Below are 57,671 nucleotides of genomic sequence, written 5' to 3' on the forward strand. Positions count from 1 at the left end.
CCAATCCATCTTTATTCACCCGCCTTTTCTGCTTCAGGTTGGAAGATGAACCATTTATCATGATATTTATATAACCAAGTTGGTTCTAATGTAACAATGCGGTTCATACCAGATGATTCACTTCTTTTCATGTGATAGCCAGGAACAATATCTTCTATTTCTTCGGCTTTCACATTAGGATTTTCAACTAGTGCATTGTAGACGGAATAAGACGACTCCATAGTTACTTCTTTTTTCTCTCCAGGAACGTCCGTATCTAAACGGAAAAATGGACGCATGTATTTATAAACTGCTTCAAGGCCTTCTGTAACAGAAATATCAGCCATACCATCTTCATTATAAACTTGTAAATTATCTATAAACAAACTAAAATTGGTCGTTGCGCTTTCGGCTGCGTAACCGGTGAAATAATAAGCGCCATCCCCAGTCCAACCCGCATGATCATTTACAAAATTGAAACTATCTTGAATCAATCCAGCTCGTTTGACGTTATTTAAATCTTCAGGATTAGTGCGCTCTTGAGAAGGATTTACATATTCTAAAACCTTATTTTCTGTATCCATTTCAATGACGCTAGAGCCGTCCGTATAGGTATTTCCTTCGCTCTTAACTGTACCTGAATCTTGAAATAGCGCAGAGGTAAATAGATTGATTTCAAGCGAATCCGTAATGTATTTTTTGCGATTTAGCTTTGTTTTTTCGGAGCTTAAGAACAGATTTCGTTTATTGGAAATAACTTTATCGTTTTGCGCGAGTTTACTTTCGTTCTTTTTAACAATTTTTTCTATTTTATCAATATCTTTATTTTGCAAGGAACTTTGGTAAATATTTTCTTGGTCATCATTGGCAAAATAAACGGAATGAAGCCCAGTATCCGTGTTATTTATATCAAATACAATACGATTAAAGAAGGCAGATTCTAGCCCTTCTCCTTCCACTTGGAAATTTTGAGCAAAAATTGAAAATGGAATATTGTTAGGGAAAATAATCTCTATCGTCCCATTTTTATGGATTAATTTCTCATATTCTTCATTACTTTTTTTATTGGCAAGAACTACTTCTGAGAAACTAAATGCTTTTCCTTGTGCCATTAACTCATTTAACAAGTCTGAGTCTAAGCTTTGGTAATTAATTTCATTTGCATTAACAGCTAATTTATATGGTTTAAATACTTGTGATGTTGTCATGGTTTTATCAATGGTTGTTTTTTCAACTTCTTTAACGTTAATCGCTTCGTAATCAGGTTGTCCCTTCCAAATAAAGTAGCTTAAGACGATACTGAGCACGACTAGAACTGTTAATAAAAATGAGCGAAATCCTGTTTTTTTCATCATTCCCAATCATCCTCCGGTAAGTCACTGTATGGCAGGGTGAATTTAATTATCGTACCTTTGGACTTGTTGCGTTCTGCCCAAATTCGGCCACCATGAGCTTCGATAACTTCGCGAGCTATCGCTAGTCCTAACCCTGTTCCTCCCATTTCCCGCGAGCGAGCTTTATCAACACGGAAAAAGCGGTCGAATACATTTGCCAAATCTTCATCTGGTACGCCTAAGCCTTCGTCAGCTATACTAACTTCAATTTCATCTTCAAATTTTTTCAAGTAGAAAGAAATTCGGCCCCCGTCCGGTGAATATTTATTGGCATTCGAAATAATATTATCTAATACTTGCATTACTTTATCTTCATCAATTTCGATGATAACCGGTTCTTTTGGAATGTGGCGTTTAAACATGATTGTTTCTTTTTTCATCATTTCAAAACGATCGATAATATGATTGAAGAAGTCTGTGAAATTCACGAAACTTTTTTCTAATTGTTCTCTTCCGCCGTCCATTCTTGAAAGTTTAAGCAGGTCATTTACAAGACGAATCATTCGTTCTGTTTCGTTTTGAGTCACTTCAAGGAAACGTGGCGCAATTTCTTTATCTTCCCATGCCCCGTCACTTAGAGCCTCTAAGTAACTATGCATACTTGTAAGCGGGGTTCTTAATTCATGCGACACATTAGAAACGAAATCGCGGCGTTCTTGATCGACTTTTTCTTGGTCGGTAATATCGTGAAGTACTGCAATAACGCCATTATTAAATCCAGTTTCTCTTTGAATAACGGAAAAATTAGCGCGCAGTACGTATGGTTTATCAAGCGTGCTACGGTCCATCGTTAATGAACCATCGACTTCCATCAAATCTTCAAATTGGTAGGTATCACCAATATCTAGTACATCAATAATTGATCGACCATTGGCACTCTCATGCTTAACGCGTAGCATTTTTTCAGCTGGCGTGTTAATAAGAATAACTTTTCCGCGGCGGTCTGTAGCAATTACTCCATCGGTCATATAGGCAAGTACGGAGGAAAGTTTGCGCCGTTCTCCTTCTGTCATAGCTTGTGCTTCTTGAACTCGTTTTGTTAGTGTATTGAAGGAATCAGCTAGTTCGCCAATTTCATCCACGCCATAGACTTTAACTTTCCGGCTGTAGTTTCCTCGCGCCATCGCATAGGCTTGACGTTTCATTTCAATAATTGGCTTCGTAATCGTTCTGGATAGTAAAATTCCAAGTACCGCTGTAATGATCATGGCAATCAAAGTACCAGTAATGAAAATGTTCGTAATGTCATCCACTTGTTTATATACACTTTCAATATCGGCGACAAGATAAATAGCCCCTATCACTTGTCCTTTATTTTTGATGGAGGATACGTTCACCCAGACACGGTTATTTTTATTTGATTCGTCTTTATAAATTTTATCCTCAGATGTAGTTCCGAGTGATAAGGTTCGTTTAACAAGGGGATCGTTACTTTTTTGCCCAACGATGCCTTGATTATCTAAATTGGAAGTCCCGAGAATTTTGCCTTTGTCATCTACTATTCTTACTTCGATTATGTTGCTACTTGCACGTGAATAGTCGACCAAAAGCTCTCGAATATCATTTTGTAGCTTCACTGAGTTATCGCTATTTTTTATGATTTCTTCTCTAGCATTATAATCCAGCAACGTGATGCTATTCGTGATGGAATCTTGAAAATTCTTCTCCAGTTGCCCTTCCAGCTCACGTACAAAATACGCGCCGATTACTTGCATTGCTACAATAATTAATAGCAAATACATAATAACTAACTTAAATTGTACAGACTGAAAAAATCTCATTTTATGCATAAGTCTTTCTACTCCTATTCGGGGTAATATATTTAAATTAGTATACCATATGTTGCAGGGTAGACGTATTGTTTTTCCTGTTATTTGGGTCAATTTATTTATAAAAATAATTATTAAGTATGCGGATATACCCAAAAAAAGTGGTCCTCCAAGTTTTTTGCTTGGCGACCACTTCTTGTTTATTTATTCTTGTTCTGGATTGCGTAAATAATAACCAACGCCGCGTCTTGTAACTAACCACGCTGGATGGCTTGGATTATCTTCAATTTTTTCGCGTAGACGTCGAACAGTAACATCGACTGTACGAACATCACCGAAGTAATCATAGCCCCAAACTGTTTGAAGTAAATGTTCTCTTGTCATGACTTGACCCATATGTTTAGCTAAATAATGAAGTAATTCGAATTCACGATGCGTAAGTTCGATTGTTTCTCCACGTTTTGAAGCAACATATGCGTCTGGATGAATAATCAATGAACCAATTTCTAATTCGCTGTTTTCTTCTTCCTCAGCAGCGTTTGAGCTTACTTGGCTATGACGGCGCAAGTTGGCTTTCACACGAGCGATTAATTCGCGGTTACTAAATGGTTTCGTAACGTAATCATCGGCACCAAGTTCAAGTCCGATAACTTTATCAATTTCGGAATCTTTTGCAGTTACCATAATTATTGGCATATCATACTTCTTACGTACTTCACGACATACCTCAATACCATCACGACCTGGAAGCATAATGTCCAGTAAAATCAAATCTGGCTGAACTTCTTCTACAAGTTCTAACGCTTCATCGCCATCATAGGCGCAATATACATCAAAGCCTTCTTTATTTAGATTAAACTTAACTATATCCGCAATCGGTTTTTCGTCATCTACTACAAGAATTTTCTTTTCTGCCATTTTTTTACAGTCCTCTCATTCCTGGATTTCGCCGGCTTTAACCGGGACAGATACTTTTTATTTAATGCAAAAAAATCTCACTAAATACTTTAAATTCCGGCCTGTCTTCATAAAACAACATGCTAAGAATAGACTTACTAATCAATTATAACACATACAGTTAATTATCTGAATTATTACAAGCTATTTTCTCTTAAAATCACATAATCTCTTAATTTTGTGCCACTTTATCAAATAAATGCAGCTTGGAAATTCGTGCAACTGCCTCTTCTAATCGTTTTTCATCCATTAAAAGTCCAACGCGTACATAACCCTCACCGAAAGTCCCGAAACCACTTCCGTCAGCAACAGCTACACTAACCTCATTTAATAAGTAATCCGCGAATTCACTACTTGTAAACTCTTTTGGAACGGGCATCCATGCAAAAAAAGAGCCCGCTGGAGCAATTGCTTCCCAACCAATTTTATCACAAGCAGCTATAAATGCATTTCTACGGCTTTCATAACGAGCATTTAATTCTTGTACACAAGTTTGATCGCCTGTGAGAGCCTCAATTGCAGCATCTTGAATACCTGGGAATAAACTTACATACATATGATCTTGAATGAGGTTGATTGCTTCGACAACGTCTTTATTCCCAACAGCAAATCCTACGCGCCAGCCAGCCATATTGTATGTTTTCGAAAGCGTATAAAGTTCGATTCCAACCTCTTTCGCCCCTGGAGTTTCTAAAAAGCTAATCGGTTTCTTCCCATCAAAACCAATACCACCATAAGCAAAATCATGTGCAATCGTGATATTGTTTTCTTTAGCAAAAGCAACCGTTTCTTCAAAAAAGTGAGTCGTAGCAACCGCGCCAGTGGGGTTATTCGGATAATTTAAATACATCAACTCCGCTTTTTTCGCAATTTCTTCAGGAATTTTATTAAAATCTGGTAAAAAGTCATTTTCAGCAATAAGTGGCATTGTTTCGAACTCAACTTCTCCTAAAACTGCTCCTGATAAATAATCTGGGTAGCCCGGATCTGGTAAAAGCATTACATCACCTGGATCCATTAAACACATTGGCAGTTCAACAAGCCCTGTTTTCGTCCCAAATAAAATGGCTACTTCTGTATTTGGATCGATGGTTACATTATATTCACGCGCATAAAAATCAGCCGCGGCTTGTTTAAGTTCCTGTTTTCCACGAAACAACGAATATTTATGATTCATTGGATTTTCTGAAGCTGTTTTCATTGCTTCCACGATATGCTTGGGTGTTGGCTGGTCTGGATTTCCTTGACCTAGATTAATCACGTCATGACCTTCTGCCACTTTCTTTCCCACTTTTTCTACAAGGCTAGAAAAAAATTGATCTGGTAAATTTTGCAAGCGTTTGGAAATTTTCATTTGGCACCCGTCCTTTTCAAGTTTCATTGATTAAAATAGTAAAGTTTTCTGAAGTATTTGTCCAGTATGATTTTTTTAAAACTTAAAAAAGCATTGACAAATTATCTTAAAATGCGTATATTTTTAACTAACAGGTTTTTCTAAAATATTTTCTCTTATCGAGAGCGGCAGAGGGACTGGCCCGATGAAGCCCGGCAACCTAACTTTATTTAAGCGTAAAGTGAAGGTGCTAATTCCAGCAAAATGGTGTATTCCGTTTTGGTAGATAAGAGGAGCTGGATATGTTCGACTTTCCACTTCTCTATTCTAAATAGAGAAGTTTTTTATTGTTTTCATGAATAAATCTGGATAATCACACAACATACTAGGGAGGAAAAAAGATGAGAAAATTAACAAAAGGGTTAGGAATTTTACTTGCATCAAGCCTTGTTTTAGGATTAGCAGCATGTGGAGGAGGCAGTGACGACAAAGCCTTAAGCACAAAAGAAATCACCATTGGAACAACAGCAGGACCTCACCAACAAATCGCTGAAGAAGTTCAAAAATTAGCGAAAAAAGATGGCCTTGAAATCAAAATCAAAACTTTTGATGATTATAATACACCAAATACAGCTTTAAACGACGGTGACCTCGATGCGAATAACTACCAAACAATCCCGTTCTTAGAGCAACAAAAGAAAGATAAAGGCTACAAATTAGACGTTGCTTTTAAAACAGTAGCATTCCCAATGGGTGTTTACTCTAACGATATTAAAGACTTAAAAGACCTGAAAAAAGGCGACAAAATTGCCGTTCCAAACGATCCAAGTAACGAATATCGTGGCTTAAAACTATTTGAAGATGCTGGCATTATTAAATTAAAAGATGGCGTGGAAGAAAAAGCAACGAAAAAAGACATTGCTGAAAACCCACTTGACCTTGAAATCGTTGAACTTGAAGCTTCTCAAATCCCTGCACAATTAGATGAAGTTGCAGCAGCAGCTATCAATACTAACTTCGCAATGGGTGCTGGACTTTCTATTAATAAAGACGCAATTTACCATGAACCAACAAAAGACAATCCATATCCAAACGTATTTGTTATCCGTAGCGAAAACAAAGATGATGAAGTCGTTAAAACATTAGAAAAATACTACCATTCTGATGACGTAAAAGCATTTATTGAAAAAGAATTTAATGGGTCTGTAGTACCTGCATTCTAGGGAGTTGTTTTATTTTGATCGAATTACATCAAGTTTCAAAGTCATTTAACGTAAATGGAAAAACCGTAGAAGCCGTCAAAAATGTTTCTATTACAGTCGAAAAAGGAGAAATTTTCGGTGTCGTTGGTTACAGTGGCGCCGGAAAAAGTACCCTCGTTCGTTGCATCAACTTGCTTGAACGTCCTGATGCCGGCCAAGTTTTAATTGATGGAAAGAATTTGTCTACCCTCTCAAGTAAAGAACTTCGTGTCGCTCGTCGGAAAATTGGTATGATTTTCCAAGGATATAACTTACTTAAAACCGCAACTGTCTATGATAACATTGCCAAACCGTTAAAATTAGAAGGTGTTCCAAAAGACGAAATCGAGATTCGCGTAAATAAATACTTGTCGATTGTTGGCTTAGAGGATAAAAGAAACAATTATCCAAGTCAGCTTTCCGGCGGTCAAAAACAACGTGTTGCGATTGCTCGTGCTCTTGCGCATGAACCAGAAATTCTTTTAAGCGATGAAGCGACAAGTGCTTTGGATCCTGAAACAACAGAAGCAATTTTGCAGTTGTTACTTAAGATTAACGCTGAGCTTGGCATTACGATTTTCTTAATTACACATGAACTTGATGTCATTCAACGTATTTGTGACCGGGTTGCTGTGATGGAAAATGGACATTTAGTAGAGCAAGGTACCGTTCTTGATATTTTCACCAAAGCAAAACATGCGACAACAAAACGCTTTGTTGGCTCGGAAGCTAGTTTCGACATCCCGCAAGATTTGCTTGAAAAATATGTTGCAACCGGAAAATTAGTTTCACTTCATTTTATTGGTGATGAGGCTGATGAACCTGCGCTCGCTCTTGTATCACGCAAATTCGACGTTCTTCCAAGCATTTTAGCTGGTGGAATAGATCATTTGAAAAACGGAACACTCGGAAAACTACTCGTTCATTTAAAAGGGGACGAAGCCGAATATAGTAAAGCTATTGCTTATTTGAAAGAATCTGGAGTCGTTGTTGAGGAGGTCGAGTTACTATGAGTTTGTTTTTTGAAGAATGGGGACCGATACTTTGGCAAGGATTTTTAGAAACTCTTACAATGACTGGGATTACACTTGTAATTTCACTAGCAATTGGGTTGCCACTTGGCGTATTTTTAACATTAACGCGTAAAGGCGGTCAATCAGAAAATCTGGTTGTATATAGTATTTTGAACTGGGTAATTAATATTTTACGTTCGTTACCTTTCATTATTTTATTATTCTTAATGATTCCGGTAACTCGTTTTGTTGTTGGTACTACAATTGGAATTCAAGGTGTGATTATGCCACTTGTTGTATTCACCGCACCTTATATCGCTCGCTTGATGGAGTCTGCCCTACTTGAAGTTGACCGTGGTGTTATTGAAGCCTACCAAGCAATGGGGATTTCAACGCCAAAAATCATTTGGAGCGTAGTTATTCGCGAAGCTCGGTCTGGTATCGTTCTTGGCTTAACGATTGCTACAATTGGTCTTATCGGCGCAACTGCAATGGCTGGACTTGTTGGGGCTGGCGGACTTGGAACGATTGCATACCAATATGGTTTCCAGCGTTTTGAACCGACTGTCATGTACACAACGATTATTATTTTAATTATCATGGTACAAGCACTACAATCATTCGGAAATTTCTTATCTAGACGTCTTAAAAAAGATTAATTTTACTACTAAGAGCTTGGTGCGTAGTGTTCCGGTATGGACTCGCCACCAAGCTTATGTTATTTTTAAAAGAAAAAGGGAGCGAAGAACATGTGGAAGTTGGCATTATGTCAAACCGATGTAGTTTTTAAATATCCGGATGCAAACTATGCACGGATTGAAAAAGCAATTGTTGAAGCTGCTGAAAATGGGGCCGATATAGCAGTTTTACCAGAAATGTGGAATACAGGTTATGCTTTAAATGAATTAGCTGGGGTTGCTGATTTAAATGGGGAGAGAACAAAAGAATTTTTAGCTGGCCTTTCAGAAAAACACCAAATCGCTATAATTGGCGGCTCGGTTTCTATTTCAGAAGGAAGCAAGTTTTCCAACACGATGTACGCTTTTGATAAATATGGCGGACTACTTTCTTCATATAAAAAGGTACACTTATTCCAACTTATGAATGAACACTTATACCTAGAACCTGGAAATGATAAAAATCTATTTCGACTAGATGGTATTTCTTGCGCAGGGTTCATTTGTTATGATATTAGATTTCCTGAATGGATTCGCAAACATACTTCAGAAGGCTCAGAAGTTATTTTTGTTTCTGCGCAGTGGCCAGCTGAACGCATTAAACAATGGGAACAACTACTTATTGCTCGTGCGATTGAAAACCAAGCTTTTGTTGTTGCTGTCAACCGGGTTGGCGATGATCCTAATAATCATTTTAACGGTCATTCGCTCGTTATTGATCCACTAGGAAATGTTATTGTTCATGGTGGCGAAGAAGAGGGCAATATTTATGCTGAAATCGACTTGAATTTAGTCGCTGAAACTAGAGGGATAATTCCTGTTTTTACCGACCGTCGTCCTGAACTATACTAAAATCAGAATAGCGTTTTTTTACAATTTCTCATTAAATCTTCAAATTTCCACCAATAAAGTGGCAATTTGGTATCATTTATGTGGATTAAATTTTGTTAATTTTGTTATTATATATTATAGTTAACGAAAGAGTAAAGGAGCTGCTAACAATGGATGCACTATTTAACCACAAAGAATTCATTCGGTTATCTCACGAAGGTAACATCAACTACGAAAAATTAAAAGTTCCAAAAAACACTGAATTAGTTAATACAGCCGATCAAAGAAATAGTCATGTCTATTTAATTATCGACGGATTTGTTTCCATTTCTATGAACCCAGAATCAAACAGTATTTACACGATTCTTGGAAAAGGCTCCTTCGTCAATTACTATAGTCTATTCCAAGGAAATGTAGATGACTTTTTATTTAAAACGATATCGACTTGTACGGTTTATAAATACACGTTTAAAGATTTAGAGTATTTTCTCTCAATGTTTCCAGAGAACTTTGGTTTTCAATTTTTCATTATGCGTGACTTGGCTCGCCATGCTTTCTTCAAAAGCCTTTCATCCGAAACAAGTTCCTCCGATAAGTTAGAGCTATCTTTTATCAACATCGGAAAACTTCACGGCACTCCATATGAAAAAGACAGTGTCATTTTACCAAAAGAAATGCGCACTAGTGTTATAGCCGCTTACAGTAATCTTTCAAAAAGCAGTTTTTACAAACAATTAGCGCGTTTAAAAGACCAGGGAAAAATATGGAAAAACGATAGAGAATGGGTTCTTAAGAATAAAGAGGTATATGATTATTTAAAAGCAAGAGAAATTGATGTATAAAAACTCCATCTGCGTTATAGATGGAGTTTTTTCGTTTTTCTTACAAGACGATTAGTTATCTTTTAAAAAGTATCAAAACTACCACCAGTTCTTTCTTTTTTTAACGAATAATTAAAGAATATCAGTCCTACAATAAGCCAAATTGTATTTATAAATAAATTTATGCTTAGGAGACCTAAATCGGCTTTGCCAGAAACATACAGATTGCTCGTAAAATCCACGCCCGAAGTAAATGGTATGATATAAATGATTTTTGGTAGACCCACGATAAATGTATTGGAAAAAATGATTAAGGCGCCCGCAAACAAGTTTACGAAATTCCCTAAACTCTTCTCTTTAACCGCATAACCGCCGAATACCAGCCCTATTCCAAACATTCCTATAACGGACGGCAAAAGGATGATGATTGATAAAAAGATGAATGGAACTTGCGACCAACTAATTTTGTCAGCGAAAATGGAAATAAGGACAACTACCAAAAGAATGATAATCGTTTCTAAAATACTGATTAAAAGTAGCAAAAATGATTGTACAGGATAAGGTAGTATACTTTGAACTTTGGGTTCCAGTAGTCCCATCTTGGCATCCGTACTAATCCAGTTGGCCGTATTCGATAATGCCATATCAGAAAATGCCCAAAACATATATCCAATTAATAAAAGAATAGGGCCCTGGATTGCAGAAGCGCCATAAAACTTAGTTACTGAACTGCTATCATTTAACATTAATATTGCCAGATATACACCAGTAAACATTATTAATTCCGAAACAAGGTTTTTCTTGTACTTAAAAAGAATAAGAATATTTGCTTTAAGTGTTCCTATACAAGCCCCAAAATAATCCATTATACTAACATCCTTCCCAATAAATCTCACCGTTTTTTTCAAAAATTATTCTCTCTATATTCGGCATATCTAAAAATCTTTTATCATGAGAAATTAATACTATCTTTTTTTCTAGCCTTAATTTAGCCAGAATTTCAATAAATGCATAAAAACTCTCATCATCCAACCCGTTTGTAGGTTCATCCAATAATAATAGCTGACAGTTCGAACATAACGCAGACAAGATAAATACTTTCTTTTTTTGGCCTGTAGATAGCTTTTCTGCTGGCATTTCTAAAATATCTTTGCAATTTAATTTCTCACAGTAATTAGATAGTTTTTTTAACACATCGTTTTTATTTGTACCTTTTAATGATGTTAAATATTCAATATTTTGTCTGCCGTTCAATTTATAAAACATGCCTCGTTCTGCACTAGATAAATAGTACGTAGTTCTCTTTGTCCATTTTGAAAAATTGGTATGGTTTGAAATCTGTAATGTTCCTTCGTCAGGTAAAATAATTCCCGCTATTATTTTTGCTAATGTTGATTTCCCTGAACCATTCATTCCCGTTATTAAAGTTATTTTACGATTAAAATTAATTGTAATACTCAAATTATTTATTATAGTCTTGTCGTCGTATTTCTTTTTTAGGTTATGTATGTTCAAACTAATATCTTCCAAAATATTATTCTCTCCATTCTAGAAATAATGTTAATTAAATCCATTCAATACCGTTTTCAAATTTTTCGAACTATTCACCCGATTTCTTTCATTATATCATCAATGCGTTTTCATTTTGTGAGCTTTTTGTGAACCTTTACGTTAAAAATTAGTCAATTGCTAGCTTTTTTAGCGTATTTTATGCCTAAATAAGTGTTCACATTTATTAAAAAAGCCCTCCGTGATAGAGGGCTCCTTTCACAATTCATATAACACTACTTCATCAGCAGCAAGTGATTTTTGTACATCAATAATTCGTTGGTTGCTGGAACCACGGAATGCTAAGTTTGGATCGAATAGCTTTTGTTCAAAGCGGCCATCTACAAGGACATCTATTAAGGATAAAAGTTCGAGTTTGTCAGTTGTTTCTTGCATCATTTCATCCCAAGTGTAGCCTGTCCATGACCAAATATCTTTCGTTTTCCCATATGTCGCGCGGATTCGTTTCACGACAGACAGGCAAGTGGCGGTATTTAAAAATGGTTCCCCGCCAAGCAAAGTCAGACCTTGAACGCTCTCATGTCCGATGTCTTTTAGAATATCGTCTTCTAATTCTTTTGTGTAAGGTTTGCCGTATTTAAATGATTGCGCGGCCTTGTTGTAGCAGCCTTCGCAGTGGAAAGGACATCCAGAAACATATAAACTGCACCGGACACCCTCCCCGTCGACAAAGTTGAATGCTTTATAGTCGGCGATATACCCTCTGGATAATTCATTCGACTTCCATTCGCACGGTTTTGGATTATTCACCTAAGTTCTCCATATGTTTCACACGATTGCTAATTTCTACGTGGCGTCCATGAACCATTGGACGTTTCATCGGATTACCTAAATAACCACAAGTACGTTTTACAACATCTGCTTTTTCAGGATCAGTGTTTCCACAGCTTGGGCATTTAAAGCCTTCTTCTGTAGGAACAAATTCACCTTCAAAATCACATTCGTAACATTTATCAATTGGTGTATTTGTACCAAGGTAAGCTACACGATCATAGGAGTAATCCCATACAGCCTCAAGTGCTTTCGTATTGTGAACCATTTTTGGATACTCACAATAATGAATGAATCCGCCAGAGCAAAATTCTGGATAATCTTTTTCAAAATCGATTTTTTCAAATGGTGTGATTTTTTTACGAACATCATAATGGAACGAGTTTTGATAATAGTCTTTATCTGTAATGTCTTTAATTACGCCATATTTTTCTTTGTCTAAACGGTTGAAACGGTCCGTTAAGCTTTCACTTGGAGTCGAATATACGCTAAACCAGTAGCCATATTCATCTTTCCAATTATCAGCATAGGCTTTTAGTTCTTTCACAATATCAAGCGTGAAGTTTTTTGCTTCTTTGTCGCCTTCCCATTCGCCGCCATAAAATACAGTTGCAGCTTCGTAAAGACCGATATAGCCGATAGAAATAGTAGAACGTTCTTTATTGAACAGTTGATCTACATTTTCACCGTCTTGTAGTCGTTTGCCAAAAGCTCCATATTTATAAAGAATTGGCGCGTTTTCTGGACGAGCTTGACGAACACGATTTAAACGGAAAAGTAGCGCATCTTTGACTGTTTTCATACGTTCGTGGAAAATTTCCCAGAAACGTTCTTTGTCTCCGCCACTTTGAATGGCGATTCGCGGAATATTAAGCGTTACAACCCCAAGATTGTTTCGTCCCGCGTTAACATGTTCCCCGTTTTCGTTCTTCCAAGCTGGTAAAAATGAACGGCAACCCATTGGTACTTTGAAATCGCCTGTTAAACGAACGAGGGAATCGTAGTTAAGTACATCTGGATACATCCGTTTTGAGGAACATTCCAGCGCTAATTGTTTGATGTCATAGTTAGGATCTTCCGCATTTAAATTAGTTCCACGACGAATCGAAAATACTAATTTCGGGAAAATGGCAGTATGTTTATCTTTACCAACGCCGCCAATACGCACTTTTAAGATTGCTTTTTGAATTTCGCGAGCAAACCAATCTTCCCCAAGACCGAAGCCTAGTGTGACGAATGGAGTTTGGCCATTACTTGTATATAATGTATTGATTTCATATTCTAAGCTTTGCATTGCATCGTAAATATCTTTGCGTGTTTTTTCCGCTGCGTAACCTTCTTGTTTTTCTGGAACGACCCATTCAGCCGCATCTTTTTTGTGTTTTTCAAAGTTTAAGCGAGCGTAAACGGATAATACTTCATCAATGCGGTCAACTGAGCAGCCGCCGTACTGTGAACTTGCTACGTTTGCGATGATTTGAGCAATTTGTGCTGTAGCTGTTTGGATTGATTTCGGGCTTTCTACGTTGGCATTACCAATCGTAAATCCTTTTGATAACATTCCTTCGATGTCGATTAAACAACAGTTTGTCATCGCATGGTATGGACTGTAGTCTAAATCGTGAAAATGAATTTCCCCTTTTAAATGAGCGTTCGATACGTGTTTTGGTAGCATGTATTTTAAGGCATAGCTTTTTGCTACGGCTCCTGCTGTCAAATCGCGTTGTGTATTGAAAACAGTCGCATCTTTATTTGCATTTTCGTTCACTACTGTTTTATCTTTTTGTAGTAATTTTTCTACGCTTTTGTGCATATCTGTGATGTTTTCGCGCTCGTGATCCCGGTCGTGACGATACTCTATGTAAGCCCTCGCTACATCAGGATACGTCGATTTCATTAAAGTGTTTTCGACGCATTGCTGGATTTCATCGATGGTCATATCTGTCTTGTTAGGTAATTCACTTACAACCTCAAGCAAAATCTCTTCTAAAAAAGTTTCGTCCTCTAATTCAATTGCTTTCATGGATGCTTCAACGGCATTACGAATTTTAATTAAATCAAAGTTTGCTTTGCGGCCATCCCTTTTTATCACCATTTGTTCATTAAGTTGTTCCACGTACATGATAATCCCCCACTAACTATATATTGTGTCTGCTATAATAATATAACACAAGATAAAGTTTTTTTGTAATGATATCTGGGGATTTTTTTGAATTGGGACTAAAGAATTAAAAGCCATGAAAAATCTTTCACATAAAAGGTCTTTTGTCACTTTACTTCTTTTTATTTTTTTGCTACTTATGCAAGTTGCCCAACAGATGAATTTTTTCTTTGTGCAAATTGCCATAGTTTTTGTAAAGCGTTTTCATATACAATAAACACAAGTTAAAAAATAGAAAGAGGCGAAGTAAGTTGGCACAATTATCATTAGAACATATTTATAAAATATACGATAACAAAGTAACTGCGGTATCTGACTTTAATTTAGAAATCGATGACAAAGAGTTCATCGTTTTTGTAGGACCATCAGGTTGTGGTAAATCTACAACTTTACGTATGATTGCTGGATTAGAAGAAATTTCTAAAGGCGAACTATCTATTGATGGTAAAGTAATGAACAATGTTGCGCCAAAAGACCGCGACATCGCAATGGTATTCCAAAACTACGCATTATATCCACATATGACTGTATATGATAATATGGCATTCGGTTTAAAACTTCGTAAAATGCCAAAAGACGAAATTAAAAAACGTGTTGAGCATGCAGCAAATATTCTCGGCTTAACTGAATACTTAAAACGTAAACCAAGTGCACTTTCCGGTGGTCAACGTCAACGTGTTGCTCTAGGTCGTGCAATCGTTCGTGACGCAAAAGTCTTCCTAATGGATGAACCACTTTCCAACTTGGATGCGAAATTACGTGTGCAAATGCGTGCGGAAATCACAAAACTTCACCAACAATTAGATACTACCATGATTTACGTTACCCATGACCAAACAGAAGCAATGACAATGGCAACTCGTATCGTTATCATGAAAGACGGTGTAATCCAACAAGTTGGTTCACCAAAACAAGTTTACGATCACCCAGTGAATATGTTCGTAGCCGGCTTTATTGGTAGCCCCGCAATGAACTTCTTCAAAGGTCGTTTAGAAGGTTCTAACTTTATCGGTGATGATTTCACTATCGCTGTTCCAGAAGGTAAACTTAAACTTCTTAAAGACAGAGGATTTGACGGTAAAGAAATCGTTTTCGGTATTCGTCCAGAAGACATTCATGATGAACCAATCGTTATTGAAGCAAACCCAGGTTACACTTTCAAAGCGACTACTATTGTTGCCGAGCTTACTGGTGCTGAATTCATGCTTCATAGCCGCGTTGGTACACACGAATTCGTAGCTCGTGTTGATGCTCGCTCTGAACACCAACCAAATGAAGTATTAACTTTAGCATTTGAAATGTCTAAATCTCACTTCTTTGACCCAGAAACAGAAGATAACTTAACTGACTAATATACTTAAAAAACCCCCGCCACATATGGCGGGGATTTTCTTATTTTTCAAAAGGAAATTTAATTCCCCACTGCGACCTAACATCACTCATAATCGCGATAACATCATTCGTTAATTGATAGGTTGTATTTTCTCCAGTTGCAATACTTTCTTCCATTGCTGTAATTTCATATTCTAATGCTTTATCTGTTTCACCCGCTTCGATTTCTTCTACGTTTCCTGTCGCAGTGTAAGTAACCGTTGCTCGGTCTGCCCGCGGATACTCATCTACAGTGATAAATCCTTCTTCACAAGCTATAACACCGCGTTTTGGTACTTTAGCTCGGAAAGAAAGCGACACTACGGCCAACTCTTCTTCTTTGTTCTTCAGTAAAATACCTGATTGTTCGTCTACGCCCGTCTCAAATTTCTTCATCGTCGTTAATACTTCATCAGGTGCCGCGCTTAAAAAGTAACGCGCGAAACTCAATGCATATGTACCAATATCAAGTAATGCCCCACCAGCTAAATCCATATTATAGAAACGATTTTTCGGATCCTTTTCCTTAGCACTGCCGAAAGCTACTTGGATAATTTTAAGTTTACCAATTACGCCTGAATCAACTATTTCTCGTAATTTCTTATAAAGCGGCATATGGAAAATCGTCATGGCTTCCTTAACAATCAGCCCTTTTTCCTTAGCTAATGCATTTATTTCATTCAGTTCCACACTGCTCACAGTAATCGCTTTTTCTGCTAAAACATGTTTCCCATTATGTAAACTTTTCATAATAAATTCGTAGTGGTTAGAATGAGGTGTAGCAATATACACTACATCAATCATAGGATCAGCAAGCATCGCATCAAAATCATCGTATACATTTTCAATCCCGTATTGATTTGCAAAAACTTGTCCCTTCTCTAAACTTCTTGCTCCTACTGCATAGATTTCGCGATTTAACCCTTGCATCCCTTCCGCAAATTGGTGCGCAATCGAACCTGGTCCAAGAATTGCCCAGTTAAGCTTTTTCATCGTGGAATTCCCCCAAATATTTATTTTCGAACTTGTCAAAAACTATTGTATCATATATAACTATTCCGATTCGCACATGGTATACTTATGTTATTAACTAAAAAGGATGATTTTATTTGACTAATAAATATTTAATTTGTTCGGATATTGATGGTACACTACTGCGCCAAGATCAGACTGTTTCTGAAAAAACACGTGATTTAATCCAAACTTTAGAAAATGACGGTCATATTTTTTCAATTTCTACTGGACGGATGTATCGTTCCGCACGTGAAGTAGGTTTTCAAGTTAGTAAGTCTGGTCATGTTATTGCATCCAATGGTTCTTATGCAGCCATTCGTGACGAAGAGTTTCTTAAAACCACTTTAGAAGAAAAAGCCATTCGTGAAACATATGATATTATGCGCGATTTTGATTTACCACTATTTTTCTTCTCTACAAATACATTATTCTACACAAAAGAACCACCTGAGTTTTTCCGAGAGCTTGCTGATAAAAGCCGACTCGATACTGGACATAATAGTTTTTCACTCGTTTCTATTAATGATTCGCATGTTTTTGATGAAAACATGAATCAATTTTTAAACGCCATCGTAGTTTCAGAGGACGATACGTCTCGACTAGCCGATGTGCGTCAAGCGTTAAATCAAGCAAATGGAATTCGCGTACTTTCCTCTCACCATAATAATTTAGAGATTCTCCCTGCTAATTCTGACAAAAAAACTGCTGTGGAAGCGCTTGGAAAATATTACGGTATTCCTAGAGAAAGAATTATCACATTTGGTGATGGTGAAAATGATATTGGCATGCTACAATATGCAGGAACTGGTGTTGCAATGGCTAACGCAAGCGATAATGTCAAAGCAGCAGCAAATCAACTTACAGACACGAATGAAGCAGACGGGGTTTACAAATTTCTAAAAGAATTCATTTCATAGGAAAAGAGGAAAAGGGATGAAAAAAGGGATTTTAAAGTTGTTTCTAGTGTTAGCTTTAGTAGCTGGGATTTCGGTACCAAGCTCCATTCAAGCCGAAGCCGCAACACCAACAATAAAAGTGCATTTCATTGATGTTGGTCAAGGGGATGCCATTTACATCAAGGCTCCTAGTGGCGAAGATATTTTAATCGATGCCGGCAACAAAGGAAAAGGGAAGATTGTAGTTAACTATTTGAAGAAATTAAAAGTAAAAGATATTGAAGTCATGGTTGCTTCTCACCCAGATGCAGATAATATTGGCGGTCTGCCCGAAGTGATGAATAGCATTAAAGTCAAGAGCCTCTATGCGCCAAACTCCACAAACACAACAGCTGCTTACAAAGATTTTGTCAATACAGCTAAAAAGAAGAAACTACCAATCAAAACGGCAAAAGCTGGTGTGAAATTACCAATTAAAGGTGTAAACGCACAATTTGTAGGTCCTGTAAAAACATACGGAAAAACAGATCGCAATAATTGGAGCGCTGTCCTTCACCTAACTTATAAAAAAAATACCTTTCTTCTCACTGGAGATGCTCAAACAAAAGCAGAAACAGATATGATAAAAGCGAAGAAAACTTTACGAGCTGACGTGTTAAAAGTAAGCACTCAAGGCTCAAAAACAGCTACTAGTAAAGCTTTCGTCAATGTTGTAAAACCAAAATATGCGATAATAAGCGTTGGTAAAAACGGCTACGGCCACCCTACCTCGCAAACGGTTACCACATTAACCAAAGCAAAAGCAAAAGTTTACCGGACAGACCGCAACAAAACCATCGTTGTTACTGGTAATGGCGCTAATTATACAATAGGAAAATAAATTATTTAAAAGAGCTAGGAATGCACAACTGCTGTTATTCCTAGCTCTTTGCTGTTATTTATTTTTTTAGACGTTTTACCTCACAAATGTGGCAAAAATATTACGATTACTTTTCTCACAAACGGGTAATTGCATAAGACAAGCTATTTAAAGGGTCTTTTTTTAGTACCTTTATTCACTTGTACGATGATACAATATACTTGTGTACATACAACTGAACCTGAAGGAGACGAAATAAAAGATGGCCTATCCATTTAATCACAAAGAATTTGTTACAATGATGGAACAGTACAATTTAAAATCCAACAGCATTACTATACCAGAACACACGGTACTAAATGATTTAGTTCTCGAAAATAAAGACTGCGTTTATTTATTAAAATCCGGTATATTAGCAGGATATATCGATTTTGACAATGATAAAATTTATTCTATATTTACTTCTAATTTTTTCATGGGTTACTACACCATTTTCCAAAATAGACCTCTTGTTTTGACGTACCAAACTTTAACAGAATGCGAAATCATCATCTACAAGAAAAAAGACATTGAGTATTCTCTTTCCCTATTCCCTGAAAACTTTGGCTTCCAGTATACAATTATGCGATCTATTGCTAAACACGGCTATTACAAATCACTTCTACAATATCGTGATAAAAAAGACCAATTAGCTTTTGTTTTTGAAATGCTTATTAAAATCCTGGATATACAACCTGAAGACGGCGTAGCGATAATCCCTAAAGCAGTCAGCACAACCGTTATTAAAAACTACTGTACGCTTTCAAAAGCATTTTTCTATTCTCAATTAAAAGAATTAAAAGAAGCTGGTATTATTTCAAAAGTAAAACTACAATGGCATGTTAATATGGAAGCACTTCTAGAAAGAAATAATGATGCTATAAGATAAGGAAAAGGATGCAGCATATACGCTGCATCCTTTTTTATTTAATATCAATAGTGTAAATATCAACTTCTTGCTCTTTTCCACCATATGTCGCTTGTTTCGTTTCTTGTTTCGAATAACCTAGATGTTCGAAAAATCCGCGTCCTTTTTCATTTTCAGCTAGAACTCCAAGTGCTAAGGAATCGGCTCCACCATCATTTGCCCATTCTTTAATAGTTTGGTGAAGTACTTTTCCAAGGCCATTGCCACGAGCGTCTGGTGTTAATAATAATAGGCCAATAAACCAGCGACCTTTTCTCGGATAATCAGAAACAATATCTACTAAGCCGATTGGTTTTTCATTTTCATCCAATACCGCCAGTATAAATTTATCGAATCTTGTTTTCCCGTCTGGAATTTCTGTGATAATTTTTAATGCATCGCTTTTTGATGCGGGTTTATTTTGTTCAATTAAATAATAATCTTCTGATGCCGCGCAAACTGCCTCTGCAAGTTCTACATCTTTTTCATTTAAAAATTTCACATGATAATTACGTTTCATTATTTCACTCTTTTCTTTTATCAAGTTTCCATGTCAATCATGCCATAAATTCCCTGTCGTTTCAATAGATAGCCGGAAATCTGTCCTAATTTATGCTATACTAGAATGAGTTTATGATGGAAAAGGAGCTAGTATATTGTATAAATTAATTGCTATTGATATTGATGGAACACTACTGACAGATGATCATAAGGTTACGGATGAAGTAAAAGAAGCCATTCGCCAAGCAAAATTAAAAGGTGTAAAAGTGGTTCTTTGTACTGGACGCCCGCTCGTTGGTGTAGAAAATTATTTAACTGACCTTGAATTACGTGAAGAAGGCGATTACGTGATTAGCTTTAACGGCGCGTTTGTTCAAGATACGTATACAAAAGAAGTTATTTCTCACTTAACGCTTGGCATCGACGACTTAAAAGAAATTTATCAAGTGAGCTTAGATAGTAATTTGCACATGCATTTCTTTGATGACAAAGCGCTTTACACGCCGAACCGAGAAATCGGGAAATACACAATTGTCGAAGCCTATCTTACTGGAAGCCAACTGATTTATAAAGAAATCGAAAACGTTCCAGAAGATTTTATTATGTCGAAAGCAATGTTTATTGAAGAAGCACCCGAACTGGAAGCTGGTATTGCGAAAATGCCTGAATCCTTCCGTGAAAAATACCATTTAGTTCGCAGCACCCCTTTCTACTTAGAAATTCTAAATCGCGATGCTAGTAAAGGCAACGCGGTCAAAGAACTTTCCGAAAAACTAGGGATTAAACAAAGCGAAGTTATCTGTATTGGCGACCAAGAAAATGATGTAACGATGCTTGAATTCGCTGGACTTGGAATTGCAATGGGCAATGCGCCAGAAAGAATTAAGCAATTAGCTGACTATACGACCGCATCGAACAATGATAGTGGTGTAGCAAAAGCAATTCAAAAATTTGTGCTGGATAAATAATATAAAAACGCAGATTCCTTTCCGAATCTGCGTTTTTTAACTATCTTTTTAAAAGAATATACTTTAAAATATATTAGTAGAGTTTTTTAATAAAAATCGCTTTAATGGAGGTTATATTAATGGAACATCAAAAACGTTCACCATTCCCGAAAGATTTCTTATGGGGTTCTGCATCTGCAGCTTATCAAATCGAAGGAGCATGGGACGCAGACGGCAAAGGTAAATCAGTTTGGGACGAGTATGTTCGTATTCCTGGAACTACTTTCAAAGGTACAAATGGCGATGTAGCTGTTGACCATTATCACCGTTATAAAGAAGACGTAAAACTAATGGCAGACGCTGGTCTAAAAGCTTACCGTTTCTCTATCGCTTGGACTCGTATCTTCCCAAATGGTAAAGGCGAAGTGAATGAAGCTGGATTGAAATTTTATGATAACTTAATTAATGAGTTGCTTAAATATGACATTGAACCGCTTGTAACGTTGTATCACTGGGATATCCCGCAAGCATTATTTGATGAATATGGTGGCTGGGAATCTCGCCAAGTTATTGAAGATTTCACAAATTATTCCACAACACTATTCAAACGTTACGGCGACCGCGTTAAATATTGGGTTTCCTTGAATGAACAAAATATCTTTGTAGGCATGGGTTACGGTCAAGCACTTCACCCACCAAAAGTTAGCGATCCAAAAAGAATGTACGCAGTAAACCACATTGCGAACTTAGCTAATGCTAGTGTTATCAAAGCTTTCCATGAAATCGTTCCTGATGGAAAAATCGGACCAAGTTTTGCTTACACACCACATTATCCAATCGACACAGATCCTAAAAACGTTCAAGCTGCCGACGATGCAGAAGAATTAAACAGTTATTTCTGGATGGATATGTATGCTTTTGGGCGCTATCCGAAAGCGGTTTGGAAATATTTAGAAGAAAACGATATTGCGCCAGTTATTGAAGACGGCGATATGGAACTTCTTGCTTCTGCAAAACCTGACTTCATGGGCGTTAACTACTATCAATCCGCAACTGTAGCTTACAACCCGCTTGATGGTGTTGGTCAAAACAACGAAATGAACTTCACTGGTAAAAAAGGGAGCACGAAAGAAACTGGTGTCCCTGGCGTTTACAAAAAAGTTGTTAATCCTTTCGTGAAAACAACCAACTGGGATTGGACAATCGATCCAAAAGGCTTACAAATTGCGCTTCGTCGTATTAATAGCCGCTATGCTTTACCAATTTTAATTACCGAAAACGGTTTAGGTGAATTTGATAAATTAGTGGACGGAGAAGTAAACGACGACTACCGTATTGACTATCTAAGCGCGCACGCAACCGCTATTCGCGATGCAATCAGTGATGGTGTTGATATGTTAGGCTATTGTACTTGGAGCTTCACAGACCTTCTAAGCTGGTTAAATGGCTATCAAAAACGTTACGGTTTTGTTTATGTTGATCGTGATGTGGAAGATGATGCGCCAATGACACGTATTCCGAAGAAAAGTTATTACTGGTATAAACAAGTGATTGAAACTAATGGAGCAGATTTATAAATGATGGCTGACCTTCAAGATCGGCTAGCTAGAATCCAAGCAAAAATCACTGCGTTAAAAGAAAAAGATCCCGATTTGAATTTATTTGGTTCAGAAAGCCACGCCTATAAACTCAACGAACCTTTATCTAATCAAACTCTTACCACGTTTGAAAATGAGCATCAAATTACGTTGCCTCCAGATTATCGTGCTTTTTTAGAACAGATTGGTAACGGCGGAACGGGTCCTTACTATGGCTTAGAAACACTAGTGGACGGGCTTTGTGCCTCGCTTGATTACAAGGATAAAAAGTACGGGGTGCAAACGCTAAGTGAGCCTTTTCCACATACAGATGACTGGATTGCGCCTGGTTATAAAGAAGGAATGTCCGATGAAGATTATGACGCTTGGCAAGAACTATGCTTCCAAGATAAAGAAGTTTTTGGACTTCTGCGCATCGCTAATTTTGGTTGTGGCGTTTCGATTAACCTTGTTGTAAATGGCCCTTCTTATGGAGAAATTTGGGTGGATGACCGAAATAATGACAATGGCGTCTATCCTGATTTTTACTTTGGCAATGAAGAACGTTTAGGCTTTCTTGAATGGTATGAGGTATGGTTAGATAAGTCTATAGAGGAATTTGAATAAAGAAAAAACCGCTAAAAAGAAGCATACTCTTTTCAGCGGTTTTTTTATGCAATGTTCATATCTGATTGCTTTTTATTTTCAAATAATTTGCATGCTATACTCCATTTATATTATAGAAAAGGAGTAGGATGACATGAAAAAATTTATTCTAGCAAGTCTTGCATGTACGGCCTTGATTAGTTTTAGTCCTTTAGCAGAGCAAGTCGAAGTAAATGCTGCTACAACAAACATTGCAACTGCCCCAGAAAAAAATTTACAAGAAGCTCCTCCAGCCACGGTTGATCAAATTTTCCCAGACGATGCTCTAGCTTTTAAAGTCGCACAGGAACTAGGCGTTTCCCAGGATACAGTCGTCACCCAAGAACAACTAGATACTATTAAAACAATGGTATATATAGCTTTCGGCGTGGAAGATTTAACAGGGATGGAATATTTACACAACTTAAAACTTGTAGATTTAAGCCAAAATAACATTAGTAACTTAGATAATCTCGCTAATTTAACAGAACTAGAAATAGTATCACTTAACTACAATCAAATTACAGATATTTCTCCGCTAATGAACTTACCTAAGTTAAATAACCTAGAATTAGGTGTTAACCAGATCTCCACCTTACCATCCTTCGAAAATTTAAGTAATTTAAAAATATTAAACCTAAGTAGCAATCAACTAAAAGATATTTCGGCGCTAAAAGATACTCCTCTATTAACTAATTTATCTATTTCAGCAAATAATATATCAGACATCAGTGTGCTTTCAGAATTCGATAATCTCCAACTTTTTTATGCCGAAAGCAATCAACTGACTTCTATTGAGCCATTAAGAAATAAAACACAACTAGAATACTTCGATGCTAATTTTAATCAAATTAAAGATGTTACACCTCTCAGTACCATTCCAACAATTAAGTCAATAAAAATTGAAGAAAATCAGATTAGTGATTTCAGCTCATTGGCAGGTCATCGCTTAGAATTGTTTGAAGCTGCTGGACAAAATGTATACCTTCCAGATGTTGCGCTCGGTGATTCCACTAATATTGTAATTAAAGATAACTTCGGAGTAACATTACATGATTGGGTTTGGTACACTCCAGGAACTTACTCAAATGATACACTTACTTGGGAAAATGCAGGCGATAATTCCGCTTACTTTTTAAATAAACAATATCCAACTATCCCTTCTGTCACAGTAACTGTCTATCAAACAGTCACTCCATAAATAATAAAAGCCTAGTTCTTTTATAGAACTAGGCTTTTTTACTTTCTTCTTCTCTTTTCAAAAGCGAATTTGCCATCATTTGGAAACAAAGAATTAAAATCATAAATACAACTAATGGCGGTAAAATTATCCAGAATTGGTGGTTGGCGAACACGAATTTAGCGTTTGCGATTAAACCAGATAATTCAGGAATAACTGGGTTGAGCATGCCGTCATCCGCTCCCATGATTGCCCCACCGATGAAAATTCCAAAGATAGCTAGATGGACAAACATCTGCAACGTTTGAATGAGTTGTTCAATCCAAATTAGAATTAATTTCGACCAGATTTGTGGGTTGATGTGCTTGGTTAAAATCCAGCGCGCATTTCCGCCAAAAACGAGTGCACTCAGGACGAACTCTTTTTTCAACACTTGGGAAATTTCGCTGCTGATTCGGTTGGCTGTAATTGGTAAAACGATGACAACCATGATTAAAATTTGGAAGGTTATGCGTGTAAATAGGCTGGTTTCGAAAACGCCAGAATAGCTGATGAATTCGTTGACCATGATAATAAAGACGAGCAGTGACAGTGGTAAATAATGCATCCCATCCGCTATCGCTTGAACAAAATTGCGGGTTCGTGGCTTGCTGAAAAACGCGAGCGGTACTGCCAAAATATAGCCAAGCACGACACGTAGCGTTGCAATGATGACCGCTATAAGTAGCGTATACTTGATGCCGACTAGCAATTGGTCGAGAATGGAGTTGCCGGCTTGGTCGGTACCTAGCCATACTTGCGCGTTTGGTTTGAAGGGCGCCATATCGGTTACTCGTCCGGTCGCATCACTGATAAATTTGAGCGAATTGATTTTGTCTCCCATAAGCCCGTAAATAAGGCTTGCGATTAGTAAGATGCTAAGTGTTGCCAGCGGTATGCTGAAAGATGGGCGTTTTAGGAGCTGCCCGGTCGCTACTACAAAGTTGCGCCATTTGCTTTTAAGGTTTACTTTTTCCGTAAAGGTCTTATGGAAACTATTCCAGTGTAGCGGAATTCGAGTCACATTTGCGCTCTCGGTATTTTTCCCGCGGCTAATCCATAGGTCTATTAGTGCGTAAAAGAAGTAAAATGGGGTGAACACGAGTGCTAATACTAGGAAAATATTTAATGGGCTAAATCCTGCTAGTAAGTAGTAGAGCACGCCTTCGATACCGAATAAAAATTCTACGACGAGGTAGGCGCTTAAAATAAACCAAACGATTGTTTTTGATTGGTAAAACAGGCTTTGCATCATATTGGGTGTGGCATGGCGCAGTAAAATCGCTCTATCTGTTAAGCCTTTCCCGCGAGCTAACTCGATATAGTCAGCTTGCCATTCGTTTTTCATGAGGAGCATCATCATTTTGTAAAAGAGCACGGTTGGTATGATGGACAAGCAGACGATTGGCGCGGCATAAATTTGCTCGCCGTTTAAGCTGTAAAAGTTCAAGGTGAACACGCCGGTTTGTTGATATATGTAGACGACAGCCATTTGAATAAGGAATATAAAGGAAAAATCTGGAAATGCTTGAAGTATTGATAAGAATCCGTTTAATCCTCGGCGCAACCATTTTGGCCCGCGGAACGTTGCTATAACTAGTAGATATGCAAGGAGTGCGGAAATTACCAAGCTCGCTACGATAATTTTCATGGAGTAGAAATATGGTCCGGTGATAAAATCCATCAACGATATATGAAAAACTTCTGCGCTTCCTTGGTAACTAATTTCCCATTTAGTCGGGTGGAAAATCGCTATAAAAATCGACTTAAGAGCCTCCCAGTAAGTACTTGATGACCACGAAGTTACTTTGCTAAATATCGCGGGAACACAGCTGATTAAAATAATTCCTAAAATTCCTAAAAAATAATGTAGAAAAATTTTGACAATTCTTTTCATATGTATGTTTTCTCCCTTTTTCTAGCTTTCTCTTATGTATAAATCTAGGACACACCTCCAATGAGATATGCCCAAGATTCAACTTATTTTAAGTCTAAATGACCAACTTCATTTAATTTTTTAAGAGAAAATTCGCCGTTTTGGTATTCTACGATGCTAATACTTGTGTTCAAAATTCTTGGTGCTTCTTTGCGGTGATCTTCAATGGTCCCGCCTTGTAGCAAGTATAATAATAACGTAAGTGACATTCCGTGAGAAACGACGAGAATGTTGCCACTTGGATTTTCTGTGATGATTTTTTGGACGCCTTCTAGCAGTCGTTCTGCAAGTTCATAATAAGTCTCGCCGCCGTTCACTTCTGCTTTGTAGGTTTCTGGACTATGGAGAATTTTCGCACGTTCTTCAGGGTATTGTTCATCAATTTCAGTTACTCGAATGCCTTCCCACGTTCCAAAACTCATTTCTTTTAGTTCTTCAAGAGGTTGAATTTCGACTTCGCGGTCGCCTAGAATGTAGGCTGCTGTATCTTGCGTGCGTTTACTTGTACTTGTATAAACGGCATCAATTGGTGTGTCTTTCAACACTTCACCGACTGCTTTTGCCCCGTCAATACCTTCTGCAACTAGCGGAGAATCGCCCCAGCCTTGCATTTGTCCAGTCATATTCCACTCTGTTTTACCATGTCTTACAAAATAAATCGTTCGTAAACCCTCTGCCAAAATTCTGCCTCCTAATTACACATTCTTCTAAAATTGTATCATGAATGGGCATATTTTCAAGGTTTTCTTATTATTTATCCGTATCAAGTGGTTTTAAATGCGCCAAAATATCTTCACGGCGATTTTCTAAATGTGGTGGTAAATCAACGTAAGTGCCATGTTCTTTCGCAAAATCGGTTTGGAAACCTGGTTCATCGGTTGCAAGTTCGATTAAAATCCCATTGCTTTCGCGGAAATAAAGAGAGTGGAAATAAAAACGATCCACATAACCCGAATTTTTATAGCCAAGGTCTTGTATCATTTCTGTCCAACCAATTAAATCGCCATCAGTCGGTACACGAAACGCCACATGATGAATCCCGCCAGCGCCTAGATTCCCTTGTTCTAAATCAGGCCGCGACTCCACATGCACTTCCCCGCCGAGTCCAACGTCGCCAGTTTTGAATACTGTAACTAATTTATCATCATCTTCATAGGCACCAACCCGCTCAAAGCCTAATATTTTTGTCAAAAGACGATCTGTTTTTTCTTTTTTGAAAACGGAAAAGCGCACTGGGCCAAGTCCGCGAATGGCGTATTCAGCTGGAACTGGGCTATCTTTCCAAGCGGAAACTTCTGTAAATTGTGTGCTTGTTTCATCAGAAATTAAGCTCACTGGTAAGCCATCTGTGTCTTTTAGGCGAATAATTTTACGCCCGAATTGGTCGATTGGTTTGCTGTGGAAAATGCGATGCTCATCGAGTCTTTTATCCCAGTAGTGCAAAGCCTCATCATTTGGCACGCGCAAACTAAGTCCGGAAATCGCATTGCGTGATGGGTGGTTTTTCGCCATATTTGGAACTTCAAAGAACGTCAGCGCTGTTCCCGGTGAACCGATTTCGTCTCCATAATATAAATGATACGTATAAGGATCATCTTGGTTAACCGATTTTTTCACTAACCGCAGCCCCATTATTTTTGTATAAAAATCAAAGTTAGCTCGTGCATTCGCTGTAAAAATAGATACATGGTGAATTCCCGCTAATTTCATTGATAATCACTCTCCTAATTTTTTTAATAACTTGAGTAGTTCTTTTTGTTCGTCTCTTGTTAATTTATCAAATTGAGATTGCTGAAAAGCTTCTTGTTTTGGAACGTTTTCGCGGTAACACGCTTGGCCTTTTTCGGTGAGGGCAATATGTTTCTCGCGTCCCGTTTTTGTTCGCGTAATATAGCCTAATTGCTCTAATTTTGCGAGGAGTTGGGTGACATTTCCCTTCGTTACAACTAATTTTTCGGCAAGCTGTTGCTGCGTAATCTCGTTGTCCAAACCAATCTGGGCAATGCAATCAAACTGCGCCGGCGAAATCCCTGCTGCTCGCAAATTCTGATTGGTCAGCTTCATATTTCGATTATAAAATCGACTAAATCGAAACCAAAGCAAAACCCCTAGCCGTTCTTCTTTCTTAACCATGTTCGTCCCCTCCTCTTAATATTATCAGTTTAGTACTAAACTGTATTAAAAGCAAGAAAAAAGCCTAGCACCTGTTTACAAACAAATACTAGACTTTTATTTAATTGCGTATTTTGTGAAGCGAAATAATCCCTGTACCAAGCAGAAACAGTCCCATGAAAATAACTAATGGGTTTTGACTATCGCCTGTTTTTGGTAGCGATATATTTACATTTACCTCAGCAGGTGGTTCTGAACTATCCAGAGAATGCACCGCGTCTCCATCGTTTATAGCAGGGTCATTTGGTGTATCTTTGTCCGTATCATCATCTGCTGGGCTTTTATCCTCACTAAACTGAGCATATAAGGTAATATCTTTTGCCGGCATTTTATCCGTATCAAAATCCCATTTAGTACCGTTTGTTTTTGCATCATACCAACCTGTGAATGTGTAACCTTCTTTTGTTGGCGGTGTTGGTTCGGTTAGTAGGGTATCTGCCTCTAATGTATCGTTAGTTGTTACTCCATCCACATCAAAAGTCACAGTATATAACTCTAATGGCTGTGTTACTGTCCCATTGAAAGTTTCTGTGGCACTACCAATCGTTACCTGTTGTGAAAAAGTATAACTCACTTTATTAACATAATCAGCTAGATTCCAAATAACATTAGAATTGTCATAGGTTCCTTCATTACTTATTACAAGTGGTGCGATAACATCATTTTTATTATTTTTCACCTTGTTAGGAATAGCAATATTGCTGTGATAAGGTATTGGATTGTTGGTTATTTGCTGACCTGATAAATACATTCTTGTTAAATTAGTTAAATTTGCAATTGGAGTTAAGTCGCTTATTTGATTATTATGCAAACCCACGAAAGTTAAATTGGTCAAATTCGCTATTGGCGTTAAGTCACTTATTTGATTATGGTCTATACTCAGACCATCTAAATTGGTTAAGTTCGTCAATATACTAAGGTCGCTTATTTGGTTATAACCCAAACTCAAACTAGATAGATTGTTTAACCCAGCAACTGCGCTAATATCACTTACTTGATTATCAGTAAACCATAACTTATTTAGTTTACTTAGAGTTGACACTGCACTAATATCACTTATTTGATTATAAGCTAAGTTAAGTTCCACTAAATTAGTCAAATTTCTAACGGGGCTTATATCCGTTATCTGATTATCATGTAAGTCTAAATCTGTTAGGTTCGTCAGGTTTTCCAAAACGTTTATATCATTAATATTATTCTGATACATTTTTAACTTTGTTAATTTTGTTAGATCTTTCAAAGCACTTATATCACTTACTTCAGCATTACTTATATTTAATTCTGTTAAGTTTGTCAGATACTGAATCCCCTCAATTGAAGCTATTGGTAAATTAGATCTCAATTCGGTCAGGCTATCCAATTCACTTTGCGAAACAAGATCTGTAACATTTGTTTTCCCGAGTTCTACCTCCATTGTTAAAGCCATTTGAGGATCAGGAAACACTTCATTAATCGGTGTCGGTTGTGCAAGGCTTGCTGCTTGAGCGTCAATTCCCGGACTCGTGCCTAGCCACAAACTAATTCCTAAAGCCATAGTTAGTATTACTCCAACACGAACTAGTAAAGTTCTTACGTTCATAGTAGTCTCCTATCTAATAATTAATGTACTAAGTTATTGCATTTAAAACTAATATTAACACGAGGAGCACATTATTTTTTGCTAAAAAAAGACCTTTCAGAGCATAATTCTCTTTAAAAGTGACGATTTTTCGTCCGTTTATTCTTTTAAAAAACTAAAATGTGTTTTAATTAAGATTCAGTTTATCGCCAAAAGCACTGTCAGAACTAGTTTTCGCAGCATTTATAAAAATTCTATCGCAATTCGTTTGTACACATCCACCATCTCTAAATAATTCTCTACAGAAACATTTTCATTTACTTGGTGAGGCGTTTCGTTTCCTGGTCCAAAAATAATTACTGGAAATGCTTTTTTGGCTTTCGTGAATTCTGCTGCATCGGTTGTTCCGGAAATACCGAGTAATGGGATTTCTTCTTTGACAATGTCACTTGCTACACGCTTAGCAACATTTACTAAATCCGAATTTTTATCACTAAATACTGGTTGTTTGTCATAATCAAATATTAACTCCAGATTCACATTTTCCTGTTTATTTAACTTATTGATAATCTTCACTAGCACTTGTTTCACTGTTTCATTATCCATTTCTGGAATCGAGCGAATATTCCCTTGTAGTTGCGCTTTTTCAGGAATACTATTGACTTGATTTCCACCATCAATTACAGTGACATTATGAATAAAATCGCCTAATATTTCGTTAGTAGCATCAATTGATTTCACAAACTTTTCTACTTCATTATAAAATAGCAGCAAGTTATCAATCGCATTAACACCAAATTCTGGCATCGAACTATGGGCATTTTTACCAGTGGATTTAACGGTATAATTGATGGAACCTTTATGCGCATATACGATTCTGTGTCCGCTCGGTTCGCCGATAATCAAGCCATCTAAATCATCTGCGTAACCTTTTTGCGTTAGTTGTTCGGCTCCAAGTTCACCGACTTCTTCACCAACTGTTGCTAATAATTTAATTTTACCGTTTAGTTTTTGTTTTTCTTCATGAAGCTCAATCATAGCAATAACCATCGCAGCTAGGCCTGATTTCATATCCGTCGCGCCACGTCCGTATATTTTCCCTTCATGCTCCGTTGCTTCAAAAGGCGGGAACTTCCATTTAGATACATCGCCAGCATCAACCACATCCATATGCCCTGAAAACGCCAAAACTTTGCCATCATTAGAACCAATTTCACTAACAAGACTAGCTCGGTCTACATCATATTGCACCTTTTTAGACTCAATACCATACTCAGCAAACAACTTCTGTAAGTAGTTCGCAACCTGTTCCTCGTGCCCGTTAGTCGAATCAATATTCACAATGTCTTTTAAGATTTGAATTTTTCTTTCTCGTTCCATGTTTACGCCCTCTTTCTTTGAATTCCACCCTATGTTTTCCCGTTATGGAAAAAGGCAAACGTCTACATCACTATATATCCCGGGGGCTATCTTAGCTCTCATCCCATTAATTGATATAAAAATAAAAAACAGCCCCGCCAAAGCGGGACTGCTAAATTTCTATTAATCTAAATCTTCACCATTTGTTTCAATTACTTTTTTATACCAGAAGAATGAATCTTTGCGAGAGCGTTCTAATGTTCCTTTGCCCCAGTCATCTTGGTCTACGTAGATGAAGCCGTAGCGTTTGGACATTTCGCTTGTGGAGGCACTTACTAGGTCGATTGGACCCCAGCTTGTGTAACCCATTAAATCTACGCCGTCTGCAATTGCTTCTTTCATTTGTTCGATATGTTTGCGCAAGTAGTCAATTCGGTAATCATCATGGATTTTGCCGTCTTCTGCTACTGTATCATAAGCGCCTAAGCCATTTTCCACGATGAAAAGTGGTAATTCATAGCGGCTATATAGATCGTTTAATGTCCAGCGTAAGCCTTTCGGGTCAATTTGCCAACCCCAATCGGAGGACTCCAAGTATTCATTTTTCACGCCACCCATTAAGTTCCCAGCAGAGCGGTCGCCTTCTGGGCTAGCTGTTGCGGATAGGGACATGTAGTAGCTGAATGAGATGAAATCAACCGTGTGTGCTTTTAAGATTTCGTCGTCGCCAACTTCTTTTACGATGTTAATGTCGTTTTCTTGGAAGAAGCGGTTCATGTAGCTTGGATATTCACCGCGAGCATGTACGTCAGTAAAAAATAGATTTTGTTGGTTTTCGTATTGTGCTTTTAGGATATCATCTGGGTTGTTAGTCGCAGGATAAGTCGCCATACGAGCTAACATACAACCAACTTGTGATCCAGGAATAATTTCATGCGCCAATTTTGTTGCAAGAGCACTGGCTACAAATTGGTGATGTCCTGCTTGGTAAGAAAGTTCAAGTGGATTCTTCGCGTCTTCTAACAGCACGCCCCCACCAGTATATGCGCTAAGTGAAATAACATTGATTTCGTTAAAAGTTAGCCAATATTTTACTTTGTTTTTATAACGTTTGAAAACTGTTTCTGCGTAGTTCGTGAAAAATCCGATAACGCGACGATCAGCCCAGCCGTTGTATTTTAAAGTTAGATTTAGTGGCGTTTCATAGTGAGAAAGCGTCACAAGTGGCTCAATGTCATATTTTAATAATTCATCAAACACTTTATCATAAAATTCAAGACCTTTTTCATTCGGCTCTTTGTCATCACCGTTCGGGAAAATACGCGCCCAGTTTAGTGATAGGCGAAATGTTTTAAAGCCCATTTCGGCAAATAATGCGATGTCTTCTTTATAGCGGTGATAAAAATCAACGCCTTCACGTTTAGGGAATCTTCCTTCTACTTTCCCTGCGATAATTGCTTCGATTTCTGCTTTAGATACATCTAATGCGTGATCTTTCGTGCGTTCTTCTTTTGGAATGAATTTTACCATATCTGCTGTGGAAAGGCCTTTACCATCTAAATCGTAAGCGCCTTCAACTTGGTTCGCAGCAGTTGCTCCACCCCATAAAAATCCTTTTGGAAATTGTTTTTTCACTTCAGTCATTTCGTTCGCCCCTTCCGGCTAATTTCTTCTACTTTTTTAGTCTACTCTGTGTAATGCATTACAGGTCAAGAAGAAATTTTTTTTAATAATAAAAGGGCTTCGGGAACATCGACTAAGTCCCAAACTGGGATAACAAATGGTGGTGCGACAAGGGGCAAACGCTCATCTTGAAGACAGACTTCTGGATTTTGCAGCCATATCGCATGGATACCTGCACGATTTGCGCCAATAATATCACTTTCAAATGTATTTCCGACCATGACTGCTTCTGTTTTATCAATTTGAAGGGCATTTAGTGTAAAATCAAAAATAGCTTTATCTGGCTTTTCCATTTTCCCTGGTTGTAACTCGGAATTGGATGCGTAAATGAAATCAAAATAATCGATGATATCGAAATTGGTTAGTACGCGCTTAATTACTTCTGTGTCGCTCGTTGCGGTGTTGCTGAGGATTGCTTGTTTGAATCCGAGTTGCTTTACTTTTTCGAGGGTTTCTTTGGCGTCTTTGCGCAGCACTACTTCCGGGTAAGTATCGAGAGGGTGATGGTCGTATCTTGTGTTTGGTACGGTATTTAATGTTTCGCCCATATCCCAAATAACGTGTGTAATCAAATCACTTCACTCCTTTTTCTAGAGTATAACAAAAAAAGCCAAGTGCGCGCGAACGACACACTTGGCTTTGTAAAATTAAATATTTGTGATTTCGTCAGTTACTTCAGCTGTTTCCTTGATAACTTCGGATTTCAGTTTGCGGTAACGACCAATACCTGTACCAGCTGGAACAAGTTTACCTAGGATAACATTTTCTTTAAGTCCTAGAAGTTCGTCACGTTTTCCTTTGATTGCAGCATCTGTCAAGACACGAGTTGTTTCTTGGAATGATGCAGCAGACAAGAAGGAGTCAGTTTCAAGGGAAGCTTTTGTAATCCCTAGAAGAACTGGACGACCTGTTGCTGGTTGGCTACCACTTAAGATAGCATCGCGGTTGGCTTCTGTAAACGTATGAATATCCATTAATGTACCTGGTAAGATGTTTGTGTCACCAGTATCCATTACGCGGATTTTACGTAACATTTGACGAACCATTACTTCAACGTGTTTATCGCCAATTTCTACCCCTTGCATACGGTAAACTTTTTGTACTTCTGCAAGTAGATATTCTTGAACGGATAATACGTCACGAACACGAATCAAGGCTTTAGGATCCACAGAACCTTCAGTTAGAGCTTCCCCACGTTCTACAATACTTCCTTCTTCTACACGTAAACGAGCAGTGTAAGGAATGTTGTAAGAACGGCGGTCATCTGTACCTTGGATAGTGATTTCTTGTTGACGATCACGACCTTCTTCGATAGAAACAACTTCACCGCCAACTTCAGTGATGATAGCTTGCCCTTTCGGATTACGTGCTTCAAAGATTTCTTGAATACGTGGAAGACCTTGCGTGATATCGTCTCCGGCAACCCCACCTGTATGGAATGTACGCATAGTAAGCTGAGTTCCTGGTTCCCCGATAGATTGGGCAGCGATGATACCAACTGCTTCTCCAACTTCGACTTCTGTACCAGTTGCCAAGTTTTTACCATAACATTTTTTACATACGCCGTGTTTTGTATTACATGTGAATGCAGAACGGATAGTTACTTCTTCAATACCAGCGTCAACGATTTGAGTTGCAATTGCTTCTGTAATTAAGTCGTTTTCACGTGCAATAACTTCTTTTGTTTCTGGGTGACGAATTGTTTTACGAGAATAACGACCTTCCAGACGTTCTTCAAGTGGTTCGATGATTTCAGTACCTTCACGGATAGCCTTAATTGTAAGACCGCGGTCAGTGCCACAATCGTCTTCACGAATGATAACATCTTGAGCCACGTCAACAAGACGACGAGTAAGGTAACCGGAATCGGCTGTTTTAAGGGCTGTATCGGTAAGACCTTTACGCGCACCATGGGTAGAAATGAAGTACTCTAAGACCGTTAAACCTTCACGGAAGTTAGATGTAATCGGCAATTCTACGATACGTCCGGATGGGTCAGCCATCAGTCCACGCATACCAGCTAGTTGTGTAAAGTTGGAAATGTTACCACGAGCTCCGGAATCTTGCATCATGAAGATTGGGTTTAAGCGGTCCAAACTCAAGATCAGTTTTCCTTGGATTTCATCTTTGGCAGCATTCCATACACCGATAACGCGTTCGTATCTTTCATCATCTGTAATCAAACCACGACGGAATGATTTAGTGATTTTTTCAACAGTATCATGTGCTTTTTCAAGAATTTCATGTTTTTCTTCAAGTGTTAGAATATCCGCAATACCTACTGTCATGCCGGCCTTAGTCGAGATTTTAAAACCAAGATCTTTCATACGGTCAAGCATTTTTGAAGTTTCGGTAATATGGAATTTCTTGAAGACTTCCGCGATAATGTTACCGAGGATTTTCTTCTTGAATGGATCGATTAGTTCTTGTGCCGCAATATGAGCACGAACATCAGTTGTTGTATCAACGAAATATTTCGCTGGTGTTTCGATTTCTAAGTTGAATTTCGTTGGTTCATTAATATAAGGGAACGATTTTGGTAAGATTGTGTTGAAAATCAGTTTACCAACAGTCGTAATTAATAATTGGTTACGTTGTTCATCAGTGAAACGTTCATTTGGAATCGAACCAGCAAATACAGCAATACGTGAATGTAAGTGTACATAGCCGTTTTGATACGCAAGTTGCGCTTCATTGATATCTTTGAAGATAGTACCTTCGCCGACAGCATTTTCACGTTCTAAAGTAAGGTAGTAGTTACCTAGCACCATATCTTGGGAAGGTGTTACAACTGGTTTACCATCTTTAGGGTTCAAAATGTTTTGAGCTGCAAGCATTAAAATACGTGCTTCTGCTTGTGCTTCTGCGGATAAAGGAACGTGAACCGCCATTTGGTCACCATCAAAGTCAGCGTTGTAAGCTGTACATACAAGAGGGTGAAGACGGATTGCGCGACCTTCAACTAGAGTTGGTTCAAATGCTTGAATACCAAGTCTGTGAAGCGTAGGCGCCCGGTTAAGTAGTACCGGATGTTCACGGATAACTTCTTCTAATACGTCCCAAATTTCTGGTGACATACGTTCGATTTTACGTTTAGCACTCTTAATGTTGTGTGCTAAGCCGCGTCCAACTAGTTCTTTCATAACAAATGGTTTGAATAATTCAAGTGCCATTTCTTTTGGAAGACCACATTGGTACATTTTTAAGTTAGGTCCAACTACGATAACGGAACGACCAGAATAATCGACACGTTTACCTAGTAAGTTTTGACGGAAACGACCTTGTTTCCCTTTAAGCATATGAGAAAGGGATTTAAGCGGACGGTTACCTGGACCTGTTACTGGACGACCACGACGACCGTTGTCAATTAAAGCATCGACAGCTTCTTGTAGCATCCGTTTTTCATTTTGCACGATAATGTTTGGTGCACCTAAATCAAGAAGGCGTTTCAAACGGTTGTTCCGGTTGATTACCCGACGATATAAGTCATTCAAATCACTTGTTGCAAAACGGCCACCTTCAAGTTGTACCATTGGACGAATTTCTGGTGGGATAACTGGTAGCACGTCAAGTACCATCCAGCTTGGGTTGTTGCCGGAATTACGGAAAGCTTCCATAACTTCCAAACGACGAATTGCACGGGTACGACGTTGACCTTGTGCAGATTTTAGTTCTTCTTTTAAATCATTTGTTTCTTTTTCTAAGTCGATATCGGCTAAGATTTTTTTGATAGCTTCTGCGCCCATACCAGCTGAGAAACCTTTACCATATTTTTCGCGATAAACGCGGTATTCACGTTCAGATAAAAGTTGTTTCTTTTCAAGTGGAGTATCGCCTGGTTCTGTAACCACGTAAGATGCAAAGTAGATAATTTCTTCTAATGCACGTGGGGACATATCCATAACAAGACCCATACGGCTTGGAATTCCTTTGAAGTACCAGATGTGAGAAACAGGAGCTGCGAGTTCAATATGGCCCATACGTTCACGGCGCACTTTTGATTTCGTTACTTCTACTCCACAACGGTCACAAACTACGCCTTTATAGCGAACACGTTTGTATTTACCACAAGAACATTCCCAGTCTTTCATTGGTCCAAAAATTCTTTCACAGAATAAGCCGTCACGTTCAGGTTTAAGCGTTCTGTAGTTGATGGTTTCAGGTTTTTTTACTTCACCGTGAGACCATGAACGAATTTTATCTGGAGATGCCAGACCGATTTTCATATACTCAAAATTATTAACATCTAACAAGTGCCCAACCTCCTAAATTAGTTTGGAGCATTCGCTTTAGGAAGCGCTTGGGGATTCCCGCACACTTCCTCGACTTTTAGGGAAAGTCTTAGCGATCGCTTAATTTTATATTTTGCAAAAAACAAATCATTGTTTCTTATTGTTTTGGAGTCTCAATTATCGAACCGAATTACTCAGTCTTTTCAGCGGCTGCATTTTCCGGTTGTACGATATTGAAGGCATCATTTTGATTAGTAAAGTCGTCATCATCCATGTCACGCATCTCGATTTCTTCTTCGTCTGCGGAAAGCATTTTAACGTCCATTCCAAGACTTTGAAGCTCTTTGATGAGTACTTTGAAGGATTCTGGCACACCAGGTTCTGGAACGCTTTCGCCTTTAACAATCGCTTCGTAAGTTTTCACACGACCAACCACGTCATCTGATTTAATCGTTAGGATTTCTTGAAGTGTATAAGCGGCACCATATGCTTCAAGTGCCCATACTTCCATTTCCCCAAAACGTTGTCCACCAAATTGTGCTTTACCACCAAGCGGTTGTTGCGTTACTAGAGAGTAAGGTCCAGTTGAACGAGCATGTAGTTTATCATCAACCATGTGGGCAAGTTTGATCATGTACATTACACCAACAGAGATACGGTTATCAAATGCTTCACCAGAACGTCCGTCGTAAAGAACTGTTTTCGCATCGCGGGCCATACCGGCTTCTTCCACAGTGCTCCATACATCTTCTTCATTCGCTCCATCAAATACTGGAGTTGCAACGTGAATTCCTAAAGCACGAGCAGCCATACCTAAGTGCAGCTCAAGTACTTGTCCGATATTCATACGAGATGGTACCCCTAGTGGGTTAAGCATGATGTCAACAGGTGTTCCGTCTGGCATAAATGGCATATCTTCTTCAGGTAAAATACGGGAGATAACCCCTTTGTTACCATGACGTCCGGCCATTTTATCGCCTTCGTGAATTTTACGTTTTTGTACAATATAAACACGTACTAATTGGTTTACACCAGGTGGTAGTTCGTCGCCAGCTTCACGTGTAAAGATCTTCACGTCAAGCACGATTCCGCCGCCGCCATGAGGTACACGTAATGAAGTATCACGAACTTCACGTGCTTTTTCACCAAAGATAGCGTGTAATAAACGTTCTTCTGCAGTTAATTCAGTAACTCCTTTTGGTGTTACTTTACCAACTAGAAGGTCGTTGTCTTTTACTTCAGCACCAACACGGATAATTCCACGTTCGTCAAGGTCGCGTAAAGCGTCTTCCCCAACATTTGGAATATCACGCGTCATTTCTTCAGGTCCGAGTTTTGTATCACGAGCTTCTGATTCGAATTCTTCAATATGAATCGAAGTATAAACGTCATCTTTTACAAGACGTTCACTCATGATGATTGCATCCTCGTAGTTATAACCATCCCAAGTCATGAACGCAACTAGTACGTTACGACCAAGAGCAAGTTCACCGGAATCCATTGATGGACCGTTACCAAGGATTTCTCCTTTAACAACGCGGTCACCTTCTGCTACGTTTGGACGTTGGTTATAACAAGTACCTTGGTTAGAACGAACAAATTTACGTAATGTATATTTATCAATTCCGCCAGTTACTTCTTTGCCATCCACTAGAGATACACGACGAACCCAGATTTCGCGAGCTTCAACGTGTTCTACAATACCGTCATGTTTGGCAGTTACAGCAGCACCAGAGTCTTTTGCAGATACGTGTTCCATACCTGTTCCAACAAATGGAGCTTCAGGATGCATAAGAGGAACTGCTTGACGTTGCATGTTCGCTCCCATTAGCGCACGGTTACTATCATCGTTTTCAAGGAACGGAATACATGCTGTCGCAACAGATACAACCTGTTTAGGCGATACATCCATGTAGTCAATACGTTCTTTTTCTACCGCTAAGTTTTCTGAACGGAAACGAGCCATAACTTCTTCTTCTGTGAAAGTACCTTGTTCGTCTAATTTCGAGTTCGCTTGCGCTACTACGTAATTATCCTCTTCATCCGCAGTTAGATAATCGATCTTATCAGTAACACGGTTTGTTTCAGGATCTACGCGGCGGTAAGGCGTTTCGATAAAGCCGAATTTATTTACCTTCGCAAAGGAAGAAAGGGAGTTGATCAAACCAATGTTTGGTCCCTCTGGCGTTTCAATCGGACACATACGGCCATAGTGAGAGTAATGCACGTCACGTACTTCATAACCAGCACGTTCACGCGTCAAACCACCAGGTCCAAGCGCTGAAAGACGACGTTTATGCGTAAGTTCGCCAAGTGGATTTGTTTGATCCATGAACTGAGATAACTGCGAGCTACCAAAGAATTCTTTGATAGAAGCAACTACTGGGCGAATATTAATCAATTGTTGTGGTGTAATTGTAGTCATATCTTGAATAGACATACGCTCACGAACTACACGTTCCATACGGGATAAACCGATACGGAATTGGTTTTGTAAAAGTTCACCAACAGAACGAAGACGACGATTACCTAGGTGATCGATGTCATCTGTATCGCCAACACCATGTAGCAAGTTAAAGAAGTAGCTAATGGATGAAATAATATCAGAAGGCGTGATGTGTTTTACATTTTCTTCAATATACGCGTTACCAATGATGTTGATTTCTTTTTCGTCATCATTTGGTGCATAGATTTTAATAGATTGAACGAGTACGCTATCTTCCATAACTCCATCAGTTGGACGAAGTGTGCGGAAACCTACACCGTTTTCTAAATTAGGAATAATTTGATCTAAATTACGACGATCCAAAATGTCACCTTTAGAAGCGATAATCTCACCAGTTTCTGGATCCACTAAAGTTTCTGCTAATGTTTGGTTGAATAGACGGTTTTTTAGATGTAATTTTTTGTTGATTTTATAACGTCCAACGCTTGCAAGATCGTAGCGTTTTGGATCAAAGAAACGAGAAACTAGTAAGCTTCTAGCGTTATCAACTGTTGGGGGTTCACCCGGACGTAATCTTTCGTAAATTTCTAGAAGTGCTTTTTCAGCATTGTCAGTGTTGTCTTTTTCAAGCGTGTTGCGCAAGTAGTCATTGTCCCCGATTAAATCAATAATTTCTTGATCGGAACCAAAGCCTAGTGCACGAAGTAAAACAGTTACTGGTAATTTACGTGTACGGTCAATACGAACGTGTACAACGTCTTTTGCATCTGTTTCATACTCAAGCCAAGCCCCACGGTTAGGGATGACAGTAGAACCAAAGCCTTTTTTACCATTTTTGTCTAGTTTTCCATTGAAGTAAACACCTGGAGAACGAACTAATTGGGAAACGATAACACGTTCTGCCCCATTAATAATGAACGTACCCATTTCAGTCATTAGTGGGAAATCACCCATAAATACTTCTTGGTCTTTTACTTCGCCGGTTTCTTTGTTGATTAGGCGCAACTTCACGCGTAGTGGAGCCGCATAGTTTGCATCACGGTTCTTAGATTCTTCTACCGAGTATTTCGGTTCTCCAAGATCGTAATCAATGAATTCTAAAGATAAATTACCCGCAAAATCCTCAATTGGCGAAATATCGCGGAACATCTCACGTAGCCCTTCATCTAAGAACCATTGGTAAGAAGCTGTTTGAATCTCAATTAAGTTTGGTAATTCAAGTACTTCACTGATTCGCGCAAAACTTCTACGCGTACGATGCCGTCCATATTTTACATCATGTCCTGAATGTCCTGACAAACTATTCACCCCTCAAATTAATTAAAAAATTTATAAGCACACTTGTTAATTATGGTTGCGAAAACAATGGAACCTTCCGTATCCGAGGTTTAAGACGCTAGCAGTTTTTTGCTACGTGCAAAATATACTGGCTTAAACACCGTGCATCAAAATTTTCCTTTTTGTTTCTAATCTTGGCTTGCAAACGCGCATCCAAGAAGCATTTCCAGAGTTAACATAAGTGGAACTTTCGCACAAAAAATATTCTATTTAGACAAAAAGAAAGCGGATTTCATATTGCTGAAACTCCCTAGAAAATAATTTTCCTTAAAAGTGTCAGTACAAGACGGAAAAAGTTTATACCGTTTTGTATTTTTGAAAGCCACATCTATGTCTTCTATTTTGCCAAAATCGATTGCAAATGCTTGATTTTCGACAGCATTTTCGCTTAATAATAAACACAAAAAAACAGTTTCGATTCTTTTGGCATTATATAATAATACAATAACCATTAGCCAATGTCAATAGAAAATAGAAATAAACACGAACGAAGAGGCTCATTCGTGTTTATAAAATGTTAAATTAAAATATTTCTTTCATTTTCGCTGATTTGGAATGTTTTAGTACTTAAATTCGCTTTTAATGTCGCTGTAATTTTATTTGTTTTGTTTTTGCGAATAATAACGATTTCATTTGAGCTAGGTGTCTCAATTTCTATACTTCCTTCCAAATCAAACGCTTCAGAAGTATTTCTAAATCTCAGTAAATTGCACAACGCTTTAACAACTGGTCTTTTTACTTCATTTTTAATTTCATCTATTGTGTAGTAATGACGATTAATATTACGCCCTTCTTTCGTATCTTCTAAAAGGTCAATATCATTTTTGCCAGCAAGTAAACCAACATAATAAATTTGCGGAATCCCCGGCGCAAAACATTGAATTACTCTCGCCAACAAGTAACTTTTGTCATCGTCACCCAAAGCACTATAATAGGTACTGTTAATTTGATAAATATCCAGATTATTATATTTTTCAGAGGAATATATCTTTTTAACATTAGCTCCTATTTTGTATAATTCTGCTGAAGTATAATCGAGTTCCTCATCTGTTAATAAATCGCGTGCATCCACAACGCCAATGCCATCATGCGTATCTAAAGTAGTAAATTGCTTCATCGGACTCATTTCTAACCATTTAGCTAAACGTTCCACTCGGCCACTATATAACGAGTACAGCATCACCATGGGTAACGCAAAATCATAAATATAATAATCATGGTTCGCGATTTTCATTTGGATGGAATAATGTTCATGAATTTCTGGTAATAATTCCATATCATATTTGGCCGCTTCTGCTTTCACTTCATCCAGTAAATCCCAAATTTCCGGTTCTACAAAAAAATCATTTGTATCTAATTTTTTAATTGCATAAGCAAAGGCATCAAGACGCAAAATAGAACAACCATGTGCAGCCATGTTTTTTATCGTTTGACGAATAAATTCTTTTGTAACTTCGGCTGTCACATCTAAATCAATTTGTTCTTCCCCAAAAGTATTCCAAACTAATTCCGTTTCCCCATCAGCAAATTCAACTTCTTGAAAAGGCGCCTTATCTTTTCTCTTATAAATTAAATCTAAGTCTTTTTCATTTGGTCTACCCGGAGGAAAGAAATCATTGATACGAATAAACATATCTTTATACTTTGAGCTTAAATGCTCTTTTTTAAAATCTTGAAAGAAGAGTGATTCGCGAGAAATGTGATTAATCATAAAATCAAACATTAAATAATACTTTTCGCCTAATTTCTCGATCATCTCCCAAGAGCCTAGGTCGCTATCTACTGTTGTGTAATCACTTGGCGCAAACCCTCGATCTCCAGTGGATGGAAAGAACGGCAATAAGTGAATTCCACCAATAGCATCTTCAAAGTAAGTTTCCATCACCTTGGATAATTCTTCCATATTTTTCCCTAAACTATCAGAATAAGTAATTAACATAGCTTTATTTTTAATTTGCAATCAGTCTACCTCCAAAACCCTTGAGAAAACAGCACCTGTATATGCAGGTATTTCAAGGACATTTTCTACCATTTCTGGCAACGCTACATTAGCAAGTACCTGTTCATAAGTACCTTCAATGCATAATCGATTTTCAGAATCAGAAAAATTCACGATGATTAAGAGCTCAGCGTCATCTGTTTTACGTTTGTAAGCAATAACTTCATCACTTGATTCTACTGGCAGTAATTCTCCATAAATCGCCACTTCTTTATATTTACTAAAATCACTTCTTAAATGGATTAATTTCTTATAAAAATTCAATACGGAATTATCATCGGTTTGTTCCTGCTCTACGTTAATATCAAGGTAATTAGGGTTTGTTTTCAACCAAATTTCATCCGAGTCGGAAAAACCAGCGTTCTTTTGGTTATTCCATTGCATCGGTGTTCTTGAATTATCCCTACTACGCCGATACATTCCTTCAAGCGCTTCTTCCGGACTCATTCCAGAGAGAATTGCGCGATGGTATTGATCGTGCGTCGCAATATCGTTATAATCATCTATACTTTCCATCCGAGTATTACTCATGCCAATCTCTTGTCCTTGATAAATGAACGGCGTACCGTGCAACATCATAAATAACGTGCCTAGCATTTTTTTACTACGATCATCTTGATATTCTTGAGGTAAATACTTATTTATCGAACGCGGTTGATCATGATTTTCTAAATATTTTGCCCCCCAACCATTTCGCTGTGTCACCAGTTCATTGGTAATTATTTTCTCTTTTAATTCTTTTACTGTCCATTCTGAATTCTTGAACCATTCGCCTGTTTCAGGAGTATCAATATCTGTATAGCTAAAATCAAACACCATACGGAAATGACCATTTTCACCTATAAATTCAGAAAGTCTTTCTTCAGGTACATCCGCCTCAGCCACAGTAAATGCATTATGTTTTTTAAATGTCCGTTCGTCAATCTCCTTAAGCCACTCTTCAATTCCCGGCTGATTTAAAATCCAATGACCGATGAAAACCAAGCCATCTTCCCCGTCTGCTGGGAAAGTACCGTACTCAATTCTTTTCTTCAAATTTAAAATGGCATCAATTCTAAAGCCACCTAAACCTTTTTCAAGCCACCAGTTAATCATTTGGATACATTCATTACGCACTACAATGTTTTCCCAGTTTAAATCTGGCTGTTTTTTAGAAAAAGCATGTAGGTAAAACATGTTTTCCTCACCTGGTACAGCTTCCCACGCAGATCCTCCAAAATAAGAACGCCAATTATTAGGCGGATTTCCATTTACACCCTCTCGGAAAATATAATAATCTCGATATTTACTTTTTGGGTCAGCTATTGCTTTTTCAAACCATTCATGTTCATCAGATGTATGGTTTACAACCAAATCCATCAATATTTTTATTCCTAATTTTTCTGCCTTCTCAATTAATTCATCCATATCGCTCATCGTTCCAAACATTGGATCAATCTCATAGTAATCAGAAATGTCATAACCACCATCATCCATAGGTGATTTATAGACAGGACAAAGCCAAATCACATTAATACCTAAATCTTTCAAATAAGGAAGTCGTTCTATAATTCCTCTAATATCTCCAATACCATCCCCATTTGAATCTTGAAAACTACGCGGATAGATTTGGTACACTACCGATTCTTTCCACCATTCTTTCGTTTCTGTTATTTCCACTATTAATCTATCTCCTATCCTTTAACAGCACCACTTGTAATGCCTTCAACATAATATTTTTGCAAATAAATAAACAGTATTGTAATTGGTACCGCAATCAATATACAGCCAGCCGCAAACGTTGTATACATTGTATTTGCCGTTGTTTGATTCAACATGGAATATAAACCTATCGACACTGTATATTTAGGCACATTGTCTCCCATAATCACTTTAGCAAAAATAAAATCCATCCAAGGCAACATAAATGCCATTAAAGCTGTGTATACAATAATAGGCTTAGACATTGGTAAAGTTATTTTTGTAAAGATACTTAATTTCGTCGCCCCGTCCATCATTGCCGATTCGTCCAAAGATTTTGGTATTGTATCAAAAAATCCTTTTGCAATATAAAAAGTTAATGCAGCTGTAGATGAATAAATTAACACAAGCGCCGTTAGAGATTGCGTTAATCCAAATGCTTTCAAAATATAGTAAACTGCTATCATGCTCATAAAAGCAGGAAACATATTTAAAACTAGCGCTGTTTTTAACATTGTCTTTTTAAATCTAAAGCGAAGTCTAGATAACACATAAGCCATCGAAACGGTTATAAAAGTGCTCAATAAACAGGAACACACCGCAACAATCATTGTATTTTTAACCCATAACATAAAAGGAAAATTTTCATGATTTTCAAATAGGTACGCAAAATGATCTAGTGTATATTCTTTCGGAAAGATATACGAAACAAATTGTCCACTTTCAGCTCTAAAAGCTGTCAAAACAATCCAGATAATCGGGAATATCCAGATACACCCGAGCACTATCAACAATAGGTTAGGCCATACTGTAGCTCTTTTCATTTCAGTTGCTCCCTTCTTTATAAGAATTTGTACGTGTGTAGGCAAATAACGAGAATGCCGCGCTAAGAATGAATGTTACAATCCCAATAACCGAAGCTAAATTATAATCCGCAGCTTCTACTGTTAATTTATAAAGCCATGTCACGAGCAAATCCGTATCCCCAGCACCATAGAAGTTACTATTCGAAGGTCCTCCACCAGTCAAGAGATAGATCACATTAAAGTTATTTATATTTCCAATAAATTGTTGAATCAGACTCGGCAACATCACCGTTAAGATTTGAGGGAAAGTTATGTATCTAAATAAATGAAAACTGTTACCTCCATCCATTCGCGCCGCTTCCAATTGATCTTTCGGTAGATTCATTAAAATCCCCGTGGCGATTAACATAGTTACCGGAATCCCAATCCACATATTAACAAATATGACGGATACCTTTGCCAGCAAAGCATCTGTCAAAAATGGTATCGGCTCAGCTATAATTCCCCAATTAAGTAACATCGTATTAAGCGGTCCTGCTGCATGCAACAAGTTCTGCATTACGAGAAGTGACACAAACGGAGGTACCGCCATAGTTATAACAAAGATAGTGCGCCAAAACTTTTTGAATTTAACACCCTTATGATTAATAAGAAGTGCAAGCAATACGCCAAAAAAGAAACAAGTAGCAGTAGCTAAAAGCGCCCAAATAAGTGTCCATCCAAGCACCGGAAAGAACGTACTGGAAATATCACCATTTAGCACATTTTTAAAGTTAACAAATCCTACCCATCCAAATAAATTCCTTGGCGGTAAATGTTCATGATCATAATTGGTAAAAGCCAACGAAATCATATAAACAAGTGGCATTATCGTAAACACCACAACCCCAATCATCGGGATTGTCAGTAAAGTTACATGAAATTTATTGTCTAGCAAACTCTTTAAGTCTTCCTTAAATGTTGGGATTTTTTTATTTTCCCGCTGGAAGCCCTCCACCTGGCTAGCGCTTCTAATATTAGCAAGATACAAGAAGATAAATAGTACACAAATAACAACTGTCATAATCCCATATATTAGCATCAGCATGGAATTGTCGCCCGGTGTTCGAACCATAATACCTAAACTCTTATCAAAATTCCACGATTGGTTAACTGTCCCTAATGTCGCCATACCTTGAATTAAGGTAATGCCATAAAACACAAGGAAAAACAAGAAAGCAAGTTCACTAAAAAGAAATAGAAGTCCCTTCGCAATTTGCTTATGGGCCAAATTACCAGCCCCCATAATTACATAAGATAATCTCGTAGAAACAGAACCATTCTTAAAAATATTAAAATAATTCTTCTTAACCATCATATACTTAACCTACTTTCCTATTTCGCTGGTGTAATATCTTTGACTAATTTATCGAGCGCCTCTGGATAATCCTCTTTCTTAATCTTGCCTTTATAAGTATCTACTAATAGCGGGTTCATATGTTGCCAAAAAACGTTCATTTCAGGTATTTTCGGCATTAAAACGGAGTGCTTTCCAGATGTCATATCAATAACTGCTTTCGCCACATCGTCCTTTTCTACTGTAGAACTAGTTCGTGCCTCTAAATTGCTCGGAATTTTCCCTAGCTCTTTAAAAGCTTTTTCCTGCACATCCGCATTAGTAATATAATCAGCCAGCTCCATCGCATCTAATGGCGATTTAGTAAATGCGTTCACACAGTATATCCCGCTTCCTTGGAAAGCCATCATATCTACCTGACCACTTCCAAAATCGGCCTTCGGATATACTGCCACTCCCATATTTTCACCTAAAACCTCTCGTATCGCATCTTTATTCCAAACCCCACTAAAAACAGCATTTATTTTACCGGATCTAAGGGCACTAATCTCATCTGCATTTACAGCGACAACATTAGGATTATTTTTCAGCTCACCAATCCAGTTCAATACTTGGACGCCTTCTGGAGTGTTGAAGGTTGTCCCATAAGGGTCTTCGCCATTTTCACCGTAAAGATATGTACCATTTGCAATAAACCAAGGTGTTTCACGATAATCCGCGCCAGCTTCCGCAAGATTTATTCCGAGCTTCCCTTTAGACGTTATTCCAGAAAAAGTTTTAATATCATCCTCTGAAAAAACGCGCTTATCATAATACATAAACATCGCTTCCGCCGTCACAGGAAAACCATACATTTTATCTTGATATGTAGCAGCTTGAATGGAGGTTGGTGTATTATTTTTCTTAATATCATCTGTATACTTTGTCAATTGGTAAACCGCACCAGACTCTACCAGTTGTCCTAGACGGTCATTCGGAGTTATAAATACATCCGCCGCAGCTTCTGGATCTTTCTGAACATATTCTTGTGCTCGTCCAGATTCAGATTCAATAACCGTAATATCATAATTTTTATCAGGATGTTCTTTTTTAAAATCATCTACCACTTTCCTATAAAAATCACCCTGATTTAAATCCACCCAAACTTTTAAAGAAACATTTTTCTCGTTTACTTTTATATCTGGCTTGTACTCCTTTTCTACACCACAACTAGCCAACAAACTTAAACCGACAATAATACTGATGGACAAAAGTAACTTCTTCATACTTGAACATTCTCCTTATCTTCACTTAAAATGACAACCGGTTGTCATTTTAGTTTAAGCGGTTTCATATATCGTAAAAATAATATCAATTATCTTATAAAATGTCAACCGTTTTCATAAAAATAATAAGAGAGAATTTACTTGGTAGTCTCTCTTATTATTAGTTTTGTTTCAAGGTCAGGCGCTACCGGCACACTCGTTCCTTGTAAGTTAGCCAATAGAACTTGCGCCGAATATTCACCAAGTTCTTTAATTGGTTGTTCAATAGTTGTCAGCGCCGGATTCAGAACCTCCGCTATAGGTTGATTATCAAAACCTATGATTCCTAGCTCCTCTGGCACTGCTATCCCGTATTTTTTTGCAGCATATAATATCCCAGCAGCAACCGTATCACCATTTGAAAAAATTGCGTCCGGCATGGTAGATTTCTCTTCTAAAATATTAACCAGAAGCTCTTCGCCATCTTTAATGGTTAATAACTTCTCAAAATACAATGACTCATCAAAAGAAAGTCCATTTTTTGTTACAGCTTGCATGAATCCTTTAAAACGGTAATCATTTTTATTTTTAATGCCACCAGTACAGTAGGCAATGCGTTTATAACCGCATTTTATTAAATAGTTCGTTGCTTGATAAGCCGCTTTCGTTTCATCAATGTTAATAATCGTTAAATTTTCATTTCCCAGATAACGATTACAAAGAACAATTTTACCACTTTCAACGAGTGATTTAATTTCTTCTGTATCATTTTCTAAGTTAGCCATAATCAATCCATCTAGCTGTTTCTTTTGTAACATCTCGATAAATTGTAATTCTTTTGCAGGATTTTCTAAAGTTTGCAACATGACAACCTGATACCCTCTGTGAGATAGATAGCGTTCAATCGCATCAACAAGGTACGCAAAAAAAGGATTGGTTATAAAGGAAATCACAACACCAATCATCTTAGTCCCCTGCCCTCGAAATTGTTGAGCAATATTATTAGGATAATAATTCAGTTCTTTCATCGCAGCAAAAATTTTCTTTTTTGTTTTATCTGAAACATTTGGATTACCATTAATTGCTCGAGAAATAGTAGTTATAGAATAGCCCGTTTTCTCTGCTACATCTCCAATTTTCGTCACTTTATTCATATCTCTCTCCCTAAAATTTCAAATTCATCTATATTAATTTATTATATCAGATTACAGAAAAAGTGAGAACTTATTTCCTTATAACGCTACTCTAACAACAAAAAGAAGAAGCAGCAAATAGTAATATATGCTGCTTCTTTTCCATCATGCTTTGAAATTGTATAACGGTTTAATTATTTCTTGAATCTCCATCGTATCTTCTACATCAGCAAGTAATTGTTTAGCTGATTTATAGGCTTTTGGAGCTTCATCAATTGTTTTTTTAGAAACAGAAGTAGTCCAAACGTCTTTCATTGCTGCCTGATAGCTTTCTAAACTGATTTGCGCTTTTGCTTTAGAGCGACTTAGCATCCTTCCAGCCCCGTGTGGCGCCGAGTAATTCCAATCTGCATTTCCTTTACCCGTTGCAAGAATGCTGCCATCGCGCATATTAAGTGGAACGATAATTTGCTCTCCAAGCTGAGCAGATGTCGCACCTTTTCTAAGCATGTGGTTATCAATATCAATATAATTATGCACACAATCAAACGCCGAAACAACTGCCTTATCCCACTTCATCGCTTTTAAAATAGTTTCTGCCATGATGTATCGATTACGCGCTGCAAATTTTTGTGCAATTTCCATGTCATTTAAATAATTGTTCAAATCAGAGCCCGTCACATAAGATAAGTCATAATCCAATTTCACTTGCTCGCGCTCACTGTTCAAGTTGTTGGCTATTTCTAAATTGCCGCATTTTTTCGCAGCAGCAGTGTCCAATTTCAATTCTTTACGCAATATGTCTAATCTTTTATAAGCTACTTCTTGGTGATATTCCGCGATCTCTTTACCCAGCACCCGACTTCCACTATGGATTACAAGGTAAATACCGTCAGAACCTTGATTCACCTCAATAAAATGGTTCCCGCCACCAAGCGTTCCTATACTCCTAGCTGCCCAGCCGTGATGAATTGGCGCAACTACACCTTCCAAATCAAATTCATCTACAGGCTTATCATGCGTTTTGCTTCCGGATGGTACTCGTTCGCGAATAACTTTATCTAGCTTATCAAAATCCATTTTTAACTTGCCAGGTTTTAGTTTCACTACATATAGTCCGCAACCGATGTCCACTCCAACCAAATTTGGTACAATTTTATCTTGAATTGTCATTGTCGTTCCAATCACACAGCCTTTACCACCGTGCGTGTCGGGCATAATCCGAATTTTACTATCCTTCGCAAACGGTTGATTACACAACGTAATAATTTGCCCGATGGTATTGTCGTCCACATTATCTGTATAAACTTTCGCTTCGTTATATTTTCCTTTTAATGTTAGCATTTCTATTCCTCATTTTCTGTTTAATAGAGAAATGAAAGTCTCCACTTCTCTTCCTAGCTGTTAAAATTCTCCAGTTCTCCTATTGTCATTCGACTCACTTCTTTCAAGTTTATTTTTAAGTATAAAAAAAGTCCCTCAATCAAGAAAGATTGAAGGACCTAACTTTTAACGGACGCTACCTTGAAAAGACACCGGTTGTCTATGCAGGAACGTTAAAGAAATACCTATTATCTTCTGTCTTGATTGGTTGTTTTTTTCTAGCATATCTTTCATTCTAAGCATATCCCTCAGTCCTTTCTTGGTAAAATGTATTTCTATATTAGCACGTTTCCGCACTTGATACAACTTAATTTTTAACACTTTTGAAAATAAAATAGCCCTTATCTTTTGCGACTGTTTCAACGTTGCCGAAAACTTCTTCCATTTTCTTTTCAGCAGATGGACCGCCTTGTTTCTTTTGAATAACAATCCAAAGTTCTCCGTTTTTTTGCAAGTGATCGTAAGCACCTTCTAAAATCGCATGAACTATCTTTTTCCCTGCACGAATTGGCGGATTACTAATAATCGCTTGGTAGTCGTTCGCAGTTACGTTATCATAAACCGAACTTTCATAGATATGCGTATTGGTAATTTTATTGAGTTCCGCATTTTCTTTCGCAAGTTCCAGTGCGCGCAAATTAACATCTACCATTTCAATTTGGCTATCAGGGAAGGCTTTCGCTACCGTTAACCCCATCGGACCATAGCCACAACCAACATCCAAGATCTTTCCTGTTTTCGTTTCTAACTCAAAAGACTCAATCAATAATTTCGAGCCAAAATCGACCGTATTTTTGGAAAACACGCCATTGTCACTTGTAAAACTCATATTAAAACCTTTTAACATCACTTGCCATGTTTTTCGGTTGTGTTTAATTGTTTCGTCGTTTGTGTAGTAATGATTGTTAGTCAAGAACCGCACCTTCCTTTCGTATCTCTAGCTATTTTAGCATAAAATCTTACTCGGATGTAGCATTAAAAGGAATTTTTGGTAACTCATCTTAAACTTGATTAATTGCAATAAAAAAGACCTTAGATAACAAGTATCTAAGGTCTTTAAGTTAATTACTTAACTTCTACGTTAGCGCCAACTTCTTCAAGTTTAGCTTTGATTTCTTCAGCTTCTTCTTTAGCAACGCCTTCTTTAAGAGCTTTAGGAGCGTTGTCAACTAATTCTTTAGCTTCTTTTAAGCCAAGACCAGTGATTTCACGTACCACTTTGATAACTTTGATTTTAGAATCTCCAGCAGAAGCTAGTTCTACAGTGAATTCAGTTTGCTCAGCAGCACCGCCACCAGCAGCAGCTACAGCTACAGGAGCAGCAGCAGTTACGCCAAATTCTTCTTCGATTGCTTTTACTAAATCGTTAAGTTCTAATACAGATGCTTCTTTTACGGAAGCAATGATTTCTTCAATGTTTAAAGCCATTTTGAAATTCCTCCAATAATATAATTTTTTCGGATTTAACCGAGATTTGTTTGTAGGGTTTCCCCTGGGTAGAACAGATTATGCTTCTTGTCCTTCTTTTTGGTCAGCAACAGCTTTAGTAGCGATAGCAAGACCGCGAACTGGAGCTTGAAGTACGTTGCAAAGCATAGATAGCAATCCTTCGCGTGATGGAAGTGTTGCAAGTGCTTTAATTTCTTCAAGAGAAGCAACTTTACCTTCAATAACACCGGCTTTGATTTCTAGTGCTTCGTGATCTTTAGCGAAATCGTTAAGGATTTTCGCAGGCGCAACTACGTCTTCATTACTGAATGCGATTGCGTTAGGACCAGTTAGAGCTCCTTCTAAACCTTCGTAACCGTTAGCTTCAACAGCACGGCGAGTTAGTGAGTTTTTGTAGACTTTAAATTCAATACCAGCATCACGCAATTGTTTACGTAAGTCAGTGATTTCGCCAACGTTTAAGCCGCGGTAATCAACAATTACTGTAGACGCACTAGCTGATAATTTAGTTTTAATTTCTTCAACTGCACTTTGTTTAGCTTCAAGAACTTTACTCATTTTTCCACCTCCGTCCAACAATTAAATCTAATTAAACAGACACTAGTTCCGTTTGATCAGCAACAAAAAACCTCTGACACCGTAGACGCCAGAGGTTTTTGTGAAATGCGCGCGAACGCACACTTCAAAAGAAATCCCTCGGGTGGCATATTTAAGCGATAAACGCGCCAACTGTCTACGGTAAGGATATTTGATTGTTTCAACTAGCCTATCTTATCAAAAGACAAGGGGCTGGTCAAGTTAAATTTTATAAGCTAGCTGGGTCGACTTTGATTCCAGGTCCGAAAGTAGTTGTTACGGAAAGATTTTTCACGTAAGTACCTTTCGCAGCAGCAGGTTTTGCTTTTTGTAGAACGTCATTCACAGTACGGAAGTTTTCTACTAGTTTAGCAGCATCAAAAGATACTTTACCGATTGCAGCGTGGACGTTACCAGCTTTATCAACACGGTATTCTACTTTACCAGCTTTAATTTCGTTTACTGCTTTAGTTACGTCCATAGTTACTGTACCAGTTTTAGGGTTTGGCATTAAACCTTTTGGTCCAAGGACACGGCCTAATTTACCAACTTCACCCATCATGTCAGGTGTAGCAACGATAACGTCAAATTCAAACCAACCTTGGTTGATTTTTTCAACGAATTCAGATTCACCAACGTAATCAGCTCCAGCAGCCTCAGCTTCTTTAGCTTTTTCACCTTTTGCGAATACTAATACGCGTTGAGTTTTACCAGTACCGTTTGGTAATACAACAGCACCACGGATTTGTTGGTCCGCTTTTTTAGGGTCAACGCCAAGACGGAATGCTACTTCAACAGTTGCATCGAATTTAGCGAAGTCAATTTTTTTAGCAAGTTCTACTGCTTCTTCTGCAGTGTAAACTTTGTTTGCATCAATTTGTTTTAAAGCATCTTGATACTTTTTGCCTTTCTTAGCCATTTCTTTTCCTCCTTAATTGTCAAATTGTGAAACACACGATTAGTCTTGGATAGTGATACCCATAGAACGTGCAGTACCTTCAACCATTAGCATTGCAGATTCAACATTTGCAGCGTTAAGGTCTGGCATTTTTGTTTCAGCAATTTCCTGTACTTGAGCGCGAGTTACAGATGCAACTTTTGTTTTGTTTGGTTCACCGGATCCTTTTTCCACTTTAGCTGCTTTTTTAAGTAATACAGCTGCTGGTGGAGTTTTAGTGATGAACGTAAACGAACGGTCTTCAAATACAGTGATCACAACAGGAATAATAAGACCAGCTTGATCGGCTGTGCGAGCATTAAACTCTTTACAGAATCCCATGATGTTTACGCCAGCTTGACCTAATGCAGGTCCAACTGGAGGTGCAGGATTTGCTTTACCTGCTGGAATTTGAAGTTTAACTTCTTTAATCACTTTTTTTGCCACGAGACATACCTCCTTAAGTCCGTGATGTGGTTGACTGGGGCTGATATTTCCCCTCCCACGTTAAAACATACGTCAAAAACGTACTTATATATGATACCATCTTAAGCGTTTCGTTGCAAGATTTTTTTAGATATTTACTTTGAATTCCATGGTCGTTTTATCGAAATAGACGTTTTGGTCTTTCCGCCATAAGTTCAAATACGCTGTGTAACCTTGCGCAGCCTTATCAATCCAAGCTGGGTTTACTGTTTTTAATAACTGCAATGTTTTTTCAAAAGCGATTTTACGGGTATCCGTTTCAAGAATGTTATCGTCGCGTTCGATGTCTTCTTTACGATGGCGCAGTTCAAATTCCATCCCCATATACCAACAAATATGCAGAAAAACTTCATATTTAAACTCTTCAAAATCAGTTGTTTTGAATTCACTGTTTCGTTCGCCGCGTTCATAACCGTAAAGCATATAGCCATCTTGTTCGCTATAATCCATACAAAGTTCACCGCACCCTGGACCATTACCTAAGAATAAAGGGAAATCTAGGTCTAAAAATGTAGCTTCTCGTTTGAATTCCAAATATATTTGCTTAGCCTTGTCCATTTGTTCGCCTCCTTAACAAAACAACCTCCACAAATAATGTAGAGGTTGTAAGTTTTAAAGTTTTTCGATTTGATTGAAATCCACTTCGACTGGAGTTTCACGACCGAACATGTTAACCATGACTTTCGCTTTACCTTTGTCGTTGTCCATTTCATCCACTTTACCAGAGAAGTCAGCGAATGGTCCTTCTTTGACCATAACTGTTTCACCGATTTCAAAGTCTGCTTCCGCACGTTTTTCGACCATACCCATGCTTTTCAAGATACGATCTGCTTCTTCTGGAAGTAATGGTGTTGGTTTCGAGCCTGAACCTGAAGAACCAACAAATCCAGTAACTCCTGGAGTATTACGCACGACATACCAAGAATCATCTGTCATAACGATTTCTACTAATACATAACCTGGGAAAACTTTACGTTTGATTGTTTTTGTTTTACCATTTTTCACTTCTGTTTCTTCTTCTTCCGGTACAATAACTCGGAAAATTTTATCTGACATGCCCATTGATTCTACACGTTTTTCTAGGTTTGCTTTGACTTTATTTTCATAACCGGAGTAAGTATGAACTACATACCAATTTTTTTCCATTGTTTAGTTGGCAGCAATCCTATTTTGCCGCCATCCTCCTTTTAGTATAATCCAAAATAAAAAACCCGAAAGTTGTACGGGTTTTGTCTCAAGTAATAGTATATCATTATCTTTGTAAAATTCCTAGCACTACACGATAAGTTTAATAATTTGTTCGATACCAAAATCAATTAACATAAAGAATAAAGCAAATAAAATAACTGTGATAACTACTGTTACTGTGTATGTTAAAAGTTCTTTTCTAGTTGGCCATGTAACTTTATGCATTTCGGATGAAACATTCCGAAAGAATCTTGCTATTGCAGACATACCAAAACCTCCATATCGTCTATTTTGTTTCTCGATGTAATGTATGTTTATTGCAGTGTCGACAGAATTTCTTCACTTCTAAGCGAGTTTCTTTCTGCGTCCCGCTAACATTGACTGTATAGTTTCTTGAACCACACTCAGAACAAGCGAGGGATGTTTTCTTCTTCATAAATTATCTCAACTCCGCAATCATTAAATATGCCATGCCAAAAAGTAGGCACATTTCATCCATATAAATATAACACTTGGCTCTTGGCTAGTCAATTATTTTTTCATTCAAGCTGCTTCATCATTTTCTTTTTTACTCGTTGCAATGCATTATCGATAGCTTTCTCTTTTTTATTGAAGAAAAGTGCCATTTCTTGATAGCTTTTGCCTTCTAAATATTGTTTTAATACTTCTTTTTCAAATTCGCTTGTGACTTGTTCAAGTTGACGCGCTACATGTGTTAAATCTTCATTTTTAATTAAAAAATCTTCTGGGGTTTCGGCCGCTTTTTCGGAAATAACATCTAGTAAAGTCCAGTCTACATCATCTTCAGCCATTGGTGTGTCGAGCGAAACTGAATTGTTTAAAGGGATATTCTTCTGCCTAGATGCCCGCTTCACCGCCGAAAGAAGTTGCCTATTTATACACATTTCCGCAAAAGAACGGAACGAAGCTTCTTTTGACTCATCGTAATCACGAATCGCTTTGAAAAGCCCAATCATCGCTTCTTGGATTAAATCATCTCGCTCTGCACCTTGTAAAAAATATTGCGTCGATTTCCAGTAAATAACCGACTGATACTTACTGAAAAAATACTCTAACGCTTCCGTATCACCGCTTCTAGCTAGTTCAAGCATCGCCATTTCTTCTTGATTTACTGAATTCTCCACTAGGCTAATCGGCTCCTTTTCGACAGGATTTCTTCTTTGGTTGCTTCATTATACATAGTCAGAAACAGCCCGTCAATCCCTTACTCCTCGCCTCTTCTCCACTTTTCAAGCTGGGAAATAATATCAGAATCTAGATTGAGGTTTGATTTTGGCATTTTTTCCTGAATTCGTTTGATTTTCTGTCCGATTTGTTTACTCATTTCTTGAATTTCAAAAAGTAGTTCACGTGAAGAAATCCGAAGCGCACCTTGTCCAAAAATAGCCCACTGTTCTGTATAATCAGATGTCGCTACAATAATTTGCGTCCGCGCATTTTTCCATTCAATTGCTTTTTGCTCAATGTATTCGTCTGCCGTTTCATCTTCATGCGTAAACACTACCTCAACTTGATGCTTCTTGCTTTTTCGCTTTACTCCACGAACAAACTGCGCATCAAATACAACTACAACTCGGTATCCCGTATAGCTTTGGTACTCCGCCATCCACTCAATTAGCTTATCTCTCGCCGCTTCCAAATCGCGATCTTTTAAGAAACTCAACTCTGGCCAAGCTCCAATCACATTATACCCGTCAACAAGCAGAATTTGTTCCATCATTATTTCTCCAGTGGGAAACGTTTCCGATAAACTTCATAAAGTAACAAACTTGCAGCAACAGAGGCATTAAGTGATGTCACTTTTCCGCGCATTGGTAAATGAACAAGGAAATCACATTTTTCACGGACTAAGCGGCTCATTCCGAATCCTTCACTTCCAATAACAATAGCAAGCGGCATATCCACATCCATTGTCCGGTAATCGTTACTACCTTTCGCATCGGTTCCAAAAATCCATAGTCCACGTTTTTGTAATTCTTCCATTGTCCGCACCATATTCGTCACACGTACCACTGGAACATACTCCATCGCACCAGTACTAGCTTTAGCTACCGTTTGAGTTAAACCAACAGAGCGACGTTTCGGAATAATAATCCCGTGCGCACCGACAGAATCTGCCGTACGCATAATAGATCCTAAATTATGTGGATCTTCTAACTCATCAAGAATAATGAAAAACGGCATTTCGTCTTTTGCTTCAGCTGCTGCAAATAAATCA

The 57,671-nt window shown here is 37.8% G+C and carries 54 protein-coding genes, 1 riboswitch and 1 other annotated feature (2 of these 56 running past the window's edge); of the genes, 13 read left to right on the top strand and 41 right to left on the bottom strand.

All coding sequences use genetic code 11. The annotated features are described in order from the left end of the window. The 5 genes from OC533_RS06965 to OC533_RS06985 all read right to left on the bottom strand — a co-directional run. Nucleotides 1-9 carry the start of a two-component system regulatory protein YycI gene (locus OC533_RS06965; protein ID WP_003760196.1) on the bottom strand. Its footprint begins 831 nt before the window's first position, so the window shows 9 of its 840 coding nt (coding positions 1-9); the start codon lies at nt 7-9; its stop codon lies beyond the left edge, outside the window. Nucleotides 10-11: 2 nt separating this feature from the next. Next, entirely contained in the window at nt 12-1,334 is a 1,323-nt protein-coding gene (yycH, locus tag OC533_RS06970; protein WP_160464333.1) for a YycH family regulatory protein, read from the bottom strand. Further along, entirely contained in the window at nt 1,331-3,163 is a 1,833-nt protein-coding gene (gene walK, locus OC533_RS06975) for a cell wall metabolism sensor histidine kinase WalK (RefSeq protein WP_003770200.1), read from the bottom strand. Before walK ends, yycH begins: the two co-directional genes overlap by 4 nt. Before the next feature lie 183 nt (nt 3,164-3,346). Continuing rightward, nucleotides 3,347-4,060: a response regulator YycF gene (gene yycF, locus OC533_RS06980; protein ID WP_003724221.1), complete on the bottom strand. Its 714-nt coding sequence runs from the start codon at nt 4,058-4,060 to the stop codon at nt 3,347-3,349. A gap of 211 nt (nt 4,061-4,271) precedes the next feature. Further along, nucleotides 4,272-5,453: a pyridoxal phosphate-dependent aminotransferase gene (locus OC533_RS06985; RefSeq protein ID WP_194323127.1), complete on the bottom strand. Its 1,182-nt coding sequence runs from the start codon at nt 5,451-5,453 to the stop codon at nt 4,272-4,274. Nucleotides 5,454-5,605: 152 nt separating this feature from the next. After that, a riboswitch (SAM riboswitch) is annotated at nt 5,606-5,725 on the top strand. A 108-nt stretch (nt 5,726-5,833) separates the two neighbouring features. On the opposite strand from OC533_RS06985, the gene OC533_RS06990 reads away from it, so the two are divergent. From OC533_RS06990 to OC533_RS07010, 5 genes are all read left to right on the top strand, one after another. Beyond that, entirely contained in the window at nt 5,834-6,655 is an 822-nt protein-coding gene (locus tag OC533_RS06990; RefSeq protein WP_194323126.1) for a MetQ/NlpA family ABC transporter substrate-binding protein, read from the top strand. 14 nt (nt 6,656-6,669) lie between these two features. Continuing rightward, on the top strand, nt 6,670-7,686 hold the full coding sequence (locus tag OC533_RS06995; protein ID WP_112120220.1) for a methionine ABC transporter ATP-binding protein: 1,017 nt from the start codon (nt 6,670-6,672) through the stop codon (nt 7,684-7,686). Further along, the gene (locus OC533_RS07000; RefSeq protein WP_003760183.1) at nt 7,683-8,345 is read left to right on the top strand and encodes a methionine ABC transporter permease; all 663 of its coding nucleotides are present in this window, start codon (nt 7,683-7,685) and stop codon (nt 8,343-8,345) included. Before OC533_RS06995 ends, OC533_RS07000 begins: the two co-directional genes overlap by 4 nt. A gap of 90 nt (nt 8,346-8,435) precedes the next feature. Beyond that, nucleotides 8,436-9,215 carry a carbon-nitrogen family hydrolase gene (locus tag OC533_RS07005; RefSeq protein WP_003760181.1) on the top strand — a complete coding sequence of 260 codons (780 nt, stop codon included), beginning with the start codon at nt 8,436-8,438 and terminating at the stop codon, nt 9,213-9,215. A gap of 149 nt (nt 9,216-9,364) precedes the next feature. Next, nucleotides 9,365-10,036, top strand: a complete 672-nt coding sequence (locus OC533_RS07010) for a Crp/Fnr family transcriptional regulator (protein ID WP_003770192.1) — start codon at nt 9,365-9,367, stop codon at nt 10,034-10,036. Between the two features lie 62 nt (nt 10,037-10,098). Here OC533_RS07010 and OC533_RS07015 read toward each other — a convergent pair whose 3' ends face one another. From OC533_RS07015 to nrdD, 4 genes are all read right to left on the bottom strand, one after another. Continuing rightward, a complete protein-coding gene (locus OC533_RS07015) occupies nt 10,099-10,881 on the bottom strand; it encodes an ABC transporter (RefSeq protein WP_194323125.1) in 783 nt (260 codons plus the stop codon). A gap of 4 nt (nt 10,882-10,885) precedes the next feature. Continuing rightward, the gene (locus OC533_RS07020) at nt 10,886-11,545 is read right to left on the bottom strand and encodes an ABC transporter ATP-binding protein (protein ID WP_194323124.1); all 660 of its coding nucleotides are present in this window, start codon (nt 11,543-11,545) and stop codon (nt 10,886-10,888) included. 237 nt (nt 11,546-11,782) lie between these two features. Then, nucleotides 11,783-12,334 (bottom strand): anaerobic ribonucleoside-triphosphate reductase activating protein, encoded by a 552-nt coding sequence (nrdG, locus tag OC533_RS07025; protein WP_003770189.1) that lies wholly within the window; start codon nt 12,332-12,334, stop codon nt 11,783-11,785. Further along, nucleotides 12,327-14,477: an anaerobic ribonucleoside-triphosphate reductase gene (gene nrdD, locus OC533_RS07030; protein WP_010990320.1), complete on the bottom strand. Its 2,151-nt coding sequence runs from the start codon at nt 14,475-14,477 to the stop codon at nt 12,327-12,329. Before nrdD ends, nrdG begins: the two co-directional genes overlap by 8 nt. Before the next feature lie 290 nt (nt 14,478-14,767). Here nrdD and OC533_RS07035 point away from each other — a divergent pair, with 290 nt between their 5' ends. After that, nucleotides 14,768-15,868 (top strand): ABC transporter ATP-binding protein, encoded by a 1,101-nt coding sequence (locus tag OC533_RS07035; RefSeq protein WP_003770185.1) that lies wholly within the window; start codon nt 14,768-14,770, stop codon nt 15,866-15,868. A gap of 40 nt (nt 15,869-15,908) precedes the next feature. Here the strand turns inward: OC533_RS07035 and OC533_RS07040 are convergent, their stop codons facing one another. Further along, complete coding sequence (locus tag OC533_RS07040; protein ID WP_194323123.1) at nt 15,909-16,880, bottom strand: Gfo/Idh/MocA family protein; 972 nt, start codon at nt 16,878-16,880, stop codon at nt 15,909-15,911. 116 nt (nt 16,881-16,996) lie between these two features. Between OC533_RS07040 and OC533_RS07045 the strand changes: the two genes are divergently transcribed. The 3 genes from OC533_RS07045 (at nt 16,997) to OC533_RS07055 (ending at nt 19,584) form a co-directional block, all read left to right on the top strand. Further along, a complete protein-coding gene (locus tag OC533_RS07045) occupies nt 16,997-17,818 on the top strand; it encodes a Cof-type HAD-IIB family hydrolase (protein WP_003770182.1) in 822 nt (273 codons plus the stop codon). Nucleotides 17,819-17,834: 16 nt separating this feature from the next. After that, nucleotides 17,835-18,677 carry a ComEC/Rec2 family competence protein gene (locus OC533_RS07050; protein ID WP_033533509.1) on the top strand — a complete coding sequence of 281 codons (843 nt, stop codon included), beginning with the start codon at nt 17,835-17,837 and terminating at the stop codon, nt 18,675-18,677. Between the two features lie 241 nt (nt 18,678-18,918). Next, nucleotides 18,919-19,584 (top strand): Crp/Fnr family transcriptional regulator, encoded by a 666-nt coding sequence (locus tag OC533_RS07055; protein WP_003760153.1) that lies wholly within the window; start codon nt 18,919-18,921, stop codon nt 19,582-19,584. Nucleotides 19,585-19,618: 34 nt separating this feature from the next. Here the strand turns inward: OC533_RS07055 and OC533_RS07060 are convergent, their stop codons facing one another. After that, nucleotides 19,619-20,122: a GNAT family N-acetyltransferase gene (locus OC533_RS07060; RefSeq protein WP_003760151.1), complete on the bottom strand. Its 504-nt coding sequence runs from the start codon at nt 20,120-20,122 to the stop codon at nt 19,619-19,621. A gap of 136 nt (nt 20,123-20,258) precedes the next feature. Between OC533_RS07060 and yidA the strand changes: the two genes are divergently transcribed. The 4 genes from yidA to OC533_RS07080 all read left to right on the top strand — a co-directional run bounded on the left by yidA (nt 20,259) and on the right by OC533_RS07080 (nt 24,473). Next, on the top strand, nt 20,259-21,071 hold the full coding sequence (gene yidA / locus OC533_RS07065; protein WP_003770177.1) for a sugar-phosphatase: 813 nt from the start codon (nt 20,259-20,261) through the stop codon (nt 21,069-21,071). 119 nt (nt 21,072-21,190) lie between these two features. Continuing rightward, nucleotides 21,191-22,627: a glycoside hydrolase family 1 protein gene (locus OC533_RS07070; RefSeq protein ID WP_112120224.1), complete on the top strand. Its 1,437-nt coding sequence runs from the start codon at nt 21,191-21,193 to the stop codon at nt 22,625-22,627. A 3-nt stretch (nt 22,628-22,630) separates the two neighbouring features. Next, nucleotides 22,631-23,254: an SMI1/KNR4 family protein gene (locus OC533_RS07075; protein ID WP_194323536.1), complete on the top strand. Its 624-nt coding sequence runs from the start codon at nt 22,631-22,633 to the stop codon at nt 23,252-23,254. 133 nt (nt 23,255-23,387) lie between these two features. Continuing rightward, complete coding sequence (locus OC533_RS07080) at nt 23,388-24,473, top strand: leucine-rich repeat domain-containing protein (protein ID WP_194323122.1); 1,086 nt, start codon at nt 23,388-23,390, stop codon at nt 24,471-24,473. A 28-nt stretch (nt 24,474-24,501) separates the two neighbouring features. Here the strand turns inward: OC533_RS07080 and OC533_RS07085 are convergent, their stop codons facing one another. The 30 genes from OC533_RS07085 to rlmB form a co-directional block, all read right to left on the bottom strand. Next, complete coding sequence (locus OC533_RS07085) at nt 24,502-26,388, bottom strand: ABC transporter permease subunit (RefSeq protein ID WP_194323121.1); 1,887 nt, start codon at nt 26,386-26,388, stop codon at nt 24,502-24,504. An 83-nt stretch (nt 26,389-26,471) separates the two neighbouring features. Continuing rightward, nucleotides 26,472-27,107 (bottom strand): histidine phosphatase family protein, encoded by a 636-nt coding sequence (locus tag OC533_RS07090; RefSeq protein ID WP_194323120.1) that lies wholly within the window; start codon nt 27,105-27,107, stop codon nt 26,472-26,474. Between the two features lie 70 nt (nt 27,108-27,177). After that, entirely contained in the window at nt 27,178-28,137 is a 960-nt protein-coding gene (locus tag OC533_RS07095; RefSeq protein ID WP_194323119.1) for a ring-cleaving dioxygenase, read from the bottom strand. Between the two features lie 6 nt (nt 28,138-28,143). Then, complete coding sequence (locus OC533_RS07100) at nt 28,144-28,560, bottom strand: MarR family winged helix-turn-helix transcriptional regulator (protein WP_003760140.1); 417 nt, start codon at nt 28,558-28,560, stop codon at nt 28,144-28,146. 100 nt (nt 28,561-28,660) lie between these two features. Then, entirely contained in the window at nt 28,661-30,115 is a 1,455-nt protein-coding gene (locus OC533_RS07105) for a leucine-rich repeat domain-containing protein (protein WP_373404522.1), read from the bottom strand. Between the two features lie 285 nt (nt 30,116-30,400). Continuing rightward, on the bottom strand, nt 30,401-31,537 hold the full coding sequence (locus OC533_RS07110; RefSeq protein ID WP_003770163.1) for an ArgE/DapE family deacylase: 1,137 nt from the start codon (nt 31,535-31,537) through the stop codon (nt 30,401-30,403). 162 nt (nt 31,538-31,699) lie between these two features. Beyond that, complete coding sequence (locus OC533_RS07115) at nt 31,700-33,160, bottom strand: glycoside hydrolase family 1 protein (RefSeq protein WP_185511429.1); 1,461 nt, start codon at nt 33,158-33,160, stop codon at nt 31,700-31,702. A 65-nt stretch (nt 33,161-33,225) separates the two neighbouring features. Beyond that, entirely contained in the window at nt 33,226-33,771 is a 546-nt protein-coding gene (locus OC533_RS07120; protein WP_194323117.1) for an HAD family hydrolase, read from the bottom strand. Nucleotides 33,772-33,846: 75 nt separating this feature from the next. Continuing rightward, nucleotides 33,847-37,452 carry a DNA-directed RNA polymerase subunit beta' gene (rpoC, locus tag OC533_RS07125; protein WP_112120231.1) on the bottom strand — a complete coding sequence of 1,202 codons (3,606 nt, stop codon included), beginning with the start codon at nt 37,450-37,452 and terminating at the stop codon, nt 33,847-33,849. 169 nt (nt 37,453-37,621) lie between these two features. After that, nucleotides 37,622-41,176 carry a DNA-directed RNA polymerase subunit beta gene (gene rpoB / locus OC533_RS07130; protein WP_045553271.1) on the bottom strand — a complete coding sequence of 1,185 codons (3,555 nt, stop codon included), beginning with the start codon at nt 41,174-41,176 and terminating at the stop codon, nt 37,622-37,624. Nucleotides 41,177-41,421: 245 nt separating this feature from the next. Further along, entirely contained in the window at nt 41,422-41,667 is a 246-nt protein-coding gene (locus OC533_RS07135; protein WP_003724191.1) for a hypothetical protein, read from the bottom strand. A 65-nt stretch (nt 41,668-41,732) separates the two neighbouring features. Beyond that, nucleotides 41,733-43,175 carry a sucrose phosphorylase gene (gtfA, locus tag OC533_RS07140; RefSeq protein WP_194323116.1) on the bottom strand — a complete coding sequence of 481 codons (1,443 nt, stop codon included), beginning with the start codon at nt 43,173-43,175 and terminating at the stop codon, nt 41,733-41,735. Beyond that, nucleotides 43,176-44,873, bottom strand: a complete 1,698-nt coding sequence (locus OC533_RS07145; protein WP_185485020.1) for an alpha-glucosidase — start codon at nt 44,871-44,873, stop codon at nt 43,176-43,178. It lies immediately after the preceding gene. A gap of 14 nt (nt 44,874-44,887) precedes the next feature. Beyond that, nucleotides 44,888-45,718, bottom strand: a complete 831-nt coding sequence (locus tag OC533_RS07150; RefSeq protein ID WP_003723041.1) for a sugar ABC transporter permease — start codon at nt 45,716-45,718, stop codon at nt 44,888-44,890. Nucleotide 45,719: 1 nt separating this feature from the next. Beyond that, on the bottom strand, nt 45,720-47,057 hold the full coding sequence (locus OC533_RS07155; protein WP_012951136.1) for a carbohydrate ABC transporter permease: 1,338 nt from the start codon (nt 47,055-47,057) through the stop codon (nt 45,720-45,722). A gap of 17 nt (nt 47,058-47,074) precedes the next feature. Beyond that, on the bottom strand, nt 47,075-48,301 hold the full coding sequence (locus tag OC533_RS07160; RefSeq protein ID WP_003724187.1) for an extracellular solute-binding protein: 1,227 nt from the start codon (nt 48,299-48,301) through the stop codon (nt 47,075-47,077). A 137-nt stretch (nt 48,302-48,438) separates the two neighbouring features. Further along, nucleotides 48,439-49,434 (bottom strand): LacI family DNA-binding transcriptional regulator, encoded by a 996-nt coding sequence (locus OC533_RS07165; protein ID WP_194323115.1) that lies wholly within the window; start codon nt 49,432-49,434, stop codon nt 48,439-48,441. 144 nt (nt 49,435-49,578) lie between these two features. Continuing rightward, nucleotides 49,579-50,757 carry an RtcB family protein gene (locus OC533_RS07170; RefSeq protein WP_194323114.1) on the bottom strand — a complete coding sequence of 393 codons (1,179 nt, stop codon included), beginning with the start codon at nt 50,755-50,757 and terminating at the stop codon, nt 49,579-49,581. A gap of 346 nt (nt 50,758-51,103) precedes the next feature. Next, the gene (locus OC533_RS07175; protein ID WP_194323113.1) at nt 51,104-51,709 is read right to left on the bottom strand and encodes a class I SAM-dependent methyltransferase; all 606 of its coding nucleotides are present in this window, start codon (nt 51,707-51,709) and stop codon (nt 51,104-51,106) included. Nucleotides 51,710-51,861: 152 nt separating this feature from the next. Beyond that, a complete protein-coding gene (gene rplL, locus OC533_RS07180; RefSeq protein ID WP_003765087.1) occupies nt 51,862-52,224 on the bottom strand; it encodes a 50S ribosomal protein L7/L12 in 363 nt (120 codons plus the stop codon). A gap of 78 nt (nt 52,225-52,302) precedes the next feature. Continuing rightward, complete coding sequence (gene rplJ, locus OC533_RS07185) at nt 52,303-52,803, bottom strand: 50S ribosomal protein L10 (RefSeq protein ID WP_003732833.1); 501 nt, start codon at nt 52,801-52,803, stop codon at nt 52,303-52,305. 55 nt (nt 52,804-52,858) lie between these two features. Beyond that, nucleotides 52,859-53,002, bottom strand: a sequence feature (ribosomal protein L10 leader region). Between the two features lie 48 nt (nt 53,003-53,050). After that, on the bottom strand, nt 53,051-53,740 hold the full coding sequence (rplA, locus tag OC533_RS07190) for a 50S ribosomal protein L1 (RefSeq protein ID WP_003726838.1): 690 nt from the start codon (nt 53,738-53,740) through the stop codon (nt 53,051-53,053). Between the two features lie 39 nt (nt 53,741-53,779). Continuing rightward, a complete protein-coding gene (rplK, locus tag OC533_RS07195) occupies nt 53,780-54,205 on the bottom strand; it encodes a 50S ribosomal protein L11 (protein WP_003718336.1) in 426 nt (141 codons plus the stop codon). A gap of 126 nt (nt 54,206-54,331) precedes the next feature. After that, complete coding sequence (locus tag OC533_RS07200; RefSeq protein ID WP_194323111.1) at nt 54,332-54,802, bottom strand: Imm63 family immunity protein; 471 nt, start codon at nt 54,800-54,802, stop codon at nt 54,332-54,334. Nucleotides 54,803-54,856: 54 nt separating this feature from the next. After that, a complete protein-coding gene (gene nusG / locus OC533_RS07205) occupies nt 54,857-55,390 on the bottom strand; it encodes a transcription termination/antitermination protein NusG (RefSeq protein ID WP_003760101.1) in 534 nt (177 codons plus the stop codon). A gap of 129 nt (nt 55,391-55,519) precedes the next feature. Then, the gene (gene secE, locus OC533_RS07210; protein ID WP_003765079.1) at nt 55,520-55,699 is read right to left on the bottom strand and encodes a preprotein translocase subunit SecE; all 180 of its coding nucleotides are present in this window, start codon (nt 55,697-55,699) and stop codon (nt 55,520-55,522) included. 19 nt (nt 55,700-55,718) lie between these two features. After that, nucleotides 55,719-55,868 carry a 50S ribosomal protein L33 gene (gene rpmG, locus OC533_RS07215; RefSeq protein ID WP_003728079.1) on the bottom strand — a complete coding sequence of 50 codons (150 nt, stop codon included), beginning with the start codon at nt 55,866-55,868 and terminating at the stop codon, nt 55,719-55,721. A 103-nt stretch (nt 55,869-55,971) separates the two neighbouring features. Then, nucleotides 55,972-56,577: an RNA polymerase factor sigma-70 gene (locus OC533_RS07220; RefSeq protein ID WP_185485025.1), complete on the bottom strand. Its 606-nt coding sequence runs from the start codon at nt 56,575-56,577 to the stop codon at nt 55,972-55,974. A gap of 80 nt (nt 56,578-56,657) precedes the next feature. After that, nucleotides 56,658-57,170: an NYN domain-containing protein gene (locus OC533_RS07225; RefSeq protein ID WP_010990304.1), complete on the bottom strand. Its 513-nt coding sequence runs from the start codon at nt 57,168-57,170 to the stop codon at nt 56,658-56,660. 2 nt (nt 57,171-57,172) lie between these two features. Continuing rightward, nucleotides 57,173-57,671: the 3' portion of a 23S rRNA (guanosine(2251)-2'-O)-methyltransferase RlmB gene (gene rlmB, locus OC533_RS07230; protein WP_194323110.1), read on the bottom strand. It continues 257 nt past the right edge of the window; the window shows 499 of its 756 coding nt (coding positions 258-756); its start codon lies off the right edge, out of view; the stop codon is at nt 57,173-57,175.

The sequence above is a fragment of the Listeria sp. Marseille-Q6474 genome (assembly GCF_946902005.1).
Lineage (GTDB): Bacteria > Bacillota > Bacilli > Lactobacillales > Listeriaceae > Listeria > Listeria innocua.

Coding starts and splice junctions, on each gene's coding strand:
- yycH (WP_160464333.1), bottom strand. CDS start 1,334: ATGATGAAAAAAACAGGATTTCGCTCATTTTTATTAACAGTTCTAGTC.
- walK (WP_003770200.1), bottom strand. CDS start 3,163: ATGCATAAAATGAGATTTTTTCAGTCTGTACAATTTAAGTTAGTTATT.
- yycF (WP_003724221.1), bottom strand. CDS start 4,060: ATGGCAGAAAAGAAAATTCTTGTAGTAGATGACGAAAAACCGATTGCG.
- OC533_RS06985 (WP_194323127.1), bottom strand. CDS start 5,453: ATGAAAATTTCCAAACGCTTGCAAAATTTACCAGATCAATTTTTTTCT.
- OC533_RS06990 (WP_194323126.1), top strand. CDS start 5,834: ATGAGAAAATTAACAAAAGGGTTAGGAATTTTACTTGCATCAAGCCTT.
- OC533_RS07000 (WP_003760183.1), top strand. CDS start 7,683: ATGAGTTTGTTTTTTGAAGAATGGGGACCGATACTTTGGCAAGGATTT.
- OC533_RS07005 (WP_003760181.1), top strand. CDS start 8,436: ATGTGGAAGTTGGCATTATGTCAAACCGATGTAGTTTTTAAATATCCG.
- OC533_RS07010 (WP_003770192.1), top strand. CDS start 9,365: ATGGATGCACTATTTAACCACAAAGAATTCATTCGGTTATCTCACGAA.
- OC533_RS07015 (WP_194323125.1), bottom strand. CDS start 10,881: ATGGATTATTTTGGGGCTTGTATAGGAACACTTAAAGCAAATATTCTT.
- nrdD (WP_010990320.1), bottom strand. CDS start 14,477: ATGTACGTGGAACAACTTAATGAACAAATGGTGATAAAAAGGGATGGC.
- OC533_RS07040 (WP_194323123.1), bottom strand. CDS start 16,880: ATGAAAAAGCTTAACTGGGCAATTCTTGGACCAGGTTCGATTGCGCAC.
- OC533_RS07050 (WP_033533509.1), top strand. CDS start 17,835: ATGAAAAAAGGGATTTTAAAGTTGTTTCTAGTGTTAGCTTTAGTAGCT.
- OC533_RS07055 (WP_003760153.1), top strand. CDS start 18,919: ATGGCCTATCCATTTAATCACAAAGAATTTGTTACAATGATGGAACAG.
- OC533_RS07060 (WP_003760151.1), bottom strand. CDS start 20,122: ATGAAACGTAATTATCATGTGAAATTTTTAAATGAAAAAGATGTAGAA.
- OC533_RS07070 (WP_112120224.1), top strand. CDS start 21,191: ATGGAACATCAAAAACGTTCACCATTCCCGAAAGATTTCTTATGGGGT.
- OC533_RS07075 (WP_194323536.1), top strand. CDS start 22,631: ATGGCTGACCTTCAAGATCGGCTAGCTAGAATCCAAGCAAAAATCACT.
- OC533_RS07080 (WP_194323122.1), top strand. CDS start 23,388: ATGAAAAAATTTATTCTAGCAAGTCTTGCATGTACGGCCTTGATTAGT.
- OC533_RS07085 (WP_194323121.1), bottom strand. CDS start 26,388: ATGAAAAGAATTGTCAAAATTTTTCTACATTATTTTTTAGGAATTTTA.
- OC533_RS07095 (WP_194323119.1), bottom strand. CDS start 28,137: ATGAAATTAGCGGGAATTCACCATGTATCTATTTTTACAGCGAATGCA.
- OC533_RS07100 (WP_003760140.1), bottom strand. CDS start 28,560: ATGGTTAAGAAAGAAGAACGGCTAGGGGTTTTGCTTTGGTTTCGATTT.
- OC533_RS07110 (WP_003770163.1), bottom strand. CDS start 31,537: ATGGAACGAGAAAGAAAAATTCAAATCTTAAAAGACATTGTGAATATT.
- OC533_RS07115 (WP_185511429.1), bottom strand. CDS start 33,160: ATGACTGAAGTGAAAAAACAATTTCCAAAAGGATTTTTATGGGGTGGA.
- OC533_RS07135 (WP_003724191.1), bottom strand. CDS start 41,667: ATGGTTATTGTATTATTATATAATGCCAAAAGAATCGAAACTGTTTTT.
- OC533_RS07150 (WP_003723041.1), bottom strand. CDS start 45,718: ATGAAAAGAGCTACAGTATGGCCTAACCTATTGTTGATAGTGCTCGGG.
- OC533_RS07155 (WP_012951136.1), bottom strand. CDS start 47,057: ATGATGGTTAAGAAGAATTATTTTAATATTTTTAAGAATGGTTCTGTT.
- OC533_RS07160 (WP_003724187.1), bottom strand. CDS start 48,301: ATGAAGAAGTTACTTTTGTCCATCAGTATTATTGTCGGTTTAAGTTTG.
- OC533_RS07165 (WP_194323115.1), bottom strand. CDS start 49,434: ATGAATAAAGTGACGAAAATTGGAGATGTAGCAGAGAAAACGGGCTAT.
- OC533_RS07170 (WP_194323114.1), bottom strand. CDS start 50,757: ATGCTAACATTAAAAGGAAAATATAACGAAGCGAAAGTTTATACAGAT.
- rplL (WP_003765087.1), bottom strand. CDS start 52,224: ATGGCTTTAAACATTGAAGAAATCATTGCTTCCGTAAAAGAAGCATCT.
- rplJ (WP_003732833.1), bottom strand. CDS start 52,803: ATGAGTAAAGTTCTTGAAGCTAAACAAAGTGCAGTTGAAGAAATTAAA.
- rplA (WP_003726838.1), bottom strand. CDS start 53,740: ATGGCTAAGAAAGGCAAAAAGTATCAAGATGCTTTAAAACAAATTGAT.
- OC533_RS07200 (WP_194323111.1), bottom strand. CDS start 54,802: ATGGACAAGGCTAAGCAAATATATTTGGAATTCAAACGAGAAGCTACA.
- nusG (WP_003760101.1), bottom strand. CDS start 55,390: ATGGAAAAAAATTGGTATGTAGTTCATACTTACTCCGGTTATGAAAAT.
- secE (WP_003765079.1), bottom strand. CDS start 55,699: ATGTCTGCAATAGCAAGATTCTTTCGGAATGTTTCATCCGAAATGCAT.
- rpmG (WP_003728079.1), bottom strand. CDS start 55,868: ATGAAGAAGAAAACATCCCTCGCTTGTTCTGAGTGTGGTTCAAGAAAC.
- OC533_RS07225 (WP_010990304.1), bottom strand. CDS start 57,170: ATGGAACAAATTCTGCTTGTTGACGGGTATAATGTGATTGGAGCTTGG.